The 57,671-nt window shown below is 66.1% G+C and carries 47 protein-coding genes and 1 pseudogene; 17 read left to right on the plus strand and 31 right to left on the minus strand.

The genetic code is table 11. The features are described from left to right. Positions 1-127: 127 nt before the first annotated feature. The 7 genes and pseudogenes from FA87_RS10420 to yidA form a co-directional block, all read right to left on the minus strand. A pseudogene (locus FA87_RS10420) lies at positions 128-745 on the minus strand (DUF2589 domain-containing protein); the annotation flags it as partial. A gap of 69 nt (positions 746-814) precedes the next feature. Then, entirely contained in the window at positions 815-1,336 is a 522-nt protein-coding gene (locus tag FA87_RS10425) for a DUF2589 domain-containing protein (protein ID WP_043694418.1), read from the minus strand. A gap of 3 nt (positions 1,337-1,339) precedes the next feature. Then, on the minus strand, positions 1,340-1,900 hold the full coding sequence (locus FA87_RS10430) for a glycosyl hydrolase 108 family protein (protein WP_043694419.1): 561 nt from the start codon (positions 1,898-1,900) through the stop codon (positions 1,340-1,342). Between the two features lie 117 nt (positions 1,901-2,017). After that, positions 2,018-2,662 carry a response regulator transcription factor gene (locus FA87_RS10435; RefSeq protein ID WP_197062403.1) on the minus strand — a complete coding sequence of 215 codons (645 nt, stop codon included), beginning with the start codon at positions 2,660-2,662 and terminating at the stop codon, positions 2,018-2,020. A gap of 323 nt (positions 2,663-2,985) precedes the next feature. Continuing rightward, positions 2,986-4,527, minus strand: a complete 1,542-nt coding sequence (locus FA87_RS10440; protein WP_043694421.1) for a cation:proton antiporter — start codon at positions 4,525-4,527, stop codon at positions 2,986-2,988. Positions 4,528-4,665: 138 nt separating this feature from the next. Then, positions 4,666-5,262: a hypothetical protein gene (locus FA87_RS10445; protein WP_051943558.1), complete on the minus strand. Its 597-nt coding sequence runs from the start codon at positions 5,260-5,262 to the stop codon at positions 4,666-4,668. Positions 5,263-5,341: 79 nt separating this feature from the next. Further along, positions 5,342-6,157 (minus strand): sugar-phosphatase, encoded by an 816-nt coding sequence (yidA, locus tag FA87_RS10450; RefSeq protein WP_043694422.1) that lies wholly within the window; start codon positions 6,155-6,157, stop codon positions 5,342-5,344. Between the two features lie 151 nt (positions 6,158-6,308). Here yidA and FA87_RS10455 point away from each other — a divergent pair, with 151 nt between their 5' ends. Then, positions 6,309-6,617, plus strand: a complete 309-nt coding sequence (locus FA87_RS10455) for a hypothetical protein (protein ID WP_036112669.1) — start codon at positions 6,309-6,311, stop codon at positions 6,615-6,617. Between the two features lies 1 nt (position 6,618). Here the strand turns inward: FA87_RS10455 and FA87_RS10460 are convergent, their stop codons facing one another. From FA87_RS10460 to FA87_RS10490, 7 genes are all read right to left on the minus strand, one after another. After that, positions 6,619-7,947, minus strand: a complete 1,329-nt coding sequence (locus FA87_RS10460; protein ID WP_036112666.1) for a replication-associated recombination protein A — start codon at positions 7,945-7,947, stop codon at positions 6,619-6,621. A gap of 83 nt (positions 7,948-8,030) precedes the next feature. After that, a complete protein-coding gene (locus FA87_RS10465; protein ID WP_043694426.1) occupies positions 8,031-9,392 on the minus strand; it encodes a DUF3999 family protein in 1,362 nt (453 codons plus the stop codon). Then, positions 9,382-11,772 (minus strand): DUF2339 domain-containing protein, encoded by a 2,391-nt coding sequence (locus FA87_RS10470; protein WP_239709061.1) that lies wholly within the window; start codon positions 11,770-11,772, stop codon positions 9,382-9,384. The genes FA87_RS10465 and FA87_RS10470 overlap by 11 nt, the downstream gene beginning before the upstream one ends. 679 nt (positions 11,773-12,451) lie before the next feature. Further along, entirely contained in the window at positions 12,452-13,102 is a 651-nt protein-coding gene (gene lolA, locus FA87_RS10475) for an outer membrane lipoprotein chaperone LolA (RefSeq protein WP_036112657.1), read from the minus strand. Positions 13,103-13,133: 31 nt separating this feature from the next. Further along, the gene (locus FA87_RS10480) at positions 13,134-13,562 is read right to left on the minus strand and encodes a hypothetical protein (RefSeq protein ID WP_036112654.1); all 429 of its coding nucleotides are present in this window, start codon (positions 13,560-13,562) and stop codon (positions 13,134-13,136) included. A gap of 7 nt (positions 13,563-13,569) precedes the next feature. After that, positions 13,570-15,849, minus strand: a complete 2,280-nt coding sequence (locus FA87_RS10485) for a DNA translocase FtsK (protein WP_197062404.1) — start codon at positions 15,847-15,849, stop codon at positions 13,570-13,572. Positions 15,850-15,947: 98 nt separating this feature from the next. Continuing rightward, on the minus strand, positions 15,948-17,012 hold the full coding sequence (locus FA87_RS10490; RefSeq protein WP_043694435.1) for an alanine dehydrogenase: 1,065 nt from the start codon (positions 17,010-17,012) through the stop codon (positions 15,948-15,950). Between the two features lie 183 nt (positions 17,013-17,195). Between FA87_RS10490 and trxB the strand changes: the two genes are divergently transcribed. Genes trxB through aat form a run of 3 tightly spaced genes read left to right on the plus strand, consistent with a single transcriptional unit; the run spans position 17,196 to position 20,042 of the window. Further along, positions 17,196-18,158, plus strand: a complete 963-nt coding sequence (trxB, locus tag FA87_RS10495) for a thioredoxin-disulfide reductase (protein WP_036112649.1) — start codon at positions 17,196-17,198, stop codon at positions 18,156-18,158. 43 nt (positions 18,159-18,201) lie between these two features. Beyond that, the gene (locus tag FA87_RS10500; RefSeq protein ID WP_043694439.1) at positions 18,202-19,335 is read left to right on the plus strand and encodes a GNAT family N-acetyltransferase; all 1,134 of its coding nucleotides are present in this window, start codon (positions 18,202-18,204) and stop codon (positions 19,333-19,335) included. Beyond that, positions 19,332-20,042: a leucyl/phenylalanyl-tRNA--protein transferase gene (gene aat / locus FA87_RS10505; RefSeq protein WP_036112640.1), complete on the plus strand. Its 711-nt coding sequence runs from the start codon at positions 19,332-19,334 to the stop codon at positions 20,040-20,042. Before FA87_RS10500 ends, aat begins: the two co-directional genes overlap by 4 nt. A gap of 49 nt (positions 20,043-20,091) precedes the next feature. Here aat and FA87_RS10510 read toward each other — a convergent pair whose 3' ends face one another. Both FA87_RS10510 and FA87_RS10515 read right to left on the minus strand, forming a co-directional pair. Further along, positions 20,092-21,489 carry an MFS transporter gene (locus FA87_RS10510; RefSeq protein WP_051943556.1) on the minus strand — a complete coding sequence of 466 codons (1,398 nt, stop codon included), beginning with the start codon at positions 21,487-21,489 and terminating at the stop codon, positions 20,092-20,094. A 45-nt stretch (positions 21,490-21,534) separates the two neighbouring features. Continuing rightward, positions 21,535-22,398 carry a pseudouridine synthase gene (locus FA87_RS10515; RefSeq protein WP_043694441.1) on the minus strand — a complete coding sequence of 288 codons (864 nt, stop codon included), beginning with the start codon at positions 22,396-22,398 and terminating at the stop codon, positions 21,535-21,537. 83 nt (positions 22,399-22,481) lie between these two features. Here FA87_RS10515 and FA87_RS10520 point away from each other — a divergent pair, with 83 nt between their 5' ends. Then, a complete protein-coding gene (locus FA87_RS10520; RefSeq protein WP_052191294.1) occupies positions 22,482-23,534 on the plus strand; it encodes an HDOD domain-containing protein in 1,053 nt (350 codons plus the stop codon). On the opposite strand, the gene FA87_RS10525 is transcribed toward FA87_RS10520, so the two are convergent. Continuing rightward, positions 23,531-24,058 carry a hypothetical protein gene (locus FA87_RS10525; protein WP_139382614.1) on the minus strand — a complete coding sequence of 176 codons (528 nt, stop codon included), beginning with the start codon at positions 24,056-24,058 and terminating at the stop codon, positions 23,531-23,533. The two genes, FA87_RS10520 and FA87_RS10525, sit on opposite strands and share 4 nt — an antisense overlap. Before the next feature lie 183 nt (positions 24,059-24,241). Here FA87_RS10525 and FA87_RS19930 point away from each other — a divergent pair, with 183 nt between their 5' ends. The 3 genes from FA87_RS19930 (at position 24,242) to FA87_RS10540 (ending at position 28,736) form a co-directional block, all read left to right on the plus strand. Continuing rightward, entirely contained in the window at positions 24,242-25,186 is a 945-nt protein-coding gene (locus FA87_RS19930; RefSeq protein WP_052191295.1) for a restriction endonuclease, read from the plus strand. Between the two features lie 140 nt (positions 25,187-25,326). Then, a complete protein-coding gene (locus FA87_RS10535) occupies positions 25,327-27,708 on the plus strand; it encodes a phosphoketolase family protein (protein WP_052191296.1) in 2,382 nt (793 codons plus the stop codon). Next, the gene (locus FA87_RS10540) at positions 27,705-28,736 is read left to right on the plus strand and encodes an acetate kinase (RefSeq protein WP_043694443.1); all 1,032 of its coding nucleotides are present in this window, start codon (positions 27,705-27,707) and stop codon (positions 28,734-28,736) included. Before FA87_RS10535 ends, FA87_RS10540 begins: the two co-directional genes overlap by 4 nt. Here the strand turns inward: FA87_RS10540 and FA87_RS10545 are convergent. Beyond that, entirely contained in the window at positions 28,729-30,246 is a 1,518-nt protein-coding gene (locus FA87_RS10545; RefSeq protein WP_043694446.1) for a fumarate hydratase, read from the minus strand. The two genes, FA87_RS10540 and FA87_RS10545, sit on opposite strands and share 8 nt — an antisense overlap. A 117-nt stretch (positions 30,247-30,363) precedes the next feature. Between FA87_RS10545 and FA87_RS10550 the strand changes: the two genes are divergently transcribed. The 5 genes from FA87_RS10550 (at position 30,364) to FA87_RS10570 (ending at position 36,111) form a co-directional block, all read left to right on the plus strand. Continuing rightward, positions 30,364-31,329, plus strand: coding sequence for a thioredoxin family protein (locus tag FA87_RS10550; RefSeq protein WP_052191297.1), 966 nt, complete (start codon positions 30,364-30,366; stop codon positions 31,327-31,329). An 85-nt stretch (positions 31,330-31,414) separates the two neighbouring features. Beyond that, a complete protein-coding gene (locus FA87_RS10555) occupies positions 31,415-32,035 on the plus strand; it encodes a PadR family transcriptional regulator (protein WP_081996564.1) in 621 nt (206 codons plus the stop codon). Then, positions 32,032-32,796 carry a siderophore-interacting protein gene (locus tag FA87_RS10560; protein WP_043694448.1) on the plus strand — a complete coding sequence of 255 codons (765 nt, stop codon included), beginning with the start codon at positions 32,032-32,034 and terminating at the stop codon, positions 32,794-32,796. The genes FA87_RS10555 and FA87_RS10560 overlap by 4 nt, the downstream gene beginning before the upstream one ends. A 130-nt stretch (positions 32,797-32,926) precedes the next feature. Next, positions 32,927-35,077 carry an AsmA family protein gene (locus tag FA87_RS10565; protein WP_043694451.1) on the plus strand — a complete coding sequence of 717 codons (2,151 nt, stop codon included), beginning with the start codon at positions 32,927-32,929 and terminating at the stop codon, positions 35,075-35,077. 137 nt (positions 35,078-35,214) lie between these two features. Further along, a complete protein-coding gene (locus FA87_RS10570) occupies positions 35,215-36,111 on the plus strand; it encodes a DMT family transporter (RefSeq protein ID WP_043694453.1) in 897 nt (298 codons plus the stop codon). A 294-nt stretch (positions 36,112-36,405) separates the two neighbouring features. Here FA87_RS10570 and FA87_RS10575 read toward each other — a convergent pair whose 3' ends face one another. The 4 genes from FA87_RS10575 to orn form a co-directional block, all read right to left on the minus strand. Further along, a complete protein-coding gene (locus FA87_RS10575; RefSeq protein ID WP_036112623.1) occupies positions 36,406-37,341 on the minus strand; it encodes a 2-oxoglutarate and iron-dependent oxygenase domain-containing protein in 936 nt (311 codons plus the stop codon). 18 nt (positions 37,342-37,359) lie between these two features. After that, positions 37,360-38,763: a phosphoglucosamine mutase gene (gene glmM, locus FA87_RS10580; protein WP_036112621.1), complete on the minus strand. Its 1,404-nt coding sequence runs from the start codon at positions 38,761-38,763 to the stop codon at positions 37,360-37,362. Between the two features lie 155 nt (positions 38,764-38,918). Then, positions 38,919-39,818, minus strand: a complete 900-nt coding sequence (gene folP / locus FA87_RS10585) for a dihydropteroate synthase (RefSeq protein WP_043694485.1) — start codon at positions 39,816-39,818, stop codon at positions 38,919-38,921. Between the two features lie 3 nt (positions 39,819-39,821). Beyond that, positions 39,822-40,388, minus strand: coding sequence for an oligoribonuclease (orn, locus tag FA87_RS10590; protein ID WP_036112618.1), 567 nt, complete (start codon positions 40,386-40,388; stop codon positions 39,822-39,824). A 76-nt stretch (positions 40,389-40,464) separates the two neighbouring features. Between orn and sbcB the strand changes: the two genes are divergently transcribed. Both sbcB and FA87_RS10600 read left to right on the plus strand, forming a co-directional pair. Continuing rightward, positions 40,465-41,889, plus strand: coding sequence for an exodeoxyribonuclease I (sbcB, locus tag FA87_RS10595; RefSeq protein ID WP_043694488.1), 1,425 nt, complete (start codon positions 40,465-40,467; stop codon positions 41,887-41,889). Between the two features lie 5 nt (positions 41,890-41,894). Further along, positions 41,895-42,581, plus strand: coding sequence for a DUF2461 domain-containing protein (locus FA87_RS10600; protein WP_043694491.1), 687 nt, complete (start codon positions 41,895-41,897; stop codon positions 42,579-42,581). A 111-nt stretch (positions 42,582-42,692) separates the two neighbouring features. Here the strand turns inward: FA87_RS10600 and FA87_RS10605 are convergent, their stop codons facing one another. The 3 genes from FA87_RS10605 to ligA are packed head-to-tail and all read right to left on the minus strand — an operon-like array spanning position 42,693 to position 46,455. Beyond that, positions 42,693-43,076: a VOC family protein gene (locus FA87_RS10605; RefSeq protein WP_043697909.1), complete on the minus strand. Its 384-nt coding sequence runs from the start codon at positions 43,074-43,076 to the stop codon at positions 42,693-42,695. 8 nt (positions 43,077-43,084) lie between these two features. Continuing rightward, the gene (gene epmA / locus FA87_RS10610) at positions 43,085-44,068 is read right to left on the minus strand and encodes an EF-P lysine aminoacylase EpmA (RefSeq protein WP_052191298.1); all 984 of its coding nucleotides are present in this window, start codon (positions 44,066-44,068) and stop codon (positions 43,085-43,087) included. Then, positions 44,065-46,455 carry an NAD-dependent DNA ligase LigA gene (ligA, locus tag FA87_RS10615; RefSeq protein ID WP_043694494.1) on the minus strand — a complete coding sequence of 797 codons (2,391 nt, stop codon included), beginning with the start codon at positions 46,453-46,455 and terminating at the stop codon, positions 44,065-44,067. The genes epmA and ligA overlap by 4 nt, the downstream gene beginning before the upstream one ends. A 102-nt stretch (positions 46,456-46,557) precedes the next feature. Here ligA and FA87_RS10620 point away from each other — a divergent pair, with 102 nt between their 5' ends. Further along, the gene (locus FA87_RS10620) at positions 46,558-48,042 is read left to right on the plus strand and encodes an MFS transporter (protein ID WP_081907441.1); all 1,485 of its coding nucleotides are present in this window, start codon (positions 46,558-46,560) and stop codon (positions 48,040-48,042) included. Here FA87_RS10620 and FA87_RS10625 read toward each other — a convergent pair. After that, entirely contained in the window at positions 47,981-49,420 is a 1,440-nt protein-coding gene (locus FA87_RS10625) for a deoxyribodipyrimidine photo-lyase (protein ID WP_052191299.1), read from the minus strand. The two genes, FA87_RS10620 and FA87_RS10625, sit on opposite strands and share 62 nt — an antisense overlap. A gap of 117 nt (positions 49,421-49,537) precedes the next feature. Between FA87_RS10625 and FA87_RS10630 the strand changes: the two genes are divergently transcribed. Continuing rightward, on the plus strand, positions 49,538-49,987 hold the full coding sequence (locus FA87_RS10630) for a glycine zipper 2TM domain-containing protein (protein ID WP_036112607.1): 450 nt from the start codon (positions 49,538-49,540) through the stop codon (positions 49,985-49,987). Positions 49,988-50,252: 265 nt separating this feature from the next. Here the strand turns inward: FA87_RS10630 and lpxK are convergent, their stop codons facing one another. From lpxK to FA87_RS10655, 5 genes are all read right to left on the minus strand, one after another. Continuing rightward, entirely contained in the window at positions 50,253-51,227 is a 975-nt protein-coding gene (gene lpxK / locus FA87_RS10635; protein WP_342633153.1) for a tetraacyldisaccharide 4'-kinase, read from the minus strand. Positions 51,228-51,241: 14 nt separating this feature from the next. Further along, positions 51,242-53,017, minus strand: coding sequence for a lipid A export permease/ATP-binding protein MsbA (gene msbA / locus FA87_RS10640; RefSeq protein WP_036112602.1), 1,776 nt, complete (start codon positions 53,015-53,017; stop codon positions 51,242-51,244). Beyond that, positions 53,014-53,442: a biopolymer transporter ExbD gene (locus FA87_RS10645; RefSeq protein WP_036112599.1), complete on the minus strand. Its 429-nt coding sequence runs from the start codon at positions 53,440-53,442 to the stop codon at positions 53,014-53,016. The genes msbA and FA87_RS10645 overlap by 4 nt, the downstream gene beginning before the upstream one ends. A 3-nt stretch (positions 53,443-53,445) precedes the next feature. Beyond that, positions 53,446-54,105: a MotA/TolQ/ExbB proton channel family protein gene (locus tag FA87_RS10650; RefSeq protein WP_043694501.1), complete on the minus strand. Its 660-nt coding sequence runs from the start codon at positions 54,103-54,105 to the stop codon at positions 53,446-53,448. 243 nt (positions 54,106-54,348) lie between these two features. Beyond that, positions 54,349-57,657 (minus strand): GH92 family glycosyl hydrolase, encoded by a 3,309-nt coding sequence (locus FA87_RS10655; protein WP_239709064.1) that lies wholly within the window; start codon positions 57,655-57,657, stop codon positions 54,349-54,351. Positions 57,658-57,671 lie beyond the last annotated feature (14 nt).

The following is a 57,671-nucleotide window of genomic DNA, read 5'->3' on the forward strand; positions in this document are numbered from 1 at the left end:
CGGACGCCGCGACTCGAGGTATGGAACAAACCGCTTACGGACCCGGGCCCGGACCCGTTGCCGGAGCCGGAGCAGGCGCCGGAATGGCCGCGGGTGCGATCTTGGTCTTCTTCGGCAAGGCGTTACCCGGCACGGCCACCGGCGCGCCGACCTTGCGCGGCGCGCAGGCGGTCTGCAGGATGTCCAGCACGCGCGACAGGCCTTCCGGCATGCCACCGTCTTCCGCGTGTACTTCGACGTGATAACGCGCCGAGTTGTCGGACTTGCGGGTGTTTTCCTTGTGGGTGGCGACCGAACCGGACACCTTGGCGGAGGCCTTGAAGATGCCCCAGCCAATCGACATTTCGGCGCTGAACTCGCCCTTCTTGTCTTCGCTTTCGGTGCTGCTGAAAGACGACTTCACTTCCATGTCGAAGGTGATGTCGACCTTGGTGATGCTGAGGCTGGGCACCTTGACGATGGCCAGCAGCGGCACCACGATCTCGACGTCTTCCTCGGCGGTGCCGCCCTGGACATTGGGATCGTCGACAGGACGCTTGAAACGGAACGTGGCGGTACGGGTATCGCCCACGCCATTGGGATCGTTCGCGGCCGGCGGCAGAAAGCCGATGACCTTGATGAAATCCGCGGTGGCCTGGGCCAGCTTGACCTGTGCTTCGCAGGCGGCGCTGAGCGGCGAACCGATCAGGTCGCCCATGGGCAGACCCTTGAACTGACTCGACATGTTGACGAGTTCGTCAGCCATGATGTGACTCCTGGTGAGATGTGACGCGACACGCGGAATGCGCGTCGCGGTTCAGCGCGACCGACGTGTTCAGTCGCCCGGCTTGAACGTCTTGAAGACCCCCTGGGTCTGCGCGAGGTGATTCATCAGCCGCGACGCGCCGTCGGTCGGCTCGCTGCCTTCCACGCGCAGCACCACGTGCACGGACCCGCCGCGACGATCGCTGCCACCGACCGAGGGATCGACCCGCAGGTGGGGCCGCGACGCGGCGCTCACCCCCTTCCAGCCGGGCTCATGGGGCGCGTCGTCACCCGGTGGGTCGCCCTCGATCAGCGGACCGAGGTCTGCGTCGAAGGTGATCTCGACATCCTTGATGCGCAGCACGTTGGTCGAGACCAGGGGAAGGATCGGCGCCCGATACAGGTCTTCATCGTCCTCACCGGCCTGCGGATGCAGGGACGGCATGCGGATGACGACGCTCTTGGGCCGGTTGTCCTCATCGAAAAAATCGCTGAGGTGGGAGATCTGGTGTTGCTCGATGCGGTCCTGCGCATCGACCACCGCGCCGGCGATGGCTTCGATCAGGGTATTGAGCGAGGTCTGCGCGGCCATGGCTCAGGGACCTCCCGTGGCGGCTTGCGGCAGATCGGGAAACGAGTCGACGCGGTTGAGCCAGCCTTTCAGGAACTTGCCCAGCCCCGGCCGCTGGGCGACGAGGTTCTTGTAGTAGTCCTTGCGACCCTGCTTATACGCGGTGTAAACCGCGACGTTGTCGACCTTGCCCAGCGCGGCGAGCGTACCGGCACCGATGGCGCCATCGACCGCGATTTGTGGGGTCACACCCTGCGCATTGAGCACGCGCTGGAGCAGCCTGGATGCGTTAGCACCGGCGTTGACCTGAAAGTCGAAGACGATGTTCGCCAGATCCTGCAGCGCGATCTCGTCGCCGCGCACCTTGTCCCAGTACAACGCCTTGTAGATCCTGCCCGCGTCCGCGTCGCTCAGCGCACGCAGGTTATCGAGCGTGGGCTCGACACCGAGAAGGCGTTTGGCGCACTGCTGAAACGTGCCCAGCGTGATGCCTTTGTTGGTCGCGCCGCCCGGATCCGCGGGGTCGTTGACGAATCCTCCCTCATGTTTGAGTAACGTGGGAAAGAAGCTATTGAAGTCGGCCATGGTGTGAGCTCCTGAAAAGACGCGGTGGCGTCCGTGGAGTCACTATCCGTGGGTAGCCGCACTGGCGGCATCGGCAAAACACTGAATCGCGCGGTCGCCGTTACTGACCTGGGGGACTCACGGATCGAGCGTGGTGAGCCCTTCGCGCAAGGCGTATCGCGTGAGCTGCGCGATGCCGTTGATGCCCAGTTTCGCCATGATGTGTTCCCGGTGCGTGCCGACGGTCTTGATGCTGACGTGCAATCGCTCGGAAATGTCGCGTGCACTGAGCCCTTCGGCGAACAGCTGGGTGATTTCGCGCTCGCGCGCACTCAGCGCTCCTGTCGTCGCAAACGACGGTCCATCCTGGCGACGCAGACCATCCACCATCAGATGCCCTATGTCCGGACTGATGAAGTAACGCTGGCGCATCACCGTATCGATCGCCTCACGTAGCACGTCGAAACCGTCGCGCTTCAATACGTAGCCATGGGCGCCAGCGTCGAAGGCGGCGCGTACCCATCGGGAATCCTCGTAACCGGACAGGCAGAGAAGCCGGGTTTGTGGACAGCGTGGTGCGATCCGCCGGATCGCTTCCAGACCACTGAGTCCGCGCATGGCACAGTCGAAGACGATCAGCCCTGGCTGCTGTCGCAACGCCAGGCGCACGCAGTCGCGACCGTCCGCGGTACTGCCGATCACCTGGTAGCGCGTGGAGTGACTCAGCAGCGCCGCCACACCGTCGCGCAACAGCGCCTGCTCGTCCGCAAGCAAAACCGACACGGGCATCATGCGAGCCGCCCACGGCAAAAGCCGCCATCGATGGCGGTGAAATGATGCTGCGAATCCATCGTCGGTCCCCCGATTGACTACCCTTACCGGCGGACGCTTCGCTGCCGGCTGGCGGCCACGGGTGCTCCCGGTGGCCGCGCCACGACGGCACGGCCGCAGCGTGCCGTCGCGTACACGGGGTCGGGTTTGGGACGCAGGTAATCGCCAGGCATGACACGATCCGGTCGGTGGAAGGAGTGGTCACGGTATGTCGTGACGCCCCACCAGCCGTATCGGCCAAATGCTGATTTTTCGAGCCGAAGCCGCTGCGGCGGCTAAGCCGTACCGATGCGCGTCGCTTCCGGGGGAAGCACGGTCAGTTCCCGCCAGTCGAGTTGCTCGAGCAGGAAGTTGTAATCGTCGTCGCTTAGCTGAAATTCCAGACGGCAGCGTTCGAGCTCCGCCCGCTGCGCGGCGATGGCGGCGAGCGACAAGGCACAGTGCCGCTGATGCGCATCGCCGCGTGGCGGCTCGTCCAGCGCGTCGACCTCGATGCGGAACAGCGCCGCCAGCCGCGCGCCCTCTTCACTGGCTTCGTCCTCCAGCCGATGCAGGGCTGCCCGGGCCAGACCGCGACGGACCGCAACGAGCTCGCGCTCGGTCACCGCGCGATGATCCAGCCCCAGCAGCCGGATCATCGGCGCGAGGGTCAGCCCCTGCACCACCAGCGTGGCCAACACCACGCCGAAGGCGGCAAGGACCACCGTGTCCCGCTGCGGGAACTCCGCCGGCAGGATGAACGCCGTCGCCAGCGTCACCAGCCCGCGCATACCGCACCACCCGGCCAGCGTGGCCTGCCGCCAGGTGGCGGGCTCCGCCCGTCCCGAACGACGGCGGTACCACGCCACCGCGCGATTGAAGCCCAGCGCGACGACCAGCCGGACGACCACGACGATGGCGATCACCAGCCCGGTGAAGGCGAGCGCGTGGCGCAGGTGCTCACCGCTCATGTCGCCGATGATCCGCCGCGCCTGCAGGCCCATCAGCAGGAAGGCGAGCACATTGAGCACGAACACCACGACGTTCCACACCGCGTACGACTGCACGCGCATGCGCGGCGAGGTCGGTCGCGCCGTACGCGATGCGAGCGTCATCGCCAGCGCCACCACGGCGAGCACGGGCGATACGTGAAGGTGCTCGGCGATGATCCAGACCAGAAAGGTGTTGACGAACTGCAGCAGGTTACTGTCCAGCGCGCCCGTGACCAGCCGGCTCATGTACGGCATCAGCCAGGCGGCGACCATGCCGAACAACACACCGCCGGGCGCCGCCAGTGCGAATCCGCCGACCTGGGCCGCCGTGAGTCCGCCGGACATCTGCGCGGTCAGCGCGGCGCTGAACAGCAACAGCGCGGCCGCGTCGTTGAACAGGCTCTCTCCGCGCAGGATCGCGTCGGTGGCGCGCGGAATCGCCATGCCGGAGAGTATCGCCGTGGCCGCCGCCGCGTCCGGCGGCGCCACGATCGCACCGAGCACCAGCGCCGCGGCGATCGGCAGGCCCGCGAACGCCCAGCCCACCCACGCGACCAGCAGGGCCGTGATCAGCACCCCGCCGAGCGCGAAGATGACCAGCGGGATCCAGAAGCGCCTGGCGGTGGTCACGGGGAAGTCGAACGCCGCATCCATGAGCGCCGGCGCGATGAATAACGGCAAGGCCGTCCGCGGATCGATCGGAAAGTCCGGTGCCCCCGGCAGAAGCGCCACGCCCACGCCCGCCAACGCCAGCATCGACGGGTACGGCAACGACAAGTGCCGCGCCACCTGCAGCAATACGATGGCCGCCAGCAGCAGCAGAAGAAGGCTTTCGAATAACGTCACGGGCGAGACTTCCCCAAGTCGGTCCGCGCAGGCTACCCGGCAATAACGCTCTTGGGTAGGAGTCGGCCGTGCTGGCGATTGCGGGTTGCCTTGGTCAGCTGTTCTTCGTGCGAACTGGGTCGCGCGCGGGGCGCGCTCCTACAGTGGGCCGGTGGGATCCGGGCCTGCTGGCGATACCCCCCGCCTCAACCACCATCCGATAGAGGCACCCGCCAGCAGCCACCCGAACGCGATCTCCAGCAGCGACCCCACCGTGAACGCGTCCGGAAACCGGTACCAGTTCCAGTAGGGCACGCTGATCGACAACCAGCTGAAGACGCCCATCGCCAGGCCAAGCACCAACCCGCGCGTCACTCCCACCCCGGCACGGATCATCACCAGGGCGAGAATCCATGCCCCGAGCGTGTTCGTCACCCACTGATGAAACAGGTTGACGCCCATCTGCATGGAATCGCGCCCATGCGGCTCATAAACGATGAAAGCGAACGGGCTGGCCACCGCCTTCGCGGAGAACGCGGCGCGGGCCTTTTCATCGTCCGCGGCACCCCTGTCGAAGTGCGGCAGCACATAGATGCCAGCCTCGGCCGGCAGGCCTTGCTTCAGGGAGGCAATCACCCTGTCTTCGTCCAGTGGCGCCCGCATGGACATCTCGCCCAGCGGTAACACCATGTGCGCGAACGCACCCCAGAGAAACATCACGAGACCACCGATCAGCGTTGCCATCGCGATACGCATGAGCCGTCTCCACCCGGGCTGTTGGTCCGAGCGTACGACTCGTCAACGCACGATGGTAGTGGCTTTCGGCAGGGGTTCTTCAGTGCCTGTCGAGCACGTATCGCTCGATGGCGACGGCCACGCCGTCCTCGTTGTTGCTCGTCGTGACGTGGTTCGCCACGGCCTTCACGGTGTCGATCGCGTTGCCCATCGCCACGCCGACGCCCGCGAATTCCAGCATGACCAGATCGTTTTCCTGATCGCCGATCGCCATGATGCGATCGCTGGGGACACCCAGGTGCGCGGCCAGCGTGGCCAGTGCCCTGCCCTTGCCCGCGTCCGGATGCAGGATCTCGAGAAAGTCGTAGGCGCTCTTGACCACCGTGTAACGCTCCGTCAGTTCCGGCGGCATGTTGGCGATGGCGCGATCGAGCACGGGACCGTCATCCACCATCATGAACTTCCGGAAGCGCCACGCCGGGTCCAGCTGTTCGATGGAGCGGTAAAGCAACGGCGTGCGTGAGATGTACGCGTCACACACGGTGTGCGAGCTGATGTCCGCGTTCGGCGTCATCATGCTCCGCTCGTACAAGGCATGAAAGTGCACACCCAGGTCGCGCGAGACTTCTTCGCAGTAGATGAAATCGTCGTAGCCGAGGGTCGTCTCGGCGATGATTTTCGTGCCTGCGGCGTTCTGCACGACCGCACCGTTGAAAGTGACGCAGTAGTCGCCTTCCCCGTTCATGCCGAGCTCCGCGAGGTATTCCTCGACACCCGAGAAAGGCCGGCCGGTCGCCAGCACGATGCGGATGCCCCGGGCGCGGGCCGACGTGATGGCCTGCTTTACCCGCGGCGTGATTTCGTGCGCGGCGTTCAACAGCGTGCCATCCATGTCGATGGCAATCAGATCGATCATCGGGGAAAGTCTCAACGGGGATGCGCGGTATCGTACCGCAATGCAGCAAATACCGTCGTTAAGGTCGCGGGGGACGCCCTGAAAAAGCGAGCCCTCAGCCTCCAGCGCCACGTATGCGCGAAAGTCACAGTTCCGGGAGCATCTTTTTACGATGTCCACCCAGTCCGCCCGCAGGAACAACCTTCGTGCACTCGTTGCGGATCTGCAGCAGCAAGGCGTCGAGGACTGGGACGAAATCGCGCGGCGGGTGGGATGCACCGCCGGCGCGGCGCGGCTGAGATCGATGCTGAGGGAGGGGTTTATCGGGTCGTGGTTCTCACACTGCCTCGAGCATTCGCTCAATAAACCCAGGCGATGGCTGGACGAGGATCGCACGGTGCCAGCCGAACGTGCCGCGGAAAATGACGCTCTCGAGATGCCGCAGACGACTGACCGCCAGGACTCCCGTGACAGCGGGTGAACTACTTCCGCGTCCGGGCTTCCGCACGCGCGGCGCGTAACGCCTCCAGCTTTTCGCGCAATTTCGTTTCCAGTCCGCGATCGACCGGCTCATAAAAGGTCGTCCCCACCAGTTCATCGGGCAGGCACTGCTGATCCAGCGCAATGCCACCTTCGACGTCGTGGTCGTACTGGTAACCGGTGCCGTAACCCAGCCCCTTCATCAGCTTGGTCGGCGCGTTGCGCAGATGCATCGGCACGTCGAGCGTGCCCATCTGCTTCACGGTGGCCCTGGCCTTGTTGTACGCCATGTACGCGGCGTTGCTCTTCGGCGAAATGGCCAGCCAGATCGCCAGCTGCGCCAGGCCCAGCTCGCCCTCGGGACTGCCGAGGCGCTCGTACGTATCCCACGCATCCAGCGCCATGCGCCACGCGCGCGGCTCGGCCAGACCCACATCTTCCACCGCCATCCGCGTCATGCGCCGGGCCAGATACAGCGGATCGCAGCCCCCGTCGAGCATGCGCGTCAGCCAGTAAACGGCGGCATCCGGATCGGACGAGCGCACGGATTTATGGAGGGCCGAGATCTGGTCGTAGAACTGCTCGCCGCTCTTGTCGAAACGACGCGTGCGATCCGCCAGCACCTGCTCCAGCGTCGCATCGTCGATCCGGCCGTTTTCGGCGAGCTCGGCGGCGATTTCCAGCAAGGTAAGCGCACGACGTACATCGCCATCGGCGGCACTGGCGATGAGTTTCAGCGACGCTTCGTCGACATCGAGTTCGAGATCGCCCAGACCGCGTTCCTTGTCGGCCAGCGCGCGATGCAATGCGGCCACGATATCGTCCGGGCTCACCGCGTCCAGCACGTGCACACGGCACCGTGAGAGCAACGCGGAGTTGAGCTCGAACGACGGGTTCTCGGTGGTCGCGCCGACGAAGATGATCACGCCCCGCTCGATATGCGGCAGGAAGGCGTCCTGCTGGGCTTTGTTGAAGCGATGCACCTCGTCGACGAACAGGACGGTGCGGCGCCCCTGCGCGAAGTTGCCTTCCGCCTCCGCGAGCGCCTTTCGCACGTCCGGCAGGCCGCTCATGACAGCGGAAATGGCGCGGAAGTCGGCGTCGGCGTACCGGGCGACCAGCAGGGCCAGCGTGGTCTTGCCACACCCCGGCGGTCCCCACAGGATCATCGAATGGACCTTGCCTGCCTCCAGCGCACGGCGCAGCGGCTTACCCTCGCCCGCCACCCGCTGCTGCCCCACTATCTCGTCGAGGGCACGCGGACGCATACGCTCGGCCAGGGGCTTCAGCGCTTCGGGTTCGGCAAAAAGGCCGGGGGACTGAAAAGACATGGGACTCGCGGGAGGGAGTGAAAGTCCATTATCGCGCGTCAGGCGTGCAGATGCGCTCAAGGCTTCTGAGCCGCCCTTAGCCCTCAACCCTTGCCTTCGTCCTCGCCACCCGCGTTCGGCTTCCGCAGCAAACTGCCCGCCATCCCTGCAATCAAACCCGCCCCCAGCAACAACACCACCCAGAGCAAAGGCCGGGTCCAGTCGAACGGCGCCGCCGGCGAACTCAGCGCTTCGCGTCCACCCAGCTCCTGTCCGGGACCCAACGTCGTTTCGTCAGGCCGCCACGCCGCGCCTTCGCTCTTACGCAAGGCCGTCACCGCATCGCCCACGGGCCATGACGGACGCCGCTCGCGCGCACTGCCCACCAGCAACCGATACGGCCCCTTGCCTTCGGGCAGGAAGACGAAGCGATCCGCCCGCCAGCCCACCGAAAGATGCGGCGCTTCGCGCAGCGGCGTCGCCGAATGCAGACGCAGCAGATCGCGACGACGCGCATTCACCTCGAGCGGCCGACGACCTTCCGTACCATCCGGGGTGACGACGAGCGTGCCCAGCGCCTCGCTGCTCATCGTGCCCTCGACCGCCGATGCATCCAGACGGGCCACGCTGTCGCTTTTGCCCAGCGTGACGCGCACGGAGTTCACCGGCAACGCGGCCGGCAAGCGATAGTCGTAATCGACGCCCTGCCCGCTGCTCTTCGTGTCGCCGACGGGAACATCCAGCCAGAGCAGCTTCGCTTCGTCCTTTGCCGCCGCGTCTTCGACACTTCCCGACAAGGTGACGGACGACGTGCCGTCGACCGCCCACGGTGCTTCGCCGCTCATCACACGGACGCGGTAGTAACGCGCCGGCGAACCGGACAGTTTGATCACGCGCGCATCCACCGCGCCATCGCCCTTGCCGAGTGTCACGATCGATGCGCCGCGCACGCGTGTGTTCCAGTCCTGCAGATCGTTACTGGTATCGACGTCGACGCCGAGGTTCACGTCGTGGTCGATCGCCGCGAACTCCAGGCGCTCCGGCGCGATCGCCGAGCGCGCGTCGAACAGCCAGACGCGCGGCGTGGCCGTCGGCGCCACCGGACCCGGCTCGATCACGATATCGCCGTTGGTGCTGCGCTGGATGCGCGCACCAGGCACGCCGTCCACCGCGGCGGGCACGGCGCGCAACGGCGCGTCGAGCGTCACGGGATGCGAGGTCGGCGCCGCGGCGGTATACGGGCCGGCGGCGACCTGCCGCCCCTCCGCATCGACCACGACGACATCGGCGAGCCCGGCATCGCGCGATGCCCAGGCGTACGCGTCCTGCGGCAGTTCGACGAGGTAGGCCTTGCCACCCTGCGGCGCGACGATCGGCCAAGAATAGGCGAATGCCTCGGGCGCCTCGGCACGGGCGCCCACGGCAAACAGACCGAGAACAAGCAGACAACCCACATCACGACGCATGCGGTGACTCCGGAGCGATGACCGCGCCCTCTTTGGGCGGCGCGGGAGCGAGATAGCCGATAACCGTGCACAGCAGGCCATAGGCGATGAAGGACGCGATGCCGAACAGGTTGCCCAGATGTCCGCGATCCACCAGCAGCAGCTTCAGCAGCACCACGGCCATCGTGCCCGCACCGGCCATCCACAGCAGGCGCTGGCCGCGGCGCGAACCGAGCACCCAGGCGACGACGCCGATCACGCTCCAGACCACGGTGAGCGAGAGTTCGGCAAGACTGGACGAAGGCATCGACGAATCCCACGGCACGCCGCCAAGGTGATGCACGGCGCGCAGCGTCATGCTGGTCGCGACGATGAAGAAGGCGACCGCGAGCGCAGCGGGCCGCGTGCGCCTGATCGCCGGCGGAACGGCCTCGTCGGAAATCGCACGTGCGGTAAACAGAAGCACCGCGATGAGCAGAAGATCCAGCGGATTGAGGACGGGAACGAAGGGCAACGGCTGCGGGCTGCCCGCGGCGGTGAGTGCGATCAGGCCGACGACGGCCATCGCCAGCACCATCGCGCCCCCGACACTTACGCGGATTTCGCGTAGGTAAATCGCCAGCGGCGACGCAAGCAGACGAGGCCACCACACCGTGATTGCCGCGACCAACAGGGTCGGCACCGAACAGGCGACGATCTGCCAGCCCTGCCCCACGCCCGCCACATGATCCAGCGCGAGCCCGATGGACAAGGTGAACAGGGCCAGCCAGCGAAGCCACCAGACGGTGCTGGTCGCCACGCCGGCGACACGGTGCGTACCTTCGCCGCGCATCGCGAGCCAGCCGGTCACCGCCATGACGACGGCTGCACCCAGGGGCCAACCGGCGAGCCATTGCACTCGCTCGTTGGCGCCTTGCAGCACGATCAGCAGCGAGAACAGGAAGGACAGCGGCACCGAGAATGCCAGCACGGCGCCGAGATCCAGCTTGCGTGTCCGCGGGCAGGCTTCCGCGAGCAGCCAGCCGGTCACGCCGACCAGCGCGAGCCATGCGGCATCCACGTTCGCCGGGATGCGTGTGTCACCGGCATCGCGCACGAATCGCCCGATTTCATTGCCGAAACCCACGAACCACCAGAGGCCCGCCCAGAGCAGGAGACCGACGCGCGCGAGACTGGAAACGCCCCGGGACGTGCCATGACGATCGAACTGCCATACCCCCACACCCGCGCCGACCACGAGCAGCAAGCTGCCGATGAACTCGGGATTGAGGAAGGCGGTGTCCCGGTAGCGTGTGCGGAACGCAAGAGCCAGGCACCAGGCCACGCCAGCGACAAGTTGCAGGAACACACCCGACCAGCGCGGCAGCCGACGTCCCTGCCGGAAGCCGAGCCAGGTCAGGCCCGCGCCTTCGAGCGCGAAGACACTGGCGGTCACAGCCGCACTAAGCGCCAACGGCACCGCGATCGTCGCGAAGGCCACGGCCAGGACGGCCCAGGTTTCACGCAGCAGGCCCATATCCTCGCGTTTGCGGATGGCGAACGCGATGGCGATATAAAGGCCCGCGGCGATCAGCGCGGAGATGGCCAGCGGCATCGGTTCCCAGTCGAGCAACGCGCCCTGCAAGAGCAGGCTGGCGATCGGATTGCCGAACATCAGGCAGCCGTCGAGGATGACGCGGCGGCCCTTCGGCGAACGCAGCACGTGCAGCCACGGCACCACGAGAAAGAGCAGGAAGTGGAAGATGAGGAACGGCTCGGTGCTTTCGAACAGCGACGGGCTGTACTTCAGCGCCCCCCAGGCCGTGCCGACCCCGAAGGTGGCGACGAAGCCGAGCACGTTGAGCACGCGCCACGCCTTTTTCCATGCGATGCCGAGAATGCCCAGGTTGAGCACCGCGTAATAGCTGAAAAGCGCGACGTGATTGCCCTGCCCCGACGATGCCATGATCGGCGCGGCGAAGCCGGCGATCAGTCCGAGCACGGCCAGCGCCAGCGCATCCTGCAGCACCGCCAGAACACCCATACCCGCGACGAAGATCAGCAGCAGTGCGAACGTCGGACCCGCATCGAGCAGACCATAAAGTCGGTACGCGGCGAACACGATCATCACCAGCACGCCCAGGCCGCCACCCTGCAAGGCCAGCCCGAACGAACGCCGCTTCTCGCGCTGCACCCAGCCAAACGCTACGCCAGCGATCGCCACCAGCGCCACGATGCTCAGCCGTACCGATACCGGCACCCGGAGCAAGCCGTTATCCGAGGCGTATTTCAGGAACGCGCCCACGCCGGCGATCAACACCAGCATGCCGACCTTCACCGGCACGTTACCCTCGGTAAACCAGCGCTTACCCGCCTCGATCCACCGATCGACCAGTGAAGGCCCGGCTGGCTCAACGGGCACGGAGGGCTCGCGGGACACTGCCGGTTCACCCGACGTCCCAGGCTCTTGCCTGGCGCCAACCCTGTTGGCTATCGGCGCCTGCGAAACGGCCCCAGGCACCGACAAAGGCACCGGCGGCGGCCGTGAAGAAAAGCCCCCCGGCTGGCCCTCCGGTCCCGCAACAGGCACCGGAGGTCGCGGCACCCGCACCGGATCGGCGTCAGGCCAGTCCGCCGGCGTCAGTGGCTTCGGCGTCGCAGGCACTGGCGTCGCGGACGTTGACTCCGCCGCGCCCGGACTCACCGCATCCAGCCGCGTCCGCAGTGCATCCAGCTCATCGCGAAATTGCGACTGCCGCCCCAGTAACCAGCCGATGACAGCCCCCGCGACGGCGCCGGTCCACCCCTGATCGACAAGGGCGCCGATCACCGCGCAGACAATGGCCCAGATGACGTACATACCGTTGGTCTCTCCGTAACATCCTGTGTGACGGGCGGAGTCTGGCATGAATGCCAGACGGGTAGGAGCGCGCCCCGCGCGTGTAGGAGCGCCCCCCCCGCGTGTGTAGGAGCGCGCCCCGCGCGCGAAAAGCCCACAGAGCGGTGAAGCCGTACCCTTCCTGCTTCCTCGCGCTGTTGGCTTTTCGCGCGCAGGGCGCGCTCCTACAGCGCGGGTCGCGTCCCGGAGGGGGTGATGCGCGCTATTTCACCGGCTGGGTCTGCAGCACCGGGGCGTCTCCGATCACATCGGTGCCCTGCGGGGGGACGAACTCGAACGTGCTGGCCGGCACGGCGGGGTTCTTCTGCCATCCGGCGAACGAAATCTGCGTCGTGTTGCCGAGCTGGTCCTTGAAGGCCATGCGGGCGAGGCCGCTGGCGTCGAACCCCAGATCGGCGAAGTCGAACTGAGGGTCCTTCGACGTGGACTGCAGGCGCAGCCAGACCAGGCCGTCGTGCTCACCCTGCTCGGTGACCTTGAAGTCCTTGTCCATCTGCGACAGGTCGGTCAGCACCGTGAGCGGGCTCTGCGCTTCCTCGCTGCTCTGCTTGCGCACCGTGACCTGCTCCAGGTCGGGGTCGTAGAGCCATACGCGGCTGCCGTCGGCGACGATCGTCTGCTTGTACGGCGCCGTGGTCTCCCAGCGGAACTGGCGCGGAGCCTGCAGCGCCAGCGTGCCGGAGCTGACCTTGCCCTGGTCGCCATTGGCGTTGGCCAGGGTCTGGCTGAAGCGGCCGGTCAGCGAGTGCAGGCCCTTGGAGAAGGCATCCAGGCGCTCGCGGGCCGCGCCGGTGGCGGCGAAAGTCGGCAGGCTGAGGAGGGACAGCGTCGCGGCGAGCAGGAGGCGTTTCATGGGATGTCTTCCGTAGGGTTCGGCGCGATTGTCAGCGATCGGTTTCGAACAGCGACTTAAGCATGTCGATGGCTTCGCCCGGCGAGATCTCGCCAGCCTCCATCTTCTCGCTGATGTCGGCGATGGCCTTACCGTCGCGGTGCCAGAAAGGCGCGTCACGGGTGGCCGTATGCGCGGGGCGCGCTTCCTGACCCAGCACGACGATCTCGGCGATCTCGGTCTGCTCGGCGAAGATCACTTCCAGCGCGTCGTCGACCTCGGCGGTGTGTCCGCTCGGGTACTCGCGAGTGACGAAGCACGCGCGGCCGTCGTCGGCGCGCAGCTCCAGACCCGGGATGGACGGATTGAGTTCGAACACGCTCGTGACTTCGTCGAGCACCTCGGCCGTGGGCACGAGGTCGCCGGTGACGAGCAGGCTCCAGGGGCGCTGACGTAGCGCGCCCGGCTTCATGGTGTTCATGGGGCGATTAATCCTTGGGGGGCGGCGGCGCCAGCACTTCACGGTTACCGTTGTGCTGCGGGGCGCTGACGATGCCTTCCTGCTCCATCTGTTCGACGAGGCGGGCGGCGCGGTTGTAGCCGATACGCAGATGACGCTGCACGCCGGAGATGGACGCGCGACGCGTCTCCGTCACCACGCGCACGGCGCGGTCGTAGAGAGCGTTGTCGCTGTCGCCGTCACCGTCGGCATCCTGCGGAAGACCGGCGTCGTTGATGATCTTGCCATCGGCGGTGGACTGGACTTCTTCCAGCACGCCTTCGATGTAGTTGGGCGCACCCTGCGCACGCAGCCACTCGACGACGTTGTGCACCTCGTGGTCGTCCACGAAGGCACCGTGCACGCGCTCCGGCGTGGCCGTACCCGGCGGGAGGTAGAGCATGTCACCGTGACCGAGCAGCGCTTCCGCGCCGGACTGGTCGAGGATGGTGCGCGAGTCGATCTTGGACGACACCTGGAACGCGATACGCGTCGGGATGTTCGCCTTGATCAGACCCGTGATGACGTCGACCGACGGACGCTGCGTGGCGAGGATCAGATGCACACCCGCCGCACGCGCCTTCTGCGCCAGACGCGCGATCAGCTCTTCGACCTTCTTGCCGACGATCATCATCATGTCGGCGAACTCGTCGATGATGATGACGATGTGCGGCAGCGGCTCGAGCGGATCGGCCGTCATGGACGGCATGTCGGGGTTGGCGCGGAACAGCGGGTCGAGCAGCGGCTGCCCGCTGTTCTCCGCGTCCTTCACCTTCTTGTTGAAGCCACCGAGGTTGCGCACGCCAACCGCGGCCATGAGCTTGTAGCGGCGCTCCATCTCGGCGACGCACCAGCGCAGCGCGTTGGCGGCTTCCTTCATGTCGGTGACGACCGGCGCCAGCAGATGCGGGATGCCTTCGTAGACCGAGAGCTCCAGCATCTTCGGATCGATCATGATCATCCGGACGTCCTTGGCGCTCGACTTGTACAACAAGCTGAGCACCATGGCGTTGACCGCCACGGACTTACCGGAACCGGTGGTACCGGCGACGAGCAGGTGGGGCATCTTGGCGAGGTCGGTGACCACGGCCTTGCCGCCGATGTCCTTGCCGAGGGCGAGCGCCAGCGGCGACTTCACCTGGTCGTAGCGCTCGGAACGAAGGATTTCCGAGAGGTAGACGATCTGCTTCTTGGTGTTCGGGATTTCCAGGCCGATGACGTTCTTGCCCGGAATGACGTCGACCACGCGCACGCTGACCACGGACAGCCCGCGCGCGATGTCCTTGTCCAGGCTGGAGACCTGGCTGCCGCGCACGCCCGCGGCGGGTTCGAGCTCGAAGCGGGTGATGACCGGGCCGGGATAGACGCCGACCACACGCGCCTCGACACGGAAGTCCTTGAGCTTCAGCTCCACCTGGCGCGACAGCACCTCGAGGGTTTCCTCGGAGTAGCCAGGCCCCTGCGGCGGCGCTTCGTCCAGCAGCGACAGCGGCGGGATCTCACCCTCGATGGATGCGCCGGTGAACAGCGGGATCTGGTTCTCGCGGGACGCACGCTCGCTCTTGACCACCATGGGGGTGGGCGTCTCGATACGTACGGGCTCGCGTCTGGCCTGCTTGACGGCCTCGGCCTTCTTCACCACTTCGCGCTCGGCGCGTGCGGTGCGGGCCGCCATGACGTCCGGCGCGCGGCGCATCTTGCCGCCGAACCAGCCGCCCAGTCGCACCACGCCCTGCCCCGTCAGGTCCATGAGGCGGAACCATGACAGGCCGGTGGCGAGGGTGACGGCGATGAGGAACAGGGCCAGCAGCAGCAGCGGCGCGCCCTTGTCGCCGAACGCGGCATGCACGCCGCGCCCGACCCACTTGCCGACGATGCCGCCCGGGCCTTCCGGCAACACGGGCGAATCGACGTTCAGATACACCAGCGCGGGGCCGGTGATGAAGAAGAACACGAACCCGATCAGGCGCAGGGACGGCTCCCACGGGGCGACGTTGCGCTCGCCCCGCTGGCGGATCACCTGCACGCCGAGGGCCAGCAGCAGCAGCGGAAAGAAGTACGAGACCAGGCCGAAGATGTAACGGAGCAGATTGGCGATGTTGGCGCCGACCGCACCACCGAAATTGGTGGCGTGCTCGGCGACCCCCATGTGGCCCCAGCTCGGGTCCTGATCGTTGTAGCTGATCAGGCAGACGAGCAGGTACAGGGCGAGCGGGAGCACCAGAAGGGCTCCCGCTTCGCGCAGGCGACGCTTGAGTTCGTCACTCAAGCCTTCGCGTTGGGCCTTGATCTGCGTCCTGGCCTGTTTCTTGACGACTTTCGCGCTGCGCGCCACTTAGCAAACGACCTCGGATCGGGTTTTCGGCATCATGCCACGCCCTGAAGCGCCGGGTGGACGAGCTTGCCGCCCTCGATATTGATGCCGGCGGCCAGCGGAGCGTGATCGCGCCACGCGTCGCCGGCGGCCAGGCGCTGCACGTACGGCAGGATGGCGGCCGAAATGGCGGTCGACGAGGTCTGCGGCACGGCGCCCGGCATGTTGGTCACGCAGAAATGCGTCACGCCGTGGACGTCGTAGGTCGGCTCCTTCCAGGTGGTCGGACGCGAGGTCTCGAAGCAGCCGCCCTGGTCGATCGAGATGTCGACGAGCACCGAGCCCTTCTCCATCGCCTTGACCATATCTTCCGTGACCACGCGCGGCGCCTTGGCGCTGGGGATCAGCACGGCGCCGACGACGATGTCGGCGTTGCGGACTTCTTCGGCCACCGAGGACTCATAGGCGTAGAGCGCGGTGACGTTGGGGCCCATGGCCATCATCTCGGCCAGACGGTCCTGGCGCTTGTCGAAGACGACGACGTTGGCACCGGCCGAGGCGGCGAGCGCGGCGGCGTTGCCACCGGCGGCGCCCGCACCCAGCACGACGACCTTGCCGCGCGGCGTGGACGCCATGCCGCCCAGCAGCTTGCCCTTGCCGCCGTTGGGCTGGTGCAGGAGCGTGGTGCCGATCTGGGTGGCGATGCGGCCGGCGATGACGGACATCGGCAGCAGCAGCGGCAGCACGCCGTTTTCGTCGACGGACTCGAACGCGATACCGGTCAGGCCGATATCCAGCAGGCTCTTGGTCAGCGCCGGCTCGGCGGCTAGGTGCAGGTAGCAGAACAGCAGGTGGTGCTTCTTGAGCAGCTTCAGATCGCCTTCGATCGGCTCCTTGACCTTGACGATCAGCTCGCCCTTTTCATAAAGGGCGGCGGCGTCGGGCACCACGGTGACGCCCAGCACGGCGTAGTCGGCGTCCGTATAACCGGACTTGGTGCCGGCGCCGGACTGGATGAAGACCTCATGGCCACGGCGGACCAGATCGGCCGCGGCGGCCGGAATGAGGGCCACGCGGCCTTCGAGGGTCTTGGTTTCGGAGGGGATACCGATGCGCATCTTGAGGAGGATCCTGAATGAACCGAGAGAAGTCGGACGAACAAAAGCCACCATGCGGGGACATGGGAGGCACCATCATGAAGCGAATGTCTTGAATCGCACCCTCGTCTTCCCCATTCTTCCGGGTCGACAACGATCTTGCGCAACCTCGAAACACGTCGCAGCAAACCTCAAGGATTATACATGAGCACCCCCAAGCACAGCCGTCTGCTGATCCTCGGCTCCGGTCCCGCCGGCTATACCGCCGCCGTCTACGCGGCGCGCGCCAACCTCAAGCCGACGATGATCACCGGCCTGCAGCAGGGCGGTCAGCTGATGACCACCACCGAGGTCGACAACTGGCCCGGTGACGAGAAGGGTGTGCAGGGACCGGAGCTGATGCGCCGCATGGCCGAGCACGCCGAGCGGTTCGAAACCGAGATGGTCTTCGACCACATCCACAGCGTGGATCTGGGCAACCGCCCGTTCCGCCTGAAGGGTGACAGCGGCGAGTACACCGCCGACGCGCTGATCATCACCACCGGTGCCACCGCCAAGTACCTGGGCATCGCCTCGGAAGAGAAGTTCAAGGGCCGCGGGGTCTCCGCCTGCGCCACCTGCGACGGATTCTTCTTCCGCGAGCAGGACGTGGTGGTGGTCGGCGGGGGCAACACCGCGGTCGAAGAAGCCCTGTACCTCGCAAACATCGCCCGCAAGGTGTACCTCGTCCACCGCCGCGACAAGTTCCGTGCGGAAAAGATCATGCAGGACAAGGTCTTCGAGAAGGTCGCGGCCGGCAAGATCGAGCTGCTCTGGAACCACCAGATCGACGAAGTGCTGGGTGACGACTCCGGCGTCAACGGCGTCCGCGTCAAGGACGTCAACACCGGCGCGAAGCGCGACCTCGACGTCCAGGGCTTCTTCGTCGCCATCGGCCACACCCCGGCCACCGGCATCTTCGAAGGTCAGCTCGACATGAAGGACGGCTACATCCAGATCCAGTCGGGCACCCACGGCATGGCCACGGCGACCTCGGTCCCGGGCGTGTTCGCGGCGGGCGACGTGGCCGACCACGTCTACCGCCAGGCGATCACCTCGGCCGGCTTCGGCTGCATGGCCGCACTGGATGCCGAGCGATGGCTCGACCAGCAGCACCTGCTGACGTGATGGCACCGCCCCGCGCCTCCCGACGCGCGGGGCACCGCGCCGCATGAGCGAGATCCGCTTCCTCGACGGACTCGGCGAGATCCCTGCCGCCGACTGGGATGCGCTCGTGCCCGACGGCAACCCTTTCGTGTCGCATGCGTTTCTCAGCGGCATGGAGACCAAGGGCTGCCTGCGTGAGGATTACGGCTGGAAGCCTTACCACCTTGCCATTTTCGACGGCGGCCGGCTGGTCGCCGCCGCCCCGACCTACCTCAAGGGCAACTCGCACGGCGAGTTCGTCTTCGACTGGAGCTGGGCCTCGGCCTGGGAACGCGCCGGTGGGGACTATTACCCCAAGCTGCTGGTCGCCGCGCCCTACTCTCCCGTGCCCGGTCCGCGCCTGCTGGTGCGTGAGGGCCCCGGGGCCGACATCCATCGCAACCGGCTGACCGCCGCGCTGGTGGACGAAGCCGATCGCCTCGGCCTGTCCTCCATCCACGCCAACTTCCTCGCCGAGGCCGATCTTCACGCCTTCGACGACCGCTGGCTGATCCGGGCGGACTATCAGTTTCACTGGCATAACCGCGGTTATGCCGATTTCGACGGCTTCCTCGATGCGCTGGCGCGCAAGAAGCGCAAGAACATACGACAGGAGCGCGCGCATGCGGCGGCTTCCGGCCTGATCCTGGAGATGCGCGGCGGCGACACGCTGTCCGATGCCGAGTGGCGACAGATCCACGCCCTCTACGAGCTCACCTTCGACATGAAGGGCAACCATGCCGCACTCACGGCGCGGTTTTTCCAATACCTGGGACGTACGCTCGGTTCGAATGTGCAGGTCGCGCTTGCACGCGACGACCGTGACATCGTAGCGATGGCGCTCTTCCTCCGCAGCGCCGACGCGTTGTATGGACGTTACTGGGGCGCCAGCGTGGAGTTGTCCGGCCTGCATTTCGAGCTCTGCTACTACCGCGGTATCGACTACGCGATCCGCGAGGGTCTGGCGCGTTTCGAACCCGGCGCGCAGGGCGAACACAAACTGGCGCGTGGCTTCCTGCCGACGCTGACCCACTCGCGGCATTACATTGCGCATGAAGGTTTCCGCCAGGCCGTGGCCGATGCCCTGGTCCACGAAGCGGCTCACCGTGAAGCCTATAAAGACGAACTGATGACTCACTCGCCTTACGCGGACCGATGATCCAGCTGCCACAACTGCATCCCCAGCGCACTGGCCTGTTCCCCGACCCCGAGTCGGCGCTGGCCGAGCCCAACGGCTTGTTGGCGTGGGGTGGCGATCTCTCGGCCGATCGCTTGCTGGCGGCGTATTCGCAGGGCGTCTTCCCCTGGTTCAACGAAGACGAGCCGATCCTCTGGTGGTCGCCCGATCCGCGCTGCGTGTTCCGCACGGACGAAGTCCACATCAGCCGCAGTCTGCGCAAGCAGCTCAACAAGTCGAACTGGCGGATCACTGCGGACACCTCGTTCGCCCGGGTGATGCGTGCGTGCGCGGCACCGCGTAACGGCCAGCCGGGCACGTGGATCGGACCGGACATGATCGCCGCTTACGAAGAGCTGCACCGGCGCGGGCATGCGCACAGCGTCGAAGTGTGGGATCGCGGGTCGCTGGTCGGCGGCATCTACGGCGTGGCTGTGGGCCGCCTGTTCTGCGGCGAATCGATGTTCAGTGCGCGCACGGGCGGATCGAAGGTGGCGCTGGCGGGCTTATGCGGACTGCTGCATGGCTGGGGGTTTCCGTTTCTGGATGCGCAGGTGACCAACGATCATCTGCTGAGCATGGGAGCGGTGGAGATTCCGAGGCGACCGTTCATCGCGCAGGCGAGGCGCCTGGCGGCGATGCCGGGGAAGGTGGGGAGCTGGATCAGCGAGGCGATTGCGCTGCCTTGACGGGTCGCGGGTCGCGCGCGGGGCGCGCTCCTACACGTGAGCGACGGCGTTAGCGGCGGCGGTGTCCGCTCATCTCCGCGCCGGCATTCTTCGGCAGCAGCAGACACACGGGCGCGGCCAGCAGCGAGACGAAGGTCACCACCAGGAACGCCACGCTGAAGTCCGGCAGCTGCGCATGCTCGCGCCCGTGCCAGGTCACCGACACATGCAAGGCCGCGGCGGCCACGCAGATGCCCAGCGACAGCATCAGCTGCTGGAACGTCGTGTAAAAACTGGTCGCGCTGGAAAAACGCTCGCTGGGCACATCCGCATACGCCACCGTGTTGTATGCACTGAACTGCAGCGACTGGAAGAACCCGCTGAACAGCAGCACCACATAGATGATCCACAGCGGCCACTCGGGCCGGAACGCGGCGCACAAGGCCACGCAGACCATCGACAGGACGCCGTTCCAGACGAGCGTCGCGCGGAAACCCCACCAGCGCAGCACCGGCGCCGCGGTCGCCTTCATCAACATCGCGCCCAGTGCGGACACGAAGGTGATCACGCCGCTGTGCGCCGCCGAAAGACCGAAGCCCAGCTGCATCATCAGCGGAAGCAGGAACGGCACCGAACCGGCCGTGATACGCGTCAGCGAGCCTGCGATCACGGACAGGCGGAAGGTGGTGAAACGCATCAGCGACAGGTCGAGGATCGGGTTGGTCGTCCGCTTCGAATGCCATACGTAGATCGCACCGACGATCAGGCCGCCCACCATCAGCCCCGTGGAACCTGCCATCGACGTCGCGCCCCGGCTGGCCATTTCCAGCCCGAACACCAGGCACGACAGCGAGACACCCGACAGTACGAAACCGAGCTTGTCGAAGCGCACCTTGTCCGGAATACGGATGTCGGGAATGAATTTCGTCGCCAGCCACATGCCGGCCAGACCGATCGGCACGTTGATGTAGAAAATCCAGCGCCAGGACACCCAGGTGACGATGAAGCCACCCAGCGGCGGCCCGACCACGGGCCCGATCAGTGCAGGGACCAGCAGCCACGACATCGCGCTGACCAGCTCGGACTTGGGCACCGAGCGGAGCAGCACCAGGCGTCCCACCGGCACCATCATGGCGCCGCCGATACCCTGCAGCAGGCGCGACAGCACCAGCAGCGGCAGGTTGCCGGACAGACCGCAGAGAATGGATCCCACCGTGAACAACGCGATGGCGGCGCGGAAGACGTTGCGCGAACCGTAACGATCGGCGATGGCGCCACTGGCCGGGATGAACACGGCGAGGCTGAGCATGTACGAGGTCAGCGCCACACTCATGTGCAGCGGGGAAACGTCGAAGGACTCCGCCATGGCCGGCAGCGCGGTGGCCAGGATGGTGCCGTCCAACTGTTCCATGAACATCGCGCTGGCGATGATCAGGGCAACGGTGCGGAAGCCAGGAGCGGAAGTCATCCGGAAAGGAGCGGCGAGGAAGCGCACAGTTTGCGCCCGCCCGCCTCAAAGGTCGAGTGAACGCTTGCTTAGAAACGAGCGGTCCTGTCCGGTGACGGGGTCGACGAAGCGCAGTTCACGGGCGAGCAGCCGCAGCGGCTCGCTGAAGTCCGCGGGCTCATCGCGCAGTTCGGGATAGACGTGATCGCCCAGAATCGGCGCACCCAGCGCGGCCATGTGCAGACGTAACTGGTGCTTGCGTCCGGTCACCGGCTGCAGCCGATAACGCCAGCAGTGTTCGCCCCGCTCCAGCACCTCGACGCGGGTGCGCGCATTGGGCTCGCCCTTGGCTTCGCGGACGCGGAAGAAGGGTTCACCGCGCTCGATCCGGCTTTCCCGGACGTGCGGAAAAACGAGGTCCGGCAGAGGGGCGGCCAGCGCCTCATAGACCTTGCCGATCCGGCGTTCGCGGAACAGGCGTGTATAGGCGTCCCGACTCTCCGGCCGGGCCGAGAACACGACCAGCCCGGCGGTGCCCCGGTCCAGCCGATGCAGCGCGACCAGCGCCGGGTTATCCAGCCGGCGCATCAGGCGGACGGAAAGGGTCTCCTCGACGAAACGACCGGCCGGCATCGTGGGCAGGAAGTGGGGCTTGTCGGCCACGACGAGGTCGTCGTCGGCATGGACGATGGTTTCCTCGAAGGGAATGGTCGGCTCCGCCAGCACCTCGCGGCGGTAGGCCAGCCTGGTACCCGGCCGGTAGGGCGCGAGCCGGTCGATCGCCACGCCGTCGATCTCCACCATGCCGCGCTCCATGCGGTCGATCCAGACCGGACGGCCGATCGCCGGGAAGCGGTCGCACAGGAAATCCAGCACGGAAGGCCACGCGCCGGCGGGCAGGACGAGTCGGCTGGGCGGAAGCGGTTCCATCGTAAGATTGTATCCCTCAACTCGTTCGCCTCACGGCCGCCATATACTGTGTCTTCCTCCCTCCCCAGCCTCGAGGCTTCCCCGTGATCGGCCGGTTTTTCAGGAAGTGGTTCGGCGCTCGCGGCGCGACTCCCCCGGCGGCGGCCAGCAACGCATGGCCGCTTGTGTCTGCGCCCGCGCCGGTTGCCGACGAAGGGGTGGAGGCGATCGTCGAGGTGCCCGCCGGCGCGCTGCCGGCCGACGAGGTGGAAGACCGTTTCTACCGGCTGATCCTCTCGGCGGCGCCATCGTTCGAACCCGCCATGACGCCGGCCGAGCAGAGCCTGCTGCGCCGCCTGAAGGACGTCTTCGGCGGCGAACGTTTCGACGTCGGCCTGCTGCCCCGGTTGCCCTCGGTCGTGCCGCAGCTGATGCGCTCACTGCGCAGCGACGACACCGACAGCCGCATGCTGGCCGAACAGGTCTCCCGCGACAGCGTACTGGTCGGCGAAATCATCCGCGTGGCCAACAGCGCTTTCTTCCGTTCGACCAAACCCGTGACGGGCCTGCAGCAGGCGATCACGCTGCTCGGCCAGAACGGCCTGCGCCGGGTGGTCATGCAACTGGTGATGCGGCCGATCCTGCGCACGGGCGAAAACGGCATCCACCATGCCGGCGAACGCCTGTGGGAGCACGCCGAGCGCTGCGCCCGCGCCTGTTCCCATCTGGGCCGTCCGGCCTGCGAGCCGTTCGAGGCCTTTCTGGCCGGACTGGTCAGCCATACGGGCTCCCAGGCCATCCTGGCCGAGCTCGAGAAATACGGCGACGCGGTACCGCAGTACAGCCGCTCGTTCATCGCCGCGCTGGCCGAGCAGATGGAGCGCCTGTCGCTGCATGCGGCGCGGCACTGGGACTTCCCATCCCGCGTGGTGCAGGCCCTGTCCGAGCGCGCCGATCCCGCCGACGCGGGCGCGCGCACGCCGCTGGGCCGCGCCCTGATCGCGGCCAGTCGCGTGGCGATGATCGACGTCCTCATCGACCAGGGCGGCGCCGAGGCCGATGCCGTGCTGCTGGCCGTGCCCGGCCAGAGCTTTACCCAGGCTCAGCTGGTGGAGTGTCAGGAAGCCGTGCGGGCGGCCAATACGGTCGAGGCTTAACGGGTCGTCGCTTTCACGTCCGCCCAGAGCTGATCCGCCAGCTGGGTCGACGCACCGTCGATCAGGCGCGGCACCAGCGTATCCAGGCGCGGCGCGTCCGGCTGCACCGGCAGCGACTGCTGAATGCGATAGGCCTTGGCGGTCACCACGCCGCGATTGACGATCCGGCAGTTCACCGCGAGGGTGAGACTGGCGGCCGGCGGCTCAGCCTCGGCGGCGACCGATGTGGCTGTCTCCAGCCCACGGCAGTTGATGATCAGGTCGGTGATGTACTTCGGCTGCAGTGTCGTACGCAGGCGGGCCTCGACGGCCGTGGCGATGTCCGGGCTGACCTGAACCTTAGGCTTGCCCTCGAGCCCGGAAACGACGACGACGCTTTCACCGCGGTTTTCGACAGTGAGCCACGGCGACGCCGGGCTGGCGGACACCAGGCGACTCATGTCGCTCTCGATCATCGACTTGCCGCCACAACCGGACAGCGCCAGGGCCGCGGCGGCGGCCAATACGTGCTTGATCACAGACAAACCCCGAATTCCCCCGATACAACCTCCCAATTTACCGGGCGAAACCACCGTCGGCAACCCGGACAACGCAGGGCGGAGAGCACGGCGGGCGCCATGCCATGGCGGAAATCCGCCGTTGCGGAAATCCGGCGTCCCGTCCGGGTACAATGCCAGTTTGAACCTTGGCAGGGTTTCTTCCGAACGATGTTTGCGGCACGACAGACGCCAGCCCAAGCCGGTGACGCCCTCGCGCGCCTCGCCTGGCAGGATTTCGAGCATCTGCTGGCCGAGCATTATCGTAGCCAGGGTTACCTCGTTGAACACCATACGCCTGCCACGTCACTCAAGACGCTGACGGCTGGCGTCGATCTCCGGCTGCGCCGCGGAAGCGAAACCGTCATCGTCCAGTGCAAGCACTGGGACACCGAGGAAGTGCAGCTGCAGGATGTGAACGAGCTGCTTGGCAACATGCTCAACGAGGCCGCGAGCAAGGGCGTCTTCGTCACCCGTGGGCGCTACAGCAGCGAGGCCAGGGCACTGATGCGCCGCCAGCCACGCCTGCAGCTGGTCGACGGTGACGTCCTGCGCGTGATGCTGAAGCTGCCCGATCATCTCGACATGTCGCTTCCGGGTGCGGCCTCGGCCCCATCCGCCCGGGGCGGCAAAGGCGCGAAGCACGAGAAAACACGCGGCTCGGCGCCCCGTCGCCGGTCGTCCGGTGACGCCTCGCGTCTCGGCCCGGCCTTGCTCGTGATCGCCATCCTGGCGCTGCTCGGGTTATTCGTCTGGCACAGCATGTCGCGCCGGGAAGAGGTGGCCGCCACGGCACCGACGGACGACGCCACACCCTCCCCGTCCACGGCGCCAGTGTCGGCGCAGACGCCGGCCATCGCACCGGCGGTCGCACCCGCCCCGCCTGTCGACCCGGCGGCGTCCGCCGTCGCGCCGGCGACCGGCACGCCTCCGCTCAGTGGTGCGTCCGGCATCGTCAGCACGCATGGTGCGCTCGATCCGCCGTCCGCCGCGCGCGAAATCGCGGAGCGCGAACGCCTGCGCCAGCAGTCCGAGGACGCACGTAACGCGCGCAGGCACGAAGACGGCATGAAGGTGCTCGAACAGAGCACGCGCGAACTGGGCTCGCACGAGTAACCGAGCCGCCATCTGACCGGTTCGTCATCGCGTCGCGGCGTTCCGCCGCACGATTAAACGAAGTCAGGGCCGTTTCGTTCACGCCGGGACAATCCTCGCGCGCTTAGCCTGTTTGGCGACCCCGTCGCCTGGAAGCACTCATGACGCTCGCGCCCGACCTGCTCCGTCGCATGCATGCCTATTGGCGTGCCGCCAACTACCTTACCGTGGGACAGATCTACCTCCGCGACAATCCGATGCTGCAGGAGCCGCTGCGCAAGGAACATATCAAGCACCGGCTGCTTGGACACTGGGGCACGACTACCGGCCTCAACTTCATCTATACGCATCTCAATCGCGTGATCGTCGAACGCGATCTCAACATGATCTACGTCATCGGTCCCGGCCATGGCGGTCCCGGCCTGGTCGCGCATACGTACCTGGAAGGGTCGTACACCGAGATCTATCCGCACATCGACCGCAGCGAAGCGGGCATGCGCGAACTGTTCCGCCAGTTCTCGTGGCCGTACGGCATTCCGAGCCACGTCGCACCCGAAACGCCGGGTTCGATCCATGAAGGCGGTGAACTCGGCTACTCGCTGTCACACGCGTTCGGCGCGGCGTTCGACAACCCGGACCTCATCGTCGCCTGCGTGGTCGGCGATGGTGAAGCCGAGACCGGCGCACTGGCCACGGGGTGGCATTCGAACAAGTTCCTCAACCCCGCACGCGACGGCGCGGTGCTGCCGATCCTGCACCTCAACGGCTTCAAGATCGCCAATCCCACCGTGCTCGCGCGCATCGAACCGGAGGAACTGCGCGACCTGATGCGCGGCTACGGCTACGAGCCGCACTTCGTCGAAGGCCACGAGTTCGAGCCGATGCATCAGGACTTCGCGGCGGCGCTCGACACCTGCCTCGACGAGATCCGACGCATCCAGGAGGCCGCCCGCAGCGACGATGCCGCCGATGCCGTGCGCCCGCGCTGGCCGATGATCGTGCTGCGCAGCCCCAAGGGCTGGACCGGCCCGAAGGTAGTGGATGGGAAGCCCGTGGAAGGCACGTGGCGCGCTCATCAGGTGCCCATCGCGAAATTCGAGACCGATGAGCATCTGAAGATCCTCGAAGACTGGATGAAGAGCTACGACGCGCACGAACTCTTCGACGAACACGGCCGTTTCCGGGACGAATTCGCTTCGCTGGCACCCACGGGTCAGCGCCGCATGGGCATGAATCCCCATGCCAACGGCGGCCAGTTGCTGAAGCAGCTGCATATGCCGCACTTCCGCAGTTTCGCGGAAGACGTAAAGACACCGGGTGACCACAAGGCCGAAGCCACGCGCGTGCTCGGCAGGTTCCTGCGCGACGTAATGCGGCAGAACATGCAGACCTTCCGCCTGTTCGGGCCCGACGAGACCGCGTCGAACCGGCTCGAAGCCGTCTACGAAGCCAGCGGCAAGACCTGGCTGGCGGAATACGAAGAGGTGGATGAGAACCTCTCCCCCGCCGGCCGCGTCATGGAGGTACTGAGCGAGCACCAGTGCCAGGGCTGGCTCGAAGGCTATCTGCTCACCGGCCGCCATGGTTTCTTTTCGTGCTACGAGGCCTTCATCCACATCATCGATTCGATGTTCAACCAGCATGCGAAGTGGCTGAAGGTCACCCGGAAGATGTCGTGGCGTCCGCCGATCGCGTCGCTCAACTACCTGCTGAGCTCGCACGTCTGGCACCAGGACCATAACGGGTTCTCGCATCAGGATCCCGGCTTTATCGATCACGTGGCGAACAAGAAGTCCGAGATCGTGCGCATCTATCTTCCACCCGATGCCAACTGCCTGCTCTCCGTCGCCGATCACTGCCTGCGCAGCCGCCACTACGTCAATGTGATCATCGCGGGCAAGCAGCCGGACTGGCAGTGGCTGGATATGGAGAGTGCGATCCGTCACTGTGCCGCCGGGGCGGGCGTCTGGGAATGGGCCGGCCGTGGCGGGGAGGAACCCGACGTGGTCATGGCCTGCGCGGGTGACGCGCCGACCGTGGAGATTCTCGCCGCCGTCATGCTGCTGCGCGAGTACGTGCCGGACATACGCATCCGCGTGGTCAACGTGGTCGACCTGATGTCGCTGGAACAGCCGGAAGAACATCCGCACGGCATGGACGACGATGTGTTCGACGATCTGTTCACCAAAGATAAGCCGGTGATCTTCGCCTTCCATGGCTATCCCGGCATCATCCACAAGCTGACGTATCGCCGGCACAACCACGACAACATCCATGTGCGCGGCTACAAGGAAGAAGGCACGACCACCACCGCGCTCGACATGATGGTGCTGAACAACATGGACCGCTTCCAGCTGGCCCTCGATGCGATCAACCGCATTCCGCGCCTGGCCGGTGAGCGCGAGAAGGCGACGCAGCGTTACTGGTCGGATATCCAGCGACACAAGCTGTACGTCAGTGAGCACGGGCAGGACCTGCCGGAGGTGCGCGACTGGCAGTGGAAGGCGGAAGAGGCGGCATCGCACGGGAAGGATCCCTCGTGAGTGCCACCGGCCATGTACTGGCCCTCAACACGGGGTCGTCGTCGCTGAAGTACGGCCTGTACCGCGTCGATGGCGACCGGTGCGAGGCGCTGCTTACCGGGCAGACGGACGGCCCCGCCGATGCCGATCCGCTGGCGGGCATCGTCGATGCGTTATCGAAACAGTCCCTGCCCTCCCCCGATGCGATCGGTCACCGCATCGTGCACGGCGGACCCCGTGTGCGGAAGCATGCGCGTATCGACGAGGCGATGATGACGCACCTCGACGAGGCGCGCGCGTTCGCGCCACTGCATGTGCCGCCCGCGGTAGACATGGTGAAACGGTGCAAAGAACGTTTCCCGGACCTGCCGCAGGTGGCGTGTTTCGACACGGCCTTTCACGCGTCGATGCCGCTTGTCGCGAAGACTCTGCCCTTGCCGGCGGATCTGCGTGAGGGTGGTATCGAGCGGTATGGCTTTCACGGGCTCTCGTACGAGTCGATCGTCCGACAGCTGGGCGATGGCATTCCGTCGCGGGTCGTCATTGCCCATCTGGGCAATGGCGCGAGCCTGTGCGCGGTGCGCGACGGGCGGTCGGTCGATACGACCATGGGGCTCACGCCCACCGGCGGCATCGTGATGGGGACCCGACCGGGCGATCTGGACCCGGGCGTGTTGCTCTACCTGATGCGCGAACGTGGCTACGATGCGGAGCGGCTTGAAAAACTGGTCGATCGGGAGGCCGGCCTGAAGGGGCTTTCCGGCGGTACCAGCGACATGCGGAAGTTGCATGCGATGGATAACGAGGCGTCGAAGCTCGCGCAGGATGTGTTCGTGCATGTAGCGCGGAAGCAGATCGCGGCGATGGTCGCGTCGCTCGGCGGCATCGATCTGCTCGTGTTTACCGGCGGTATCGGCGAGAACGATGCGGTTACCCGCGATGCGATTCTCGCGGGGCTGCAGTGGATCGGCGATGTTCCGTCACGGGTGATGGTGACGGAAGAAGATGAGCAGATCGCCCGCCACACATGGCACCTGACTCCTACATGACGACTACGGGAATCTTGCCGATCCTCGACTTCCATTCCTTCGGGCCGGTCTCATGCACCGACGTGCCGGCGCTGTCGACCGCTACCGTCACCGGCATGTCCTTCACCTCGAACTCGTAGATCGCTTCCATCCCGAGGTCTTCGAACGCCAGCACCCGCGACGCCTTGATCGCCTTGGACACGAGATACGCCGAACCACCCACGGCCATCAGATAAACGGCCTTGTTGTCGCAAATGGCCTCGATAGCGGCCGGACCGCGCTCGCTCTTGCCGACCATGCCGAGCAGACCGGTGGTCTCGAGCATCTGGCGGGTGAACTTGTCCATGCGCGTCGCGGTGGTCGGACCGGCCGGGCCCACCACTTCGTCGCGCACCGGATCGACCGGGCCGACGTAGTAGATGAAGCGGTTGGTGAAGTCGACCGGCAGCGTCTCGCCGCGGTTCAACATGTCGATCATGCGCTTGTGCGCGGCGTCGCGACCGGTGAGCAGCTTGCCGTTGAGCAGGATCGTTTCGCCGGGCTTCCAGTCGAGCACGTCCTCACGGGTGATCGTGTCGAGGTCGACGCGACGGCCCTTGGACGAGTCGTAGGTGAGCTTCGGCCAGTCTTCCAGCGACGGCGGATCGAGCGCCACCGGGCCGGAGCCGTCGAGCACGAAGTGCGCGTGACGCGTGGCGGCGCAGTTGGGAATCAGCGCGACCGGCAGGTTGGCGGCGTGGGTCGGGTAGTCCTTGACCTTGATGTCGAGCACGGTGGTCAGGCCACCGAGGCCCTGCGCGCCGATCCCCAGCGCGTTGACCTTCTCGTACAGCTCGAGGCGCAGTTCTTCGGCGCGGTTGGACGGGCCGCGCGCGATGAGGTCGACGATGTCGATCGGCTCCATCAGCGCTTCCTTCGCCAGCAGCATCGCTTTCTCGGCGGTGCCGCCGATGCCGATACCGAGCATGCCCGGCGGGCACCAACCGGCGCCCATGGTCGGCACGGTCTTCAGCACCCAGTCGACGATGGAATCGGAGGGGTTGAGCATCGCGAACTTGGACTTGGCTTCCGAACCGCCACCCTTGGCGGCGACGATCACGTCGACCTTGTCGCCCGGCACGATCGACACGTTGACCACGGCCGGCGTGTTGTCGCGGGTGTTCATGCGCTTGCCCGCCGGGTCGGCCAGGACCGAGGCGCGCAGCTTGTTGTCCGGATGGTTGTACGCGCGGCGCACACCCTCGTTGACCATGTCCTCGACGCCCATCGTCGCATCGTCCCAGCGCACGTTCATGCCGACCTTGAGAAACACCGTAACGATGCCGGTGTCCTGGCAGATCGGGCGGTGCCCCTCGGCGCACATGCGCGAGTTGATCAGGATCTGGGCGATGGCGTCCCTGGCGGCCGGCGACTCTTCACGCTCGTATGCGGCGGAGAGGTTTTTGATGTAGTCGACCGGGTGATAGTACGAGATGTACTGGAGAGCGTCGGCGACGCTGGTGATGAGGTCGTCCTGCTTGATCGAGGTCATGGCGCTTCGGCTGGCTCGCGGGGGCTGGCAAAGCAGCGATTTTAGCGCACCCGGCCGGTGTAAGGTGCCGGGCGATCGACCGGTCTTCTTCCGGTATCCAGGAACCACGGAGTTTTCATGCATCAGCTACGTCACACCTTTTTCGCCCTGCTCGTCGCGCTGACCGCCTTCGCGGCGGCCACGCCGGCCATGGCCGCCCAGACCGCCCCGGAATTCGCCGGCATCGCCAACTGGCAGAATTCCAGGCCCCTGACCATGAAGAGCCTGCGCGGCAAGGTCGTGCTGATCGACTTCTGGGCGTATTCCTGCATCAACTGCCTGCGCACCCTGCCCCACGTCACACGCTGGTACGACCAGTACAAGGACAAGGGTCTGGTGATCGTCGGCGTTCACTCGCCGGAGTTCGCCTTCGAGAAGCAGGACGGCAACGTCCGCGACGCCATCGCGAAGTACAACATCAAGTACCCGGTGGCCCAGGACAACGATCTGGAGACATGGGACGCCTGGGATAACCAGTACTGGCCGGCCGAGTATCTGGTCGACCAGCGCGGCAACGTCATCGCCCATCATTTCGGCGAGGGCAATTACGCCGAGATGGAAAACGCGATCCGTACCCTGCTCGGCCTGCCGCGTCTCGAGGCCACCACCGAAGCCGACAAGGACGCGCCGGACTTCACCCAGCTGGGCTCGCCGGAAATGTATTTCGGCAGCGACCGTGCGAAGAACAATGCCAGCCCGGGCGGCGACAGCGCCGGTACCCGCGATTTCACGGCGCCGTCGAGGCTGGAGCTCAACCAGTTCGCACTGATCGGCAAGTGGGAGATCGGTCGCCAGAACGCCACGCTGGTGGGCGCCAACGGTGAGATTCGCCTGCACTTCAAGGCGAAGAAGGTGCATATGGTGGCGAGCGCAAACGATGCCGTGACACTGGAGATCGCGGTGGACGGCAAGCCGATGGCGCCGGTGACCGTCCAGAAGAGCAAGCTGTACACCCTGTTCGATGGCGACGGATACAAGGACCACGTGCTGACGATCAAGATTCCGAAGGGCGGGTTCCACGCGTTCACGTTCACCTTCGGCTAGGAGCGGCGCCAGCGCGGGTCTTGCCAAGAGTGTTTCTTAAGATATATCGTACGACCACTACGTACGATATATCTGGAGTACCCCCATGCACTTTTTCCACCACGCAAAACACCGCTTCCACGACAAGATGGCGGCCATGGCCATGGGCCGCGGCGGTCCGGGCGGCCGCTTCGGCGGCGGCCCCTTCGGCTTCGACGACCGCGGCGACGGTATGCGCGGCGGCCGCGGCGGCGGTCGTTTCGGCGGCCGCATGTTCGGCACCGGCGACCTGCGCCTCCTTCTGCTCGCCCTGATCGAAGAGCAGCCGCGCCACGGCTACGAGCTGATCCGCACCATCGAGGAGATGTTCGAGGGCCAGTACAGCCCGAGCCCGGGCGCCATCTATCCCACCCTGACCATGCTCGAAGAGCTCGGCTACGCCCGGGTCGAGGCCGAGACCGGCGGCAAGAAGCTCTACGCGATCACCCAAGCCGGCAGCACCTTCCTTCAGGAAAACCGCGACACGCTGGAAGCCCTGACCGAGCGCCTGCAGGTCATGTCGCGCCACATGCGCCGCATGAGCGTCCCCAACGAGGTACGCGAGGCGATGCACACACTGAAGCACCAGCTGATCAACCACCACAAGGCATGGGACGAGGCCGAGCTGCATCGCGTCGCAAAGCTGCTCGAAGCCACCGCCAGGGCCATCGCGGAGCGCAACGCATGAGCGATATCACCGAGCGCCACGCCATCACCCGCGTCCGCCACGAACTGAAGATGCGCAAGCTCAGCGTGTCCCGCGTGCAGAACCTGACCCCGCACATGGTGCGGGTGACGGTCACCGGCCCGGACCTCGAGGGCTTCGTCACCGCCTCGCCCGACGACCACGTCAAGCTGTTCTTCCCCGTCGACGACGGCGCGATCAACACGCCGACGATGACCCCGGAAGGCCCGGTGTTCGCCGAGGGTGTCACCCCGTCGCCCGCCCGGGATTACACGCCGCGCCGCTACAACGGCGCGCATAACGAGCTCGACATCGACTTCGTTCTGCACGGGGAAGGCCCGGCCTCGACCTGGGCGGAGCGGGTGAAGGTCGGTGACACCCTCGGTGTCGGCGGGCCGCGGGGATCGATGATCGTGCCCCACGACTTCGATCATTACGTGCTGGTCGGCGACGAAACCGCGCTGCCTGCCATCGGCCGCTGGCTCGAGGAGCTGCCTGCCTCGACACCCGTGACCGTACTGGTCGAGATCGGCTCCAACGAAGAGAAGCAAATACTCGCGCGGGATGTGCACTGGTTCGTACGCGATCGCTCGGTGCCGTCGCTGGACGATACGCTGGCGGCGCTGCCGATCCCGGGTGGCGACACGTTCTGGTGGGTGGCCACGGAGTCGAAGCGTGCGCGATCCCTGCGTTCGCTGCTCGTCGAAACGCGCGGGATCGACAAGGACTGGGTGAAGGCGACGGGGTACTGGCAGGCCGACTGATGCCGCGGGGCCTCCGATACTCCCGCAATCACCTCCCCTGCACGACGCTTAATCGCCGCCTTCCGTGAACACATAACGTTGGCGGCGATCACGTTACCTCTGTCTCCGTTATGGGAGTGGAGAAGTGACGATGCGACGTGGAAGGAAAATACTGGCCTGGGTTATCGGGATCTTCGTCCTGCTGATCGTTGCGATCATCTTGTTCATCGCGTTCTTCGACTGGAACCGGTTGAAGCCGACGATCAACGAGAAAGTCTCGGAGGCCATCGGCCGTCCTTTCGCGATCAATGGCGACCTTTCCGCGCACTGGTCGCGCGAGCCGGGTGAAAGCGGGCTGCTCAGCCTGATCCCCTGGCCGCACTTCGAAGCGCGTGACATCACCGTCGCCAATCCCGACTGGGCGAAGACGAAGCAGTTCGCGACGCTCGACTCCCTCCAGTTCCGCCTCTCGCCCTTCCCGCTGATCTCGCACCGCATCGTGGTGCCGGAGATCCGTCTTGGCCAGCCGAAGATCGATCTTCAGCGGGTGAAGAACGGTGACAACACGTGGACCTTCAAGCTGCCGGAAAGCACGGGCCCGTCCGAGTGGCAGCTCGAACTCAACGCGATCGCGTTCGACAAGGGTCACATCGATTTCAACGATGCGCAGACCCAGATCGCCATGGGCATCGACGTGACGCCACTGAGCAAGGGCATCCCGTTCGACGAGATCATGGCGCAGCAGGAGACCGACTCGCGCGCGCAGGCAAAGAAGACCACGGGCGCCAGCGCCAAAGCGATGTCGAAGAGCGACGCGGACGAGAAGGACCGCAACGACGAGACCAAGAAGAAGCAGGTCTATCAGTTCGCGTGGGAAGCCAAGGGCACGTACAAGAAGTCGACGGTGACCGCAAAGGCGAAGACCGGCGGCGTGCTCGCGCTCCGCGACTCGAACCGTCCCTTCCCGGTCGCGGCCGACGCGCGCTTCGGCGATACGCATATCGCCTTCGTCGGTACCCTTACCGACCCGATCAACATGGGCGCGCTGGACGTCCGCCTGTGGTTTTCCGGCACGAGCATGTCGCATCTGTATGACCTGACCGGCGTGACCCTGCCGGACACGCCGCCGTTCGCCACCGAGGGCCACCTCAAGGCCAATCTGAAGAAGGGCGCCAGCGTCTTCACCTACGACCACTTCACCGGCAAGGTGGGAGGCAGCGACCTGGGCGGGAGCCTGACGTTCAACACGGGCGGGCCGCGTCCGAAGCTGACCGGCGCGCTCAAGTCCAACCAGTTGCTCTTCAGCGATCTGGCCCCGCTCATCGGCGGTGGCTCGAACGAAGAGAAGGCCGAGCGCGGCGACGCGGTGAAGCAACCTAACGACAAGGTGCTGCCCGTCGAGCCGTTCAAGACCGATCGCTGGAACGCCATGGACGCGGATGTCGAATTCACTGGCGTGAAGATCGTCCACGGTGAGCGTCTGCCGATCGACAACCTCTACACCCACCTCATCATGAAGGACGCCGTGCTGATCCTCGACCCGCTGAAGTTCGGCGTGGCCGGCGGCACGGTCGGCAGCAACATCAAACTGGACGGATCGAAGACGCCCTTGAGGGGTGGCTTCAATCTGGGCGCCCGTCATCTGAAGCTGAAGGAGCTTTTCCCGACCTTCGCGCCGATGCAGACCAGCTTCGGTGAGCTCAACGGCGATGCTTCCCTCACCGCCACCGGCAACTCGCCCGCCGCCCTGCTGGGCAGCTCGAACGGCGAGGTGAAGCTGCTGATCAACGACGGCGCCATCAGCAGCTCGCTGCTGGAACTCGCCGGCCTGAATGTCGGCAGCTACGCGGTGAACAAGCTCTTCGGCGATGAGGTAGTCAAGATCAACTGCATGGCCGCCGATCTGGTGGCGACCAACGGCGACATGGAGTCGCGCCTCTTCGCGCTGGATACCGAGAAGGCTCTGATCAATGTCAACGGCAATATCAACTTCCGGGATGAAAAGCTGAACCTCGACATCGTTCCGCATACGAAGGGTTTCCGTCTCTTCTCGCTTCGCTCGCCGCTGTATGTGCACGGGACGATGAAGAACCCCTCGGTCGGCGTGCACGCCGGGCCGCTGATCCTGCGTGCGGGCGGTGCGGCGGCGCTGGCGGTGTTTGCCGCTCCTGTCGCTGCCCTCGGTGCCCTGGCGGTGCCGGAGAGCGGCAAAGCGGATGCGACGCAGTGCAAGCCGTTGCTCGACGACATCCGGAACAACCCGCCTAAGGCCCCGCCGGCTGGGAAGACCAAGGGCCGGTAACCCACCGTAGGAGCGCGCCCTGCGCGCGATGCTTTTTGCCCTGACGGGCGTTGACCAAGAGCATCGCCCGGAAGGCGCGCTCCTACGGGTGCGCTGTGGCGCTTGTGGATGCGCCACCGCCCCGGCAAGCTTCGCGCATGTCGCCTTCCCGTAAAGCCCATCTCCAGATCCACTTCTGCGTCCTGCTCTGGGGCTTTACCGCCATCCTCGGCAAGCTGATCACCCTGGCCGCCCTGCCCCTGGTCTGGTGGCGAATGTTGCTGGTCTCGGGAACCCTGCTCTGCCTGCCCCGGGTATGGCGAGCGATACGCGCGCTTCCGTCAAAGCTGCTGCTGTCCTATGCGGGGATCGGCGTCATCGTCGCGCTGCACTGGCTGACGTTTTACGGCGCGATCAAACTGGCCAACGCCTCGGTCGCCGCGACGTGTATCGCACTATGCCCCGCATTTCTGGCCGTGGTCGAGCCATGGGTGGCCGGACGACGTTTCGATCCACGCGAATTGCTGATCGGTGCCGCCGTCGTGCCCGGCGTGGCGCTGGTCGCCGGCGGCGTGCCGGGTGAGATGCGGATCGGCCTCGCCGTTGGCGTGCTGTCCGCGTTGTTCGTGGCGTTCTTCAGCGCGTTCAACAAGCGGCTCATCGATAAGGCCGATTCACTCACAGTGACCTGTATCGAGCTGGGCACGGGCACCCTGTTCCTTACCGTGCTTGCACCGTTCATGCCGGGCACGGCATTTCCCGTGCCCGATCTGCACGACGGGGCACTGATCGTTTTGCTGGCCTATGGGTGCACGCTGCTGCCCTTCGTCCTGGCGCTGACAGCGTTACGGCATCTCACCGCCTTCGCGACGCAGATGGTGACGAATCTGGAGCCGGTGTATGCGATCGTCCTGGCCGTCCCGCTGCTGGGAGAGCAGAGGGAACTGGGCTGGGCGTTTTATGTGGGGGTGGCGATCATTCTGGGCGCCGTGTTTGCTCATCCTTATCTGCATAGGGGTGAGAAGGCGGAGACGTCGGATCTGGTGGTGCCTTAGGGTCGCGTGCGCGACGCGCTCCTGCGAGGGATGTCGCGCGCGGGGCGCGCTCCTACAGGAGCTTTGCGTAGAGGATGGCGCTGTTTATGCCCGGCCGCGTGCGCGCATCGTGCGCTGGCGGCGCACGCGCTTACCGGAGGTGCGCACGCTGCCCTTTGGTGAGGCGGCCTTTTTTCGGGTAGACGACGGCTTGGCCGGCGTTTGCTGGCTGGATGTCTTCACGAGGTACTCCGGAACGAAAACCGGGAGGGTCCATCGTGGGACCCTCCCGGTGAAAAAGCCGCTAAGGCGGAGTCAGATCAGTTTGATCTCGCGCAGACGTTCCTGAAGATACTCGTGCGCCGTGATCGGCTCCGGGTAGCGCTTCGGGTTCTCGGGCGTGATGCAGGACGGCAGCACGTCCAGCACGACATCCGGGTTCGGATGCAGGAAGAACGGCACCGAATAGCGCGGCTTGCGGGCGTTGGCGTTCTGCGGGTTGGTCACGCGGTGCGTCGTCGACGGGTACACGTGGTTGGTGAGGCGCTGCAGCATGTCGCCGATGTTGACGACGATGGCGTCACCCTCGGTGGTGATCGGCAGCCACTCACCTTCACGCGTGAGTACCTCGAGGCCCTCCGCGCTCGCGCCCACCAGAAGCGTGATGAAGTTGATGTCCTCATGCGCACCGGCGCGCACGTTGGGCACGTCGTCCTGGACGATCGGCGGGTAATGGATCGGACGCAGGATGGAATTGCCCGAGTCGATCTTGTCGTCGAAGAAACGCTCCGGCAGGTCGATGTGCAGGGCCAGGGCGCGCAGCACGCGCGCGCCGAGCTGGTCCAGCGCGTCGTAGATGCCGTAGCCCTTTTCCTTGAAGTCCGGCACCTCGGACGGCCACACGTTGGCCGGCATCACGTCGGCAAACTTCGAGTCGCGCGGGATCTCGCGACCGATGTGCCAGAACTCCTTGAGATCGGCGAACTTGCTGTCCTTGGCGGTCTCGACCTTGAACGGCGTGTAGCCGCGCGCACCGCCACCGCCGGGGATGTGGTACTGCCGCTTGGTCTCGTCGGGCAGCGCGAAGAAGCGCACGAAGGCGTCGTACGCGCCGTCGATGGCTTCCTTCGGGATGCCGTGACCGCTGATGCCGCAGAAACCGAATTCGCGATAGGCCGCGCCGAGCTCGGCGACGAAGGCGTCGCGGTCGGTCTCGTAACGACGGATATCGAGGGTGGGAACCTTCTTCATGCTGCTTCCGGATTTCGTTCAGGCGGTTGCCTGGGCCGCCGATTTTACGGCCTCGGCCAGCTGCCCCGCCAGACGTTCCACTTCGGCCGCGTCGGCGGCCTCAATGGTGACGCGGACCAGCGGTTCGGTACCCGAAGCCCGCAGTACGACGCGCCCGCGTCCTTCCAGTACGGCTTCCACCTCGGCAAGCGCCTGCTTCACCGTGTCGCTGCCCAGCGCCGCCTTGGCGCCCTGCACGCGCACGTTGAGCATCGTCTGCGGCAGCTTGACCAGACCGGCACGGGCCTCACCGAAGGTCTCGCCCGTCTCGGCCAGGCATTCGAGCAGGGCCAGCGCGGCGACGATGCCATCGCCCGTGGTGAAGCGGTCGAGGCACAGCACGTGCCCGGACGTCTCGCCGCCGAGGATGCCGCCGTGTTCCTTGAGCTGCTGCAGGACGTAGCGATCGCCCACATTGGCGCGCACGAAAGGGATGTCCATCGCCTTCAGCGCACGCTGCAGGCCATAGTTGCTCATCAACGTGCCGACGACGGGACCCGGCAGGGATGCCTTGCGCTTCCAGTGGCGCGCGATCACGTAGAGCATGTCGTCGCCATCGGTGACCGAGCCGTCGACATCGACGATGCGGACGCGGTCGCCGTCACCGTCGAAGGCGATGCCCAGGTCGGCCCCGCGCTCGACCACGGCTCTGGCCAGCGCCTCGGGGGCCGTGGAGCCGACGCCGCGGTTGATGTTGAGGCCGTCCGGCTCGGCACCGATGGTCGAGACCTCGGCCCCCAGCTCCGTGAACACCTTGGGCGCGACCTGGTAGGTGGCGCCGTGGGCGCAGTCCAGCACCAGACGCATGCCGCGCAGCGAGAACTCGTCGGCCACGGTGGACTTGCAGAACTCGGCGTACTTGGTCACCGCGTCGTCGACGCGGCGGGCCTTGCCCAACGCTTCGGACGCCACGGTGGCGAAGTCCGCCTCGAGCTCGGCCTCGATCTCGGCCTCGAGCGAATCGTCCAGTTTTTCGCCCTGCCCGGAAAAGAACTTGATGCCGTTGTCCTGGTGCGGATTGTGCGAGGCGCTGATGACGATACCGGCGTCGGCGCGCAGGGAACGTGTCAGGTAGGCCACGCCCGGCGTGGGCATCGGGCCGAGCAGGCGGACGTCGGCACCCGAGGCGACCAGACCGGCTTCCAGCGCGGCTTCGAACATGTAGCCGGACACGCGGGTGTCCTTGCCGATGACCACCAGCACCTTGCGGTTGGGGTCGCGGCGATCGGGACCGGCACCGGCCCCCCGGCGGTCGGCGGCGCGGCGGCGCGCCAGCACGGCACCGGCGGCACGGCCCAGTCGCAGGATGAAGTCGGCGCTGATCGGGTACGAGCCGACATGGCCACGGATGCCGTCCGTACCGAAGTATTTGCGTTCGCTCATGGCTAATTCCTTTCCGGGGTTGGAAGGATACCTCCGGATGGGGGGTGCCGCGTCGTCGCCTTGTTGGCTTTTCGCGCGCAGGGCGCGCTCCTACAAAAGCCGCGTGTAGGAGCGCGCCCTGCGCGCGACCCCGGCGCCTGCGCGCGATCCCCGGCTCAGTCGTCGTCCGGCCAGCGCGGCATCGTGGGTTTATCGACCCGGGCGGCGGTGTCGCCGGCCTGGACGGCGTGCTGCACGGCCAGGGCGTCCACCGTGGCGGCCACGTCGTGGACACGGACCAGGATGGCGCCACGCTGCACGGCGATCAGGGCGGCGGCGACCGAGCCGGAGACCCGGGCGCGCGGATCGTCACGACCGGTGATGGCGCCGATCATCGACTTGCGCGACAGACCGACGTACGCCCCGGCGCCGAGTTCCGCGAAGCGCCCCGTGGCGCGCAGCAGGGCCAGGTTATGTTCGAGGTTCTTGCCGAATCCGAAGCCGGGGTCGACCAGTACCCGCCTGCGATCGATGCCGGCCAGTTCACACGAAAACAGCCGGTCGGTCAGGAAGCGATGGACCTCGCCGACCACGTCGTCGTAATCCGGCGCGTCCTGCATGCCCCGGGGCTCGCCCTGCATGTGCATCAGGCAGACCGGCACCCGCAGATCGGCGGCGGCATCGAGCGCACCCTCACGACGCAACGCGAAGACGTCGTTGATCATGCCGGCGCCGGCGCCGACGGCGGCGCGCATCACCTCCGCCTTGGAGGTGTCTATCGAGAGCGGCACGGTGGTCGCCGCTGCCAGCCGCTCGATCAGCGGGACCACGCGACGGATTTCTTCCGCGGCGCCGACGTCGTCCGCACCGGGGCGGGTGGACTCACCACCGATGTCGAGCATGTCGGCGCCTTCTTCCACCAGGCGCAGGGCGTGCTCGTAGGCGGCGTCGAGCGTGTCGTACCGGCCGCCGTCCGAAAACGAATCCGGCGTGACGTTGACGATGCCGACGACGCGCGGCCGGTCGAGGACCAGTGCGCGCCCGTTGCAGTCCAGCGAGGTGGCGAAGGGATTCATGGCTCAGCCCTGCTGCGGGCCGCCCATCGGGCCCATGAAGCGACGGTAATAGCGAAGCTCTTCGATCGAATCGCGGATGTCGGACAGCGCGGTGTGAGCGGAGTCCTTGTTGAAGCCGCGCGCGATGTCCGGCGACCAGCGACGCGACAGCTCTTTCAGCGTGGATACGTCGAGGTTGCGGTAATGGAAGAAGCGCTCCAGCTTCGGCATCTCGCGATGCAGGAAGCGGCGGTCCTGGCAGATGGAATTGCCGCACATCGGCGACTTGCCGGCGGGCACCCACTGCCTGAGGAATTCGATGGTGGCTGTTTCGGCTTCACCCGGTGCGGTGTCGGACTCGACGGCCCGACCCCAGAGGCCCGAGCGCATGTGCTGGTTACGATTCCAGGCGTCCATCTGCTGCAGGCGCGCGTCGGCATGCGAGATCGCGAAGACCGGGCCCTCAGCCAGAACGTTCAGATCCTTGTCGGTCACGATCGTGGCGATCTCCAGGATGGAGTCGTTGTCCGTGTCCAGACCGGTCATTTCCAGGTCGATCCAGATGAGGTTGTCGTCGTGCGCTGCGGTCATGGGGGCTCCTAACGGTGTCGCCCAGTCTAACGGCAGTACGCGTGGAAAGCAGGTCGACCCATGAGATGATGTGCCGATGGCCGAACCGACCTTCTTCTGGCACGACTACGAAACCTTTGGCTCCGACCCGCGGCGGGACCGTCCCAGCCAGTTCGCCGGCATCCGCACCGACGCCAACCTGGAGATCGTCGGCGAGCCGCTGATGATCTACTGCCAGCCGCCGCGCGACATGCCGCCCCAGCCCGCGGCCTGCCTGATTACCGGCATCGCTCCGCAGCTGACCGCACGTGAAGGCCTGCGCGAAGCCGACTTCGCCGCCGCGATCCACGAGCAGCTGTCCGTGCCGGGTACCTGCACCGTGGGCTACAACTCGCTGCGCTTCGATGACGAGTTCACCCGGCACCTCCTGTACCGCAATTTCTACGAGCCGTACGGTCGCGAATGGGAGAACGGCAATTCCCGCTGGGACCTGATCGACCTCGTGCGCCTGTGTCAGGCGCTGCGTCCCGACGGCATCGTCTGGCCGACCCGTGAGGACGGCCTGCCCAGCTTCAGGCTCGAGCACCTGGCCACCGCCAATGGGCTCAAGCAGGACCGCGCGCACGACGCGCTGTCCGACGTCGAAGCCCTGATCGCGCTCGCCCGCCTGATCCGCCGGCACCAGCCGAAGCTGTGGGACTGGTACTTCGCGCTGCGCCGCAAACAGCGTGTCTTCGAACTGCTGGACGTGGCGGCGATGACGCCGGTGGTGCACGTGTCGTCGCGCTATCCCGCCAGCCGCCAGTGCCTGACCGTGATCGCGCCGCTGGCGGCGCATCCGTCGCGCGCCGGAGAAATCATCGTCTACGATCTCACGGCCGATCCCGCCGATCTGCTCGCGCTGGACGACGGCGATGTGGCCGACCGCGTGTTCACGTCGCGCGCCGACCTGCCCGAAGGGGTCGAACGCATCGCGTTGCGCACGATCAAGGCGAACAACGCGCCGGCGCTTGCGCCGCTTTCCGTCCTGAAGGGTGCCGACCACACCCGCCTCGGCCTGGACATGGACGCGGTCGAACGCCATCTCGCCCTTCTGCGTCAGGCGGAAGGCCTCGCCGAAAAGGTGCGGCGTATCTACGGCCAGGCCGGTCAGTTTCCGCCGGCCGAGGATCCGGAACTCGCGCTGTACGGCGGCTTCCTGCCCGATGCGGACAAGCGGCTGCTCGCCGAAGTGCGTGCCACGCCGCCCGACCAGCTGGGCTCGCGTGGCTTCACATTCCGCGACCCGCGCTACGCGGAATTGCTGTTCCGTTATCGCGCGCGCAACTGGCCCGAAACCCTCTCGGTACAGGAGCACGAGCGCTGGGAGGCGTTTCGCGTCGCGCGCCTCACCCGCAGGGGCCCGCTGACCTCGCTCACGCTCGACGAATACCAGCTCGAACTCACCGCCCTCCGCGCCCTGCCCGGCTCCCCGCTGCTCCTGCTCGACGAGCTGGAAGCGTGGGGCCACGAACTGCTCTGACACCCATGGCCCAGACTTATTTCACGCCCGCGACCTTTCGTTTCTTCAAGTCGCTCATGCGCAACAACAACCGCGAGTGGTTCCAGGATCACAAGGCGGATTACGAGCGTCACGTACGCGAGCCGTTCCTTCAGCTGATCGGCGACCTCGACGCGCCGCTGAAGAAGATCAGCCCGCATTACCGCGCCGATACGCGCAAGGTCGGCGGCTCGCTGTATCGCATTCATCGCGATACGCGCTTCGCCAATGACAAGCAGCCGTACAAGGGCTGGCAGGGATCGCGCTTCTTTCATGAGCGCCGGCATGAGATCCAGGCGCCCGGCTTTTATCTGCATATCCAGCCGGGCGAGTGCTTCGCCGGTGGCGGCATGTGGCATCCCGAGCCGCCGGTGCTGAAGAAGCTGCGCGACTTTCTCGCGGACAATCCGGATTCGTGGAAGCGCGCGACGCACGGGAAGGCGTTTCGCGAGCGCTTCGAGTTCTGGGGTGAGAGCCTGACGCGGCCGCCGCGCGGGTTCGATCCGAACCATGAGCTGATCGAGGATCTGAAGCGGAAGAATTTCGCCGCCGGGCAGAATTTCGATGAGGAGATGGCGTGCTCGTCGGAGCTGCTGCCGTTCGTGGTGGACAGCTTTAAGCGCCTGGCACCGATGGTGGATTATCTGTGTGCGGCGCAGGAGCTGGAGTTTTGAGGGGATCGCGCGCGGACGGGCATCGCGCGCGGGGCGCGCTCCTACATAGGGTATCGGCACCGGGTGCCGCCGTACCTGTAGGAGCCCGCCTTGCGGGCGATTCAACCCGCCTCAGTTCTCATACAACTCAATCGGCAAATGATCCGGGTCGGCAAAGAAGGTAAACCGCTTGCCCGTAAACTCGTCCACACGAATCGGCTCGCAATCCACACCACGCTCCGCCAACGTCGCCACGACCGCATCGATATCGCCTACCGAAAACGCCAGGTGCCGCAGCCCCTGCGCCTCCGGCCGTGACGGCCGCTTCGGCGGCGACGGAAACGAAAACAGCTCGATCTGCACGCCTGGGCTCACTTCCAGGTCCAGCTTCCACGAGTCACGCGCTTCCCGGTACGCCTCGTGCACCACGCGAAATCCCAGCGTCTCGGTATAGAACGCCTTCGACTTCGCATAGTCGGAGCAGATGATCGCGACGTGGTGAATGGCCTCCAGCATCCCCATCGTCACGCCTCCGAAAACGGGAAAGCCAGCACGTCGGCAATCGCATCCGTACCGGCCAGCACCATCAGCAGGCGCTCGACGCCCAGCGCGACGCCCGCGCAATCCGGCATATCCGCGAGCACACTCAGCAAGCGCTCGTCGATCGGCACTTCGCGGTCGCCCCGCTCACGCCGCTTCGCGTTGTCACGCTCGAAGCGTGCCCTCTGCTCGGCGGGATCGTTCAGCTCGTGGTACCCGTTGGCGACTTCGTACGGTCCGACATAGGCTTCGAAGCGTTCGGCCACCGGGGGATCGTCGTGACGGATCCTCGCCAGTGCACACTGGCTCGCCGGGAAGTCATACACCACCGTGATGCGATCGCGCGGAAAAAACGGCTGGATGCGATGGGTCAGCACGAGGTCGAGCCAGTCGTCGCGTTCGAGGCCTTCGCCGTCGATCTCCGTGCCGGTCATGGCCGCCTGAAGTTTCTCGACCGGATCGACCAGCGGATCGATGCCCAGCGCGTCGTGAAACAGTCCGCGATACGTCGTCTCGTATACGCCGAACGTCTTGCCCGCCCGGACCAGCAGCAGCTCCAGCAGGTCGATCACCTCGCGCGCCAGCTTCACGTCATCCCAGCCCACGCGATACCACTCGAGCATGGTGAACTCGGGGTTGTGCCTGCCGCCCGCCTCGCCGTTGCGAAACACGCGCCCCAGCTCATAGATGTCACCCGCGCCCGCTGCGAGCAGGCGCTTCAGCGGAAACTCCGGCGACGTACGCATCCAGCGCTCACGCGCACCGGCATCCACGTGGCCGGTGAAGCTGGCCGTAAAGCTCTGGATATTGGGATCCGTGTTTCCGGCGGCGGAAAGCATGGGCGTCTCCACCTCCATCACGCCGCGTTCGAGGAAGAACGCGCGAATCCGCCCCAGCGTCTCCGCCCGCAGCCGCAAGGCCTCGCGCCCCGGCGGGAGCCAGCCCTTTCGGCGGTGGTCCGCCGTCACGGCGCCACCCCATGCTCGGCCAGCAACGCCACCAGATCCGCCTCCGTATAAACCGGCACGCCCAGCTCCTTCGCCTTATCCAGCTTCGACCCCGCGGCCTCACCGGCGAACACCGCCGTCGTCTTCTTCGACACCGACCCCGCCACCTTGGCCCCGAGACCTTCGAGCCGTTCCGTCGCGTCATCGCGCTTCAGCGCTTCCATCGTGCCGGTGATCACATAGGTCAGCCCTTCCAGCGGCAAGGCCGCCGCCGCCTTCGCAGGCAAGGCCTCCGCCAGCCGGGCCATCGCCTCCGCACTGGCACGCAGAGCCGCCGCGCGATCGCTGTCGGCGAGGTAAGCACTGAGATTCGACGCCGCCGCCTGCGGCACCCCGGCGACGATCCACTGATGCTCGCCCGCCTTGATCAGCGCATCGAGATTCGCGTAGTTCTTCGCCAGCGTCGCCGTGCTCTTCGGACCCAGCTTGGGCACCTTCGCCGCATCGAGCAGCACATCCAGCCCCAGCCGCTCACGCAGCTTCGGCGACGGAACGCCCTCGTCCGCGAAAACGATTCCCGCATCGAGCAGCGCGTCGACGACCTTCTGGTTACCTTCCTGCTCGAAGAAAGCGGCGATCGACGTCGCCACTTCGTCGCCGATATCGGGCAGCACTCGCAGCACCGGTGCCGGCGTATGTCGCACGAACTCCAGCGAACCGAGCCACGATGCCAGTGTTTTCGCGGTGCTCTCGCCGATATGCATGATGCCAAGACCGAACAGGAAGCGCGGCAGCGTCGACTGCTTGCTGGCCTCGATGGCGGCTACGAGATTCTCGGCCCACCGGGTCGCGACCTTGCCCTGCTTCACCGTCTCCGGCGTCGACCCGTCGCGCTCGTCGGCCAGCGTCTTCATCTGCACGAAGCGGTCGACGGTCATCGCATACAGATCGGCCGGCGTGTGCACCATGTCGAACTCGACCAGCGCGTCGACAAAGCGATCGCCCAGGCCGTCGATGTCCATCGCGCGACGGGAGGCGAAGTGAATCAGCGCCTCCTTGCGTTGCGCAGCGCAGATCAGGCCACCGGAGCAGCGATACGCCGCCGCGCCCTCTTCGCGGAGCAGTTCGGATCCGCACACGGGACACGTCGCGGGCATCCGCCAGGCGACCGTCCCCGCCGGCCGGCGCTCATCCACCACGCGCGCGACTTCGGGAATGACGTCGCCGGCGCGGCGCACGATCACCGTATCGCGGATGCGGACATCCAGACGCGCGACCTGGTCGGCATTGTGCAGCGTGGCATTGGTCACGGTGACGCCGCCGACCTGTACCGGCGTGAGACGCGCCACGGGCGTGGCCGCACCCGTGCGACCGATCTGGATCTCGATCGCCTCGACGGTGGTCATCTGCTCCTGCGCGGGATACTTATGCGCGATGGCCCAGCGCGGCGCGCGTGAGACGAAGCCCATTTCCTGCTGGCCTTCGTAATCGTCGAGCTTGTAGACGACACCGTCGATGTCGTACGGCAGGCTGTCGCGTTTCTCGCCGATCTTGCGGAAGTAGGTGATGAGACCCTCGAAGCCTTTCGCCGTCGATACTTCCGGCGAGACCGGAAAACCCCATTCGCGCAGCTTCGCCAGCGTCGCGGAGTGCGTATCCGGCAATTCGCCGTCCTCGACCAGACCGATCGCATAGGCGAAGAACGCCAGCGGACGCTTCGCGGTGATGGCGGGATCCAGCTGACGCAGCGAACCCGCGGCGCCATTGCGCGGATTGGCGAGCGGTTTCTCACCGGCTTCGCGGGCACGCTCGTTGAACTTCTCGAAGCCAGCACGCGGCATGATCACCTCGCCACGCACTTCCAGCACGCGCGGCCAGTCCGAACCGCGCAGGCGCAGCGGAATCGCCTTCACCGTGCGCAGATTGGCGGTGACGTCCTCCCCGACCGAACCGTCGCCGCGTGTGGCGCCCTGTACGAAGACACCGTCCTCATAACGAAGACTGATCGCGAGGCCATCGAGCTTGGGCTCGACGGAAAACACGGGTTGCTTGCGGCCCAGGGTCTGTTCGATACGGCGCTCGAAGTCGGCGACCTCGCGGTACTTCTCGCGATCGGTGTCGCCCTCCTGTTCGAAGGCGTTGCCCAGCGACAGCATCGGCAAGGCATGTATGACTTCGGCAAAACCGCCATGCGCTCGCGCACCCACGCGACGCGTCGGCGAGTCGAGTGCGGCCAGATCGGTGTATTCGGCTTCGAGCGCCTCGAGCTCACGCATGAGACGGTCGTACTCGGCGTCGGCAATATCGGGATCGTCGAGGACGTGGTAGCGGTAGTTCGCATCCTCGATGCGGCGGCGCAGCTCGGCGGCGCGCGCGACTTCAGCTTCGGGGGCGGTGGCTTGAGGCATGTGCAGGGTCCGTGATGGCATGAGCGAAGCAGACGCGACCCTGAACTGTCGGCCGAAGGCGCGTCAAAAGCAAGGTTTCGATCCGCTATAATCGCCCGGATCATGCCCTCGACCGACGTCATTGACACCCCCATTTCGACCGACGTCCACGCCCTACCCACCGATCGACCGGCCCTCGCTCCGGCAGAGCCGTCCAGCAAGGCGCGCTATCGCGGCCTGATCTGGCTGGTGTCGGCCGCATTCTTCATGCAGGCGCTGGATTCGACGATCGTCAACACCGCGGTGCCCGCCATCTCCCACGCGCTGGAGGTGACGCCGCTGAGCATGCGCACCGCCCTCACCAGCTACGTGCTGACGCTGGCGATCTTCATCCCGATGAGCCCCTGGCTGTGCGATCGCTTCGGCACACGCCGCGTGTTCGGCGGCGCGATCCTGGTCTTCGCGTTGGGCTCATTGCTGTGCGGTGTGGCCCAGAGCCTGCCGCAGCTGGTCGCCTCGCGTATCGTCCAGGGCCTGGGCGGCGCGGCGCTGATGCCGGTGGGTCGCTACGTACTGGTGCGCAGTATCGATCGCCGGGAGTTCGTCAGTTCGATGACGACGGTGGCCACCTTCGGCCTGCTGGGATCGGTGGTCGGCCCGCTCGTCGGCGGCGCGCTGGTCGAGTTCACCAACTGGCGGCTGATCTTCCTTATCAATGTCCCGGTCGGCATCGTCGGACTGCTGCTGAATCGCCGCGAGATGCCGGACTACCGGCTGGATACCGCGCACCGTTTCGATACGCTGGGCTTCATCCTGTTTGCCGGCGCATCGGCGCTGCTGCTGATGGCCGCCGAGACCGCCGGTGGCGACGGCCACTGGCCCCTCGTGCTCGGTTATGCGGTTGCCGCGATCGCGACGGGCATGCTTTACGTCCGGCATAGCCGTCGTACCGAGTTCCCGGTGAGCGACCTATCGCTGCTGAAGGTGCGCAGCGTGTGGGTTTCGCTGGCCGGCAACCTGTTCACGCGGCTGGGCGTTTCCGGCATGTATCTGCTGCTGGTGCTGTTCCTGCAGATCGGCTGCGGCTGGTCGCCCCTCGTAGCCGGCATGATGATGGTGCCGCAGGCGATCGGCTCGATCTCGGTCAAGCCTTTCATCAACCGTCTGCTCACTCAGTTCGGCTATCGCCGCCTGCTGCTCGGCAACACCATCGCCGTCTCGGCCGTCCTTTGCTCCTTCGCGCTGCTTTCGGCCGACACGCCGGCCTGGGTCACCGTCATTTTCGTCTACGTCTACGGCGCGGTGATGTCCTTGCAGTACACCTCGATGAACACGCTGGCCTATGTGGACCTGGACGTGCAGTACGCCTCGCAGGCGTCCTCGATGGCCTCGACCGCGCAGTATCTGTCGATGAGCTTCGGCATCGCGCTGGCATCCTTGCTGATGGCCGGCTTCCTCGGTTCGCATAACGCCCAGGGCTATGTCTGGGCGTTCCGCTGGTCGGTCATCGTGCTCGGGCTGATCACCCTCAGTGCTAGCTGGATCTTCAGCCGTCTGCACGATCCGCGGACGGCGCCCGATCGCTCTTCGACGCCTGGTAAGCCGTAAGCGCGTCGTCGCGCGTGGCCTTCAGGTCGACCAGCGGGCGCGGGTAGCCCGACGCCTTCAGGAACGCTTCGTCTTCCCACGGCGCATGCACCAGACGTCCGGGCGCATCGCGAAGCTCAGGCACCCAGCGCCGGATGTATGCCCCGTCCTTGTCGAATTTTTCCGACTGGGTCACCGGGTTGAAGATGCGGAAGTACGGCGCGGCATCGGCGCCGCTGCCCGCCACCCACTGCCAGCCCAGCGCGTTGTTGGCCAGGTCCGCGTCGACCAGCGTGTCCCAGAACCACTTCGAGCCCAGCACCCAGTGCTGACGCATGTTCTTCGTCAGCAGGCTGGCGACCAGCATGCGCACGCGGTTGTGCATCCAGCCGGTGGCCCAGAGCTCCCGCATGCCCGCATCGACGATGGGGATGCCGGTCTTGCCCTGTTTCCAGCGGCGCAACGCGTGCGCATCGCGCTTCGCCCAGGGGAATCCGTTGAACTTCGGGTTGAAGTTTTCTTTCGGGGTTTTGGGGAAGTGGAACAGCAGGTGATGCGCGAACTCGCGCCAGCCGAGCTGCCGCAGATAGGGCTCGATGTCGGGCTTTTTCTTCGTCCTTGCCGCGTGGGCGCGCAGGCCCGCGGCGATCTGGAGGGGCGATATCTCACCCCAGTGCAGATGCGGCGACATCCTTGACGTGCCATGCCTCGCAGGCAGGTCGCGACCTTCCACGTAGTGGCCCACGGCATCATCGGCAAAGAGTTCGAGCATCTCGTGAGCGCCCCGCTCGCCCGGCGTCCATTCGTCGAAGCCTCTGGCCCAGTCGAGTGTCGGCAACAGCGCCAGGTCGTCCAGCGCCATCGACGTCGGCAGGCCCGCCAGGTGCATGGGGGACGGCGCCTCGACCGGCCCGACCTCGTCGATCCGCGTGCGGAGGTTGCGCCAGAACGGCGTGAACACCCGGTAGGGCTCGTCCTGTTTCGTGGCGATGTCCCAGGGCTCGCACCACAGCGACGCGTTGAACGAGGCGACGTCGATACCGTCCTCCTCCAGCGCCTTGCGCACGGCCTTGTCGCGACGGATGACCTTCGGTTCGTAGAGCCGGTTGAAGTACACGGCCGTGGCGCCGGTCGCCTCGACGGCGGCGCGCAGCGAATCGAGGCTCGACCCATGCAGAATCTGCAGCGACCCGCGGTGTGCCCCAAGCGAGGTATCCAGGGCCGCCAGTGAATGGTGCAGCCACCAGCGCCCGGCGGCACCGGGTGCCCACTCGCCCTCCTCCTCCGGGGCGTGGATGTACAGCGGCACGACGTGGTCGTGCGCCTTCATCGCCTCGACGAGAGCGGGGTTATCTGCAAGACGAAGATCGCGGCGGAACCACAGGATGGCGGTAGTCATGCCCCTAGTATCCAGTCTTTGTGTGAAGTGTGAATCGTGCTCGCCATCCATTCAGCAGCGATGCTTAGACTGGTCCCACTACGGCACCGTCCCCGCCGTTCGAATGAGGAGTTTTCAATGAACGTCAAGACCGTCCTCGGCCTTCCCCTGGCCGCCCTGCTCGCCACGGCGGCAGTCGCGCCGGCCTCGGCCGCCACGCTGACCCGCAGCGACGGCATCTACGTCCGCTGCGACCAGTGCGGCGTCGTCCAGAGCATCGAACACAACGTCGTCCAGGGCCGCGACCACGGCACCGCGGGTGCGGTCATCGGCGCCATCGCCGGCGGCGTCCTCGGCAACCAGGTCGGCAGGGGCAACGGCCGCAAGCTGGCTACCGTCGGCGGCGCGGTGGGCGGCGGCTTCGCCGGTAACGCGATCGGCAAGGGCGGCGGCAGCGAGAGCTACACGCTGCGTCTGAAGATGGGCGGTGGTGGATACACCAATGTCCAGGTGAAGGATGCGAGCGCCATTCGCCAGGGCGACATCGTGGTGGTGGACGAGAACGGGAACGTGTCGCGGGTGCAGTAACAGGCGCTCCGACTTCTTCGCTATTCGAAGGCCGGTCTTTTGACCGGCCTTTTTTGTTTGCGATCTGCCGAGGGCTCGGCTTCGCCTTCGCGGTTGGCTGTCGCGACGTGTGGGTGTCGCATGCCGCCGGGTGAGGGGGCGTGAGGTCGAGCGGCGGTTCGCTTCGTTGGCTGGGACCGCTCGCTTGCCTGAGGCCCATGGCCTCGTTCGCCTTAGTTAGGCTGAGGGTTCGCGAACCGGGTTCGCTCCTACAGGAGCCGCGCAGTTAGCCTTTTCGCTTACGTGCGACGCACGCCGCGACTTCGTCATAAAACGACTCAGGCAACGACGCACTCACCGGGACGCGCCACCAGTTCTCGCGTGCAAACGAGCGACATTTCACCGCATCCTTGTCAGTCATCAGGACGGGGCAACCGTCGGCGAACGTCAAGTCGTCGCGGGTGAATGCATGATGGTCGGCGAATGGGTGACCGTCCACAGCGATGCCCTGCGCGGTCAGGCTGGCGAAGAACCGCGACGGATTGCCGATCCCCGCGACCGCATGCGCAGGTCGGCCCGCGAAGTCAGCGAGCGGTGCCGTGCGCGACGGATCGGCCATGTTCACCGCGATACCGCCTTCCAGCGTCATGACGATTTCACTCGGCTGACCGGTGTGGCCGTTGACGACGATGAAGTCGACTTGTGCGAGGCGACTGGCCGGTTCGCGCAGCGGGCCCGCAGGCAGCAGGTGGCCGTTGCCGAGGCGGCGCTCGCCGTCGATGACGCAGATTTCCACGTCGCGACCGAGGCGGTGATGCTGCAAGCCGTCGTCGGCGAGGATCAGATCGCAACCCGCATCGATCAGGAGTTGCGCGGCTTCGGGACGCTCGCGACCGATGGCGACAGGAAAGCCGCTCTGGCGGATCAGGGTGGGCTCGTCGCCGACCTTCGAGGGATCGTCGCTGCCGGTGAGCAGGTACGGACCACGCTCGGACCCACCGTACCCGCGGCTCACGATGCCGGGCTCGAACCCGCGCTCGGCCATCGCTCTGGCCAGCGCGACGATCAGCGGTGTTTTTCCGGTACCGCCGATGGTGATATTGCCCACCACGACAACCGGCACGGACAGCTTCACAACGCTCGATGCGTCACGTCGAAAACGTTCCGCGCGACGAGCGACAACGGCGCGGTACAACGCCTCAAGAGGCAGCGTCCACAAGGGCGGCTTCCCGCCCCCGTACCAACGCCTCTGTAACGACATTCCGAGGGCCACGGTCAGCCCTCGGAGACCTGCTCGTGGAACTGCATGCGATGCAGGGCGGCGTACTGGCCCTGCTTGTCGAGCAGCTCGCGGTGCGTGCCGAGTTCGATGATCCTGCCCTGCTCCATCACGGCGATCTGATCGGCGTGTTCGATGGTGGACAGGCGGTGCGCGATCACCAGCGTGGTGCGGTCGCGCATGAGGCGGGTCAGCGCGTCCTGAATCAGGCGCTCGGATTCGGTGTCGAGCGCGCTGGTCGCTTCGTCGAGGACGAGGATCGGCGCGTTCTTGAGGATGGCGCGGGCGATAGCGATGCGCTGGCGCTGGCCCCCGGAGAGCGAGTTGCCGCCCTGGCCGATCTGCGTATTGAGGCCTTCAGGCAGGCGCTCGATGAACTCCATCGCGTTGGCGGCCTTCGCGGCGGCGATGATGTCCGCCTCGGCGGCACCGGCCATCTCGCCGTAGGCGATGTTGGCGGCGACGGTGTCGTCGAACAGCACCACGTGCTGGCCGACCCAGGCGATCTGTCGGCGCAACGAGGCCAGCGTGTACTGCGCATAGTCGCGGCCGTCGATCAGGATGTTGCCTTCGGTCGGCTCGTAGAAACGCGGCAGCAGACTGACGAGGCTGGACTTGCCGCTACCGGAACGACCGACCAGGGCGGTGACCGTGCCGGGGGCGCAGACCAGGTCGACGCCGCGCAGCGCGATATGGTCGTTGCGCTCGTAGACCAGCTTGACGCCTTCGAAACGGATGTCGCCCTTGGTACGGACCAGGTTCTCGGTGCCATGGTCGACCTCCGGCGGCTCGTCGATGATCGCGAACAGGTCTTCCGCCGCGCTCACGCCCTTCTGCAGGTTCGACTGGATGCCGGCCAGTCGCTTCAGCGACGGCAGCATGCCGCCCATCGCGGTCAGCACGGCGGTGAATACGCCCGGGGTGATCGTCTCGATGACGCCGGGGCGCGTGCCCAGGAACACCAGTGTCGCCAGCGCCATGGCGCCGACGGTCTGGATGGTCGCGCTGGAGGCTGCGCTGGTGGCGGACACCTTGAGATTGAGCCGGCGCTGGCGGTCGGCGATCGCGCCGAAGCGGTCGCCCTCGCGCGCCTGGCCACCGTAGATGCGCACTTCGCGATTGGCCGCGACGGCTTCTTCGACCGCGCTGGTCACGGTGCCCATATTGCCCTGGATGCGCTTGCTGATCTTGCGGTAGCGGCGGCTGATCACCGTGACGATGACCACCACGCAAGGCACCAGTACGAGCAACGCCATCGCGAGATACGCGCTCTGATAGAGCATGACAGCAAGCAGGCCGACGACCGTGAGGCCTTCTGTCACCGCGACCTTGAGCGAATCCGACGATGCCGCCGCGACCTGCTCGCTGGTGTAGGTGATGCGGGAGATCTGCTGGCCCGACGGCTCCCTGGCGAAGAACGTCGACGGCAGGCGCAGATACGCCGCGAACACTTCGATGCGGATCGCCTGGACCACGTTGCGACCGACGAAGGCGATGCCGTAGTCGGTGCAATACGAGGCCACGCCACGCACCGCGAAGATGCAGATGATCCAGATCGGCATCCAGAAGATCGTGTGCGGATCGCGTGCGATGAACAGGTTGTCGATCAGCGGCTGCAGCAGGTTGGTGAACAGCGAGAGGCAGGCCGGGTCGATGATCATGCCGATGATGGCGATGATGCCGGCGGTGCGGAACCGCCTCGTGTAGCTGAGCAGACGCTTGTACGTCTGCCAGGTCCGGACATCCCAGACCGAAACGCGTGGAGTACTCACTGGGCCGAAGCCGCCTCGGACGGCGTCGTGGCGATGGACAGGCGGGTAAAGCCGACCTGGCCCAGCGCATCCATGGCGCGCACGACATTCTGGTGGGGGGTCATGGCATCGGCACGGATCACCACGAGGCGATTGCGATCGTCGCCCGCGACGCGCTGGATGGCGGTCTTGAGCGGCTCGATGCCCTCGCCCATGACTTCGTCGCTGCCGACGGAGTAATGGCCGTCGCGGTCGATGACCACGTTGAGCGCGTTGTCGGTGCCTTCGCGCGCCTCGCTGTCCGCCTTGGGCAGGTTGACCTTGAGGCGCGAATGCTGGACGAAGGTGGTGCTGAGCACGAAGAACATCAGCAGGGTGAGCAGGACGTCGATCAGCGAGATCACGTTGATCTCGAAGTCGTCCTCACGGCGGGAACCGATGCGCATGGATCAGCCAGCCTGCGGCGCGGCGGCTTCCGCGGCGGTGCGACGACGCGGCGCGGCGGGACGCGGGGCCGACAGGTCGTCGAGCAGCGCGGTTGCCTCTTTTTCCATCTGGACGACGTAGCCGCTCACCCTGGAGCGGAAATAACGGTGCAGTACGTAGGCCGGGATCGAGACGATCAGGCCGAAGGCCGTGCAGATCAGGGCTTCGCCGATACCGCCGGCCATCCTGGTCGGATCGCCGATACCGCCGGCCATCACGCCCATGAACATGCGGATCAGGCCGATGACCGTGCCCAGCAGGCCGAGCAGCGGACCGATCAGGGCGATGGTGCCGAGCGTATTGAGGTAGCGCTCCATGCGGTGGACCACGTGACGGCCGCTGTCCTCGATGCGCTCCTTGATGAGCTCACGCGGACGGTCGCGCACGGCCAGCGCGCCAGCGAACAGCTCGCCCAGCGGCGACCCCTTCTCCAGCGCGGCAAGGTGCGCCGCGTCCAGCTGTGCCGAGCGGGCCCACTGCCGCACCTCTTCACCCAGCCCCGGCGGCAGCACGGCCGCGCGACGCAGCGCCCAGAAGCGTTCGAACACGATCGCCATGGCGACCAGCGAGCAGATCAGGATCGGCAGCAATGCCCAGCCGCCAGCGAGAAGGATCTCGAGCACGTGAACCCCGGAGGTACTTTTGAGTCAGGTGCGCATCATAGCAGGGCCCGGGAAAGGGACTGAGGCGCTCTTAACACTACGGCGAACGGCCAGCTCCAGAGGCCGGCTCTGGTAGGAGCCAGCCCTGCTGGCGAAAGGATCTTGCCTCAGTCTCCACGAAGAACCGAGGCAAGCATGAATCGCCAGCAGGGCTGGCTCCTACCAGGGCAGGCAAGGTCCACAGGCCCCGCCAGAGTGAAGCTCTCAGCGGTGGCCGAGGAACTCCACTTCGCTGATATCCACACCCGCTGCCGGGTCAGCCGCCACCAGACGCAGGCGGTACCAGGCATACGCCTTCGGCGTCGCCACGGCGAACGCGCGCGTCTGCCGACGCCACGGCCAGGTCTCACCCTTGCGCTCATCGACCGGCGTGTAGTGCTTGCCGTCGCTGGAACCCTCCAGCACCCAGCCCGACGGATCGGCCGGTTTCGCGCTGGACGTCAGGGTCAGCATCTCCACGGTAACCGGCCTGGCGAAGTGCCAGCCGAGCGCGGCACCCCTCGCATCCAGGTGAGCCGTGGTGTCCGACGTATTGTCGAACAGCCTGGCCAGCTCGTCGGCCTTGACCGAACCGAAGGCTTTGCCGCCATCGGCGGTCAGGTCGACCAGCGGCGCAGGCTTCGACCCCTCCGTCGTGATCGACGCCGGCAGCGCGTCCTCACCGGTGCCCCACTTCGACGGCGACGGACCCATGTCGAAGTCCAGCGTGGCGCCCCTGGCCAGCAGCTCGTGCGGCAGGGTGACCTTGTTCCATGCCTGGCCGTTGACCTTGAGGGACTGCACGTAGCGATTGGTGTCGCTGACGCCCGGCGCACGGATGTCGATGCTCGCGCCGTTTTCGAGGCGGATGGTCATGTGCGGGAAGTGCGGCGCACCGATGACGTACTCCGGCGTGCCCATGCGCAGCGGGTAGAAGCCGGCGGCGCCGAACAGCCACCACGCCGACATCTCGCCGTTGTCCTCATCACCCGGGTAGCCCTGTCCGATCTCGCTGCCGACATACAGGCGCGAAACGGCGTCACGCAGCTTGTCCTGCGTCTTCCACGGCTGGCCGGCCTCGTCGTACATCCAGATGATGTGGTGCGAGGGCTGATTGGAATGGCCGTACTGGCCCATGCGGACATCGCGCGCCTCGAGCATTTCGTGGATCACGTCGCCGTAGTCGCCCACGTCGAACTTGCCCGGCGCGCTGAAGAACTGGTCGAGTTTGGCGGCCAGCGCTTCGCGACCGCCGTACAGCGCGGCCAGGCCGGCACCATCCTGCGGTGCGTGGAACGCCATGTTCCAGGCGTTGGTCTCGGTGTAGTCGCCGCCCCAGCGGATCGGGCTGAAGTCCTTGTCGGTCCAGCGCCACTTGCCAGCCGGGTCGCGGGCGACGAAGAAGCCGACGGCCGGATCGAACAAGTTGGCGTAGCCGACCGCACGCGAGCGGTACCAGGCGGCATCGTCCGCGTAGGCATTGTAGTCACCGGCGGCCGCCGGGTCCTTCGACAGCGCGGCGGCGAGGTTGCCGATCGCGAAGTCGTTGATATAGCCGTCCATCGACCACGACAGGCCTTCGTGCACCTTGTCGTCGGTGTAGCCCTCGAACAGCGAACGCTCGATGCCCTTGCGGCCCGTGCCCTTCACGTCGCTGACCGTCGAGGCGTTGCGGATCGCCGACTGATAGAACGCCGACACATCGAAGTTACGCACGCCCTTGAGCCATGCATCGGCGAAGGCCACGTCCGAACTGGTACCCACCATCAGGTCGGCGTAACCGGGCGAGGACCAGCGCGCGATCCAGCCGGCGTCGCGGTACTGCTGCACGAAACCGTCGATCATCTTGCCCGCTTCGGTCGGCGTAAACAGGACGTAAGCCGGCCACGCCGTGCGATACGTATCCCAGAAGCCGTTATTGACGTAGGGCTGGCCGTCGACCACGCGTGCGCCGGTCTGCGTCGGCGTGTTCGGGCCGGCCGGCGCGGAGAACGGGCTGGCGTAGCGCCACACCGGCCTGTCTTTCGTCCCGGTGTTTTCGTAGGCCTGGTTCGGGTACAGGAACAGACGGTACAGGTTCGAATAGAGGATCGTGCGCTCGTCGGGCGATGCCCCTTCGACCTTGATCATGTCGAGGCGGTCGTCCCAGGCCTTGCGCGCGCGTTCGCGCACGCTGTCGAAGGTATCGGCGCTCGCGATTTCCTGACCGAGATTGGCCCTGGCCTGATCGACCGAGATCAGCGACGTGGCGATGCGCATGTTGACCGTGCGATTGCCCTTCTTCGCGGTGTCGAAGCCGAACCATGCCGAGGCGGCGTCGCGCTTCTCGCCGGTCAGGCGGCCGCTCTCCGACACATCGCGGTCGAACTCGGCATAGAAGAACAGACGCGTGGCACCGGTCGACAGGCCGCTCCTGACGTCCGACCAGCCCTGAATCGCGCGATGACCCGGATCCAGGGTGACTTCGGCCTTGTCGTTGAGGTTGTCGAAAATGAGCTGCGAACGCTTGCCCGTGAAGGTGAAGCGGAACATCGCCGCATGGTCGGTCGGCGTGATTTCGGTAGTCACTCCGTTGTCAAAACGCACGCGGTAATAGTCCGGATGCGCCACCTCGGCATCGTGGCCGAACGCCAGCGCACGCGCTTCGCGTTTCAGCGCCGGTGCGCCCGACTCCGCCTGTGCGGGCATGACCTGAAAGGTCTGCCGCTCGCCCATCCACGGGCTAGGCTCATGCGACAGCGCGAATGCCTCGATGCGGGGGCGATTGTCGTCGCCGTTACGCTCCTGGTACTGGTAGAGCCAGTTGGAACCGGCGTTGGTCACCGGCGTCCAGAAGTTGAAGCCGTGCGGCGTCGCCACGGCAGGGAAGTTATTGCCGCGCGAGAAGTTGGCGTTGGCATTGGAACCACGGCGCGTGTCCACGTAGTCGGTGGGATGCGTGCTGGACACGGGCGTTGCCGTGCCGATGCGCACGTCGTCGATGAAGCCTTCGAAGGCTTCGCCCGGCGGTGCGTCGGCGACCAGCTCGATGGAGCGGACACGACGGCCTTTGGCGACCGCGCCCAGATCCACGCTGACGTAGTTCCACTGGTCGGGATAGAGCACGCGGCCTTCGCCCTGCGCCTTCGCCGTGGCGGCGATACGGTGCTGGTCGCGCGCTCCCGTGGCCGACAGGCGGGAGCCATCGTCGAAGACGAGATCCACGGCGACGTAGTTGGCCGGATTGGCGAGGTCGTCCTTGTTCGAGCGCGGGAAGACCAGCCAGGACAGCGTGGTGCCCTCGCCGACGCGGATATCGGTGTCGAACAGCTTCGCCGTGTTGGGCGCGCCCGTGGAGTTGCCGGCGTAGCGCAGTGAGTGCATACCGGTGAAGCCGACATTGGCTTTGGCCGTAAGGACGGCTTCGGCGGGCGGGCCGCCGACCAGGCTGACGTCGAGACCGCCCGGCGCCTTGTTCGCCAGCGCGGGATCACCCGGCTCGAATGAGCTGTCGAAGCGCTGATTGGCCGCGAGGGCCCCTACGGGTACCACCATAGCCGCCATCGCCA

The organism is Luteibacter sp. 9133, from assembly GCF_000800155.1.
GTDB classification, from domain to species: Bacteria; Pseudomonadota; Gammaproteobacteria; order Xanthomonadales; family Rhodanobacteraceae; genus Luteibacter; species Luteibacter mycovicinus.

What these genes read in the sequence shown, in the direction of transcription:
- FA87_RS10425 (WP_043694418.1), bottom strand. Translation starts at nt 1,336, where the DNA reads ATGGCCGCGCAGACCTCGCTCAATACCCTGATCGAAGCCATCGCCGGC.
- FA87_RS10430 (WP_043694419.1), bottom strand. Translation starts at nt 1,900, where the DNA reads ATGGCCGACTTCAATAGCTTCTTTCCCACGTTACTCAAACATGAGGGA.
- FA87_RS10445 (WP_051943558.1), bottom strand. Translation starts at nt 5,262, where the DNA reads ATGCGTATCGCGATGGCAACGCTGATCGGTGGTCTCGTGATGTTTCTC.
- yidA (WP_043694422.1), bottom strand. Translation starts at nt 6,157, where the DNA reads ATGATCGATCTGATTGCCATCGACATGGATGGCACGCTGTTGAACGCC.
- FA87_RS10455 (WP_036112669.1), top strand. Translation starts at nt 6,309, where the DNA reads ATGTCCACCCAGTCCGCCCGCAGGAACAACCTTCGTGCACTCGTTGCG.
- FA87_RS10460 (WP_036112666.1), bottom strand. Translation starts at nt 7,947, where the DNA reads ATGTCTTTTCAGTCCCCCGGCCTTTTTGCCGAACCCGAAGCGCTGAAG.
- FA87_RS10465 (WP_043694426.1), bottom strand. Translation starts at nt 9,392, where the DNA reads ATGCGTCGTGATGTGGGTTGTCTGCTTGTTCTCGGTCTGTTTGCCGTG.
- lolA (WP_036112657.1), bottom strand. Translation starts at nt 13,102, where the DNA reads ATGAAACGCCTCCTGCTCGCCGCGACGCTGTCCCTCCTCAGCCTGCCG.
- FA87_RS10480 (WP_036112654.1), bottom strand. Translation starts at nt 13,562, where the DNA reads ATGAACACCATGAAGCCGGGCGCGCTACGTCAGCGCCCCTGGAGCCTG.
- FA87_RS10490 (WP_043694435.1), bottom strand. Translation starts at nt 17,012, where the DNA reads ATGCGCATCGGTATCCCCTCCGAAACCAAGACCCTCGAAGGCCGCGTG.
- trxB (WP_036112649.1), top strand. Translation starts at nt 17,196, where the DNA reads ATGAGCACCCCCAAGCACAGCCGTCTGCTGATCCTCGGCTCCGGTCCC.
- FA87_RS10500 (WP_043694439.1), top strand. Translation starts at nt 18,202, where the DNA reads ATGAGCGAGATCCGCTTCCTCGACGGACTCGGCGAGATCCCTGCCGCC.
- aat (WP_036112640.1), top strand. Translation starts at nt 19,332, where the DNA reads ATGATCCAGCTGCCACAACTGCATCCCCAGCGCACTGGCCTGTTCCCC.
- FA87_RS10510 (WP_051943556.1), bottom strand. Translation starts at nt 21,489, where the DNA reads ATGACTTCCGCTCCTGGCTTCCGCACCGTTGCCCTGATCATCGCCAGC.
- FA87_RS10515 (WP_043694441.1), bottom strand. Translation starts at nt 22,398, where the DNA reads ATGGAACCGCTTCCGCCCAGCCGACTCGTCCTGCCCGCCGGCGCGTGG.
- FA87_RS19930 (WP_052191295.1), top strand. Translation starts at nt 24,242, where the DNA reads ATGTTTGCGGCACGACAGACGCCAGCCCAAGCCGGTGACGCCCTCGCG.
- FA87_RS10535 (WP_052191296.1), top strand. Translation starts at nt 25,327, where the DNA reads ATGACGCTCGCGCCCGACCTGCTCCGTCGCATGCATGCCTATTGGCGT.
- FA87_RS10545 (WP_043694446.1), bottom strand. Translation starts at nt 30,246, where the DNA reads ATGACCTCGATCAAGCAGGACGACCTCATCACCAGCGTCGCCGACGCT.
- FA87_RS10550 (WP_052191297.1), top strand. Translation starts at nt 30,364, where the DNA reads ATGCATCAGCTACGTCACACCTTTTTCGCCCTGCTCGTCGCGCTGACC.
- FA87_RS10555 (WP_081996564.1), top strand. Translation starts at nt 31,415, where the DNA reads ATGCACTTTTTCCACCACGCAAAACACCGCTTCCACGACAAGATGGCG.
- FA87_RS10560 (WP_043694448.1), top strand. Translation starts at nt 32,032, where the DNA reads ATGAGCGATATCACCGAGCGCCACGCCATCACCCGCGTCCGCCACGAA.
- FA87_RS10565 (WP_043694451.1), top strand. Translation starts at nt 32,927, where the DNA reads ATGCGACGTGGAAGGAAAATACTGGCCTGGGTTATCGGGATCTTCGTC.
- FA87_RS10570 (WP_043694453.1), top strand. Translation starts at nt 35,215, where the DNA reads ATGTCGCCTTCCCGTAAAGCCCATCTCCAGATCCACTTCTGCGTCCTG.
- FA87_RS10575 (WP_036112623.1), bottom strand. Translation starts at nt 37,341, where the DNA reads ATGAAGAAGGTTCCCACCCTCGATATCCGTCGTTACGAGACCGACCGC.
- glmM (WP_036112621.1), bottom strand. Translation starts at nt 38,763, where the DNA reads ATGAGCGAACGCAAATACTTCGGTACGGACGGCATCCGTGGCCATGTC.
- folP (WP_043694485.1), bottom strand. Translation starts at nt 39,818, where the DNA reads ATGAATCCCTTCGCCACCTCGCTGGACTGCAACGGGCGCGCACTGGTC.
- orn (WP_036112618.1), bottom strand. Translation starts at nt 40,388, where the DNA reads ATGACCGCAGCGCACGACGACAACCTCATCTGGATCGACCTGGAAATG.
- sbcB (WP_043694488.1), top strand. Translation starts at nt 40,465, where the DNA reads ATGGCCGAACCGACCTTCTTCTGGCACGACTACGAAACCTTTGGCTCC.
- FA87_RS10600 (WP_043694491.1), top strand. Translation starts at nt 41,895, where the DNA reads ATGGCCCAGACTTATTTCACGCCCGCGACCTTTCGTTTCTTCAAGTCG.
- FA87_RS10605 (WP_043697909.1), bottom strand. Translation starts at nt 43,076, where the DNA reads ATGCTGGAGGCCATTCACCACGTCGCGATCATCTGCTCCGACTATGCG.
- ligA (WP_043694494.1), bottom strand. Translation starts at nt 46,455, where the DNA reads ATGCCTCAAGCCACCGCCCCCGAAGCTGAAGTCGCGCGCGCCGCCGAG.
- FA87_RS10620 (WP_081907441.1), top strand. Translation starts at nt 46,558, where the DNA reads ATGCCCTCGACCGACGTCATTGACACCCCCATTTCGACCGACGTCCAC.
- FA87_RS10625 (WP_052191299.1), bottom strand. Translation starts at nt 49,420, where the DNA reads ATGACTACCGCCATCCTGTGGTTCCGCCGCGATCTTCGTCTTGCAGAT.
- FA87_RS10630 (WP_036112607.1), top strand. Translation starts at nt 49,538, where the DNA reads ATGAACGTCAAGACCGTCCTCGGCCTTCCCCTGGCCGCCCTGCTCGCC.
- lpxK (WP_342633153.1), bottom strand. Translation starts at nt 51,227, where the DNA reads ATGTCGTTACAGAGGCGTTGGTACGGGGGCGGGAAGCCGCCCTTGTGG.
- FA87_RS10645 (WP_036112599.1), bottom strand. Translation starts at nt 53,442, where the DNA reads ATGCGCATCGGTTCCCGCCGTGAGGACGACTTCGAGATCAACGTGATC.
- FA87_RS10655 (WP_239709064.1), bottom strand. Translation starts at nt 57,657, where the DNA reads ATGGTGGTACCCGTAGGGGCCCTCGCGGCCAATCAGCGCTTCGACAGC.